We start from the raw sequence: 56582 nt of genomic DNA on the forward strand, positions 1-56582 counted from the left end.
CGCGAGATCGAGGAGTTCCTCTACCGCCACCCGAAGGTGCAGGACGTGCAGGTGGTCGGCCTGCCCGACAGGAAGTATGGCGAGGAGCTGTGCGCCTGGATCATCGTCAAGCCGGGCCAGACGGCGACGGAAGACGAGGTCCGCGATTTCTGCAAGGGCCAGATCGCGCACTACAAGGTGCCCAAGTACATCCAGTTCGTGACCGCCTTCCCCATGACGGTGACCGGCAAGATCCAGAAGTTCAAGATCCGCGACGAGATGGCCGCTCGCCTGGGTCTCCAGGCGGACAAGACCGCATGACGGCTGCGGCGTCAGCGGTTGCCGTTCGGCGGCGCGTCCAGGCCGGCGGCGAGGCGTGCGACCGCGAGGCGCTTGCGCAGTGGCACTTCCTGGAGGTCGAGTTCACCGACCAGGCTGCGCAGCGATTCGTCGTTGATGCGGTGGGCGTGGCGCTCGGCATAGAGCGCGGTGCGCTCGACGTGCAGCGTCTTCAGCCGCAGCTCCAGCTCCACCACATAACGCCGTCGGCGCTGGTGCACCACGTCGGGCGTCTCGGCGAGCGCCTCGGGCGTGCCGGGTTGGGGGGCGTCTTCGAGCAGGTCGATGCGTTTGCGGTATTCCTGCGTCAGCCGACCTGCGGATTCCTGGTATTGCGCCACCCATTGCGGATCGGCCGCTTGGGCGTGCGCCTTGTCGAGCACCATGCTGGCGATCGCGGCCTGGCAGGCGGCCAGCCGCGCGCGGCGTTCCTCTCGCGACGCCGCGGGTTCGCCGCGGGGCGGCAGGCGGCGCAGCACCAGCGGCAGGCCGATGCTGGCGACCACCAGGGTGAAGAGGATCGTGCCCGTCGCGAGGAAGACCAGCAGGTTGCGGCCGGGAAAGGGCGCGCCGTTGTTGAGCAGCATCGGGATCGACAGCGCGCCCGCGAGGGTTACGGCGCCGCGGATGCCTGCGAGCGTACTGGCCAGTGTGAGCAGGTGCGAAGGGCGCTCGGCCATCTTGCCGTCGCTGTGTGCCTTCCAGAGACTGCCCTGCACGCCGAGCGTGAGCCATATCCAGCGCAGCACCAGCAGCGCCGACGAGATGGCCACCGCTTGGCCGGCGAGCATCCACCACAGGTGGCCGGCCTCGTGCAGCGTCTCGCCGATGATGGACGGCAACTGCAGCCCCAGGAGCAGGAAGACGGCGCCATTGAATGCCGACTCCACCATGGCCCAGGTGCCCTCGGTCTGCATGCGTTCGGCCACGAACTCGCTGCGGCTGAGATCGGCAAAGTTGGTCATCACGCCTGCCGCCACAGCGGCGAGGATGCCCGAGACGCCGACACGTTCACCCACGATGTACGCCGCGAAGGGAAGCAGCACGAGCAGCAGCACCATCTGCGTGGCTGCGACGTCGCCGAGACGCCGCGTCACCGTGTCACGCGCGACGGCGAAGCCCCAGCCGATGAGCGCGCCCACGCCGATGCCGCCCAGGGCGATCCACAGGAAATCGCGCGCCACCGCGGTCCACGAGAAAACGCCGGTGAGCGTCGCCGCCACCGCGAACTTCAGTGCGACCAGTCCCGAGGCGTCGTTCAGGAGCGATTCGCCTTCCAGCACGCGCATCGTCTGCGCCGGCATGCCCAGGTTGCGCGTGATGGCCGAGACGGCCACGGCGTCGGTGGGCGAGACGACAGCCGCCAGCGCGAAGGCCACGGCGAGCGGCATCTCGGGAATCATCCAGTGGATCAGGTAGCCCAGCCCGATGACGGTGAAGAGCACCAGGCCGAGCGCCAGCTTCAGGATCGGCCGGTAGAGCGCGAAGAACTCGCGCTTGGGAATGCGCCAGCCGTCGGCGAAGAGCAGCGGCGGGATGAACAGCAGCAGGAACAGTTCCGGGTCGAAGCTGATGTGCAGGCCCTGCTCCGGCCAGGACAACACGGCGCCGAGGGCGATCTGGATCAGTGGGAGCGGGATGGCGCGGACATAGCGGGCGGCAATGCCCGTGAGCGCGCCCAGCATCAGGACCAGGAGCACGGTTTCGACGTTATGCATGAGCGTATTTCGACAACAACGATGACCACAGTAACGGATGCATCATCGGCGAGCGCAGGGGCTGCCGTCCGACGGATGACATCCAAAGGATGAGCATGAGCAAACTCGAGACGAAACTCAACGCCCGCTCTGCGGATTTCCAGGCCAACGCCGCCGCGATGCGCGCACTGGTCGACGACCTGCACGCGCAGTTCGCCAAGGTCGAGGCCGGCGGTGGCGAGGCGGCGCGTGCCAAGCACGTCGCGCGCGGCAAGCTGCTGCCGCGCGACCGCGTGGCCGAGCTGCTCGACCCGGGCACACCCTTCCTGGAGATCGCGCCGCTCGCGGCCTACGGCATGTACCTCGACGGCAAGGGCGCCGAGTCGGCACCCGGCGCTGGGCTGATCGTCGGCATCGGCCGCGTGAGCGGGGTCGATTGCATGATCGTCTGCAACGATGCGACGGTGAAGGGCGGCACCTACTACCCGCTGACGGTGAAGAAGCACCTGCGCGCGCAGGAGATCGCCGAGCAGAACCGCCTGCCGTGCATCTACCTGGTCGACTCCGGTGGCGCCAACCTGCCCAACCAGGACGAGGTCTTCCCCGATCGCGACCACTTCGGTCGCATCTTCTACAACCAGGCCAACATGAGCGCGCAGGGTATCGCGCAGATCGCGGTGGTCATGGGCTCGTGCACGGCCGGTGGCGCCTACGTGCCGGCGATGAGCGACGAGTCGATCATCGTGAAGAACCAGGGCACCATCTTCCTGGGCGGCCCGCCGCTGGTGAAGGCCGCGACCGGTGAAGTCGTCACGGCCGAGGACCTGGGCGGCGGCGACGTGCACACGCGCCTGTCGGGCGTGGCCGACCACCTGGCGCAGAACGACCTGCATGCGCTGTCGCTGGCGCGCTCGGCCATCGCGAACATCAATCGCAAGGACGCGACCGAGGCGCCCCATACGGATGCGCGCGCGCCGGCGTTCCCGCGCGAAGAGCTGTACGGCGTGATCCCGACCGACACGCGCAAGCCCTTCGACGTGCGCGAGATCATCGCCCGCATCGTCGACGGCAGCGAGTTCCACGAGTTCAAGGCGCGCTTCGGCGCCACGCTGGTCTGCGGCTTCGCGCAGATCGAGGGCATGCCGGTGGGCATCGTCGCCAACAACGGCATCCTGTTCAGCGAATCGGCGCAGAAGGGCGCGCACTTCATCGAGCTGTGCTGCCAGCGCAAGATTCCGCTGGTGTTCCTGCAGAACATCACCGGCTTCATGGTCGGGCGCAAGTACGAGAACGAAGGCATCGCACGCCATGGCGCCAAGATGGTGACCGCGGTGGCCACGGCCAACGTGCCGAAGTTCACCATCATCATCGGCGGCAGCTTCGGCGCCGGCAACTACGGCATGTGCGGCCGCGCCTACAGCCCGCGCTTTCTCTGGATGTGGCCCAACGCGCGCATCAGCGTGATGGGTGGCGAGCAGGCCGCGAGCGTGCTGGCCACAGTCAAGCGCGATGGCATCGAAGGCAAGGGCGGCAGCTGGAGCAAGGAAGAGGAAGAGGCCTTCAAGGCGCCCATTCGCCAGCAGTACGAAGACCAGGGCCATCCGTACTACGCGACCGCGCGGCTGTGGGACGACGGGATCATCGATCCGGCGGACACGCGGCGTGTGCTGGCGCTGGGGTTGGCGGCTGCACGCAATGCGCCCATCCCGGAACCGAAGTTCGGCATCTTCCGGATGTAGGGCTGTGTTGTTGTTCGCGTCACCGCTTCGCTCGACACGTTTGTTTGTCGGTTCGGGGCGGGATCACGCCGACGGCGTACTCTGCTCCGCGAATGTCCCCCGGCCTGCGGCCTCCTCCTTTATTTCGCTGCGCAGAGCACACCATCGACGCGATTCGGACACGCAGCGGTTGATCGACGGCGGATGGAACACCCCAACGCTTCCACGTGCGCAGGGTGCCGGGTGCTCCCCGCAGCGAAGTAAAGGAGGAGCCGAAGGCGGGGGACATGAGCGGAGGGGAGTGCCCGGTGGCCTGCTCACGCACCCCTAACAGCAGGGCCTAGAGAAAGAAACAACATGACCGACTTCACCAAACTCAAGCTCACCACCGAAGGCCCCGTCGCCCGCATCTGGCTCGACCAGCCCGACACGCGCAACGCCTTTGACGACACGGTCATCGCCGAGATGACTCAGGCCTTTCTCCAAGCCGGTGCCGCCACACAGGTCAAGGCCATCGTGCTCGGCGCCAACGGTCCCGCCTTCTGCGCCGGTGCCAACCTCAACTGGATGCGCCGCATGGCCGACTACACACGCGACGAGAACGTCGCCGACGCGAGCACGTTGGCGGACATGCTGCGCACGATCGCCGAATGTCCCAAGCCGACCATCGCGCGGGTGCAGGGCGACGTATACGCCGGCGGCATGGGTCTGGTCGCGGCCTGCGACATGGCGGTGAGCGTCGACACGGCCTGGTACTGCTTGAGCGAGGTGAAGATCGGTCTGATCCCCGCGACCATCAGCCCGTACGTGATCCGTGCGATGGGCGCGCGCGCGTCGCAGCGCTACTTCCTGACGGCCGAGCGCTTCACCGCCGCCGAGGCGCACCGCATCGGATTCGTGCATGAGGTGGTCGCGGCCGATGCGCTCGATGCCAAGGTCGACGAACTGCTGAAGGCGCTCACCGGTGCTAGCCCGGCAGCGGTGCGCTCGTGCAAGCAACTGATCGCCGACGTCACCAGCCGCGAGATCGACGATGCGCTGATTGCGAAGACCGTCGAAGGCATCGCCGACATCCGTGCCAGCGACGAAGGCCGCGAAGGCGTGCAGGCCTTCCTGCAGAAACGCAAGCCGTCATGGCTGAACTGAGCTGACCATGCCCGAACTCGACATGCCCCAACTGCTCGCGCTGGCTGCGGCACTCGGCTGGGCCAGCGGCATTCGCCTCTACCTCGTCGTGCTGCTGACCGGCCTCGCGGGCTACTTTGGCTGGGTGCCGCTGCCCAGCGGCCTGCATCTGCTGGCGAACCCGGTGGTGCTGGCGGTCAGTGGCTTCATGGTGTTCATCGAGTTCTTCGCCGACAAGATCCCAGGGCTGGATTCGCTCTGGGACATGGTGCACACCGTCATTCGCATTCCGGCTGGCGCCGCACTCGCGGCCGGCGTGTTCGGCGGCGACCATGCGGTGATGGCGCTGGTCGCGGCGCTGCTGGGTGGCGGTTTCGCAGCCACGGCCCATGCGGCCAAGGCGACGACGCGTGCGGCCATCAACACCTCGCCCGAACCGTTCAGCAACGTCGGTGCGTCGCTGGTCGAAGACAGCATGGTGCCGGCGGGGCTGTGGCTCGCGGTCGCGCATCCGCTGGTGTTCGTCGTGCTGTTCATCGCAGTGCTGATCCTCAGCATCTGGCTCATCCGCAAGAGCTGGCGCTTCCTGCGCGGGCTCATCAACCGCGTCACGCGCATCTTCAGTGGCAAGCCCGACCCGGGCGTCACGTCTGCCTTCCAGTTCAAGCGAAAAGAAATACCCGGAGACCCACCGAATGTTTAAGAAGATCCTGATCGCCAACCGCGGCGAAATCGCCTGCCGTGTCGCCGCGACCGCACGCCGCATGGCCATTCGCACCGTCGCGGTGTACTCGGATGCCGACGCCAACGCGAACCACGTGCGTGCCTGCGACGAGTCGGTGTACCTGGGCGGCAGCGCGCCCAAGGACAGTTACCTGCGCTGGGAAAAGATCCTCGAGGCCGCCAAGGCCACGGGCGCCGAGGCGGTGCACCCCGGCTACGGCTTCCTGAGCGAGAACGAGGAGTTCGCACAGGCTTGTGCCGACGCCGGCCTGGTCTTCATCGGCCCGCCGCCCTCGGCGATCAAGGCCATGGGCCTGAAGGCCGAATCGAAGCAACTGATGGAAAAGGCCGGCGTGCCGCTGGTACCCGGCTACCACGGCCATGACCAAGACCCGGCGCTGCTGCAGCGCGAGGCCGATCGCATTGGCTACCCGGCGCTCATCAAGGCCAGCGCCGGTGGTGGCGGCAAGGGCATGCGCGTGGTCGAGAAGTCGGCCGACTTCGCTGCGGCACTCGCCTCGTGCCAGCGCGAGGCGATCAACAGCTTCGGCGACGACGCGGTGCTGATCGAGAAATACGTCCAGCGCCCGCGCCACATCGAGATCCAGGTGTTCGGCGACACGCACGGCGACTGCGTCTACCTGTTCGAGCGCGACTGCTCGGTGCAGCGGCGCCACCAGAAGGTGCTGGAGGAAGCGCCGGCGCCGGGCATGACCGAGGCGATGCGCGCGGAGATGGGGGCGGCTGCGGTCGCCGCAGCCAAGGCGGTGAACTACGTCGGCGCCGGCACGGTGGAATTCATCGTCGAACAGCGCGACGGGGGTGCCATGAATTTCTTCTTCATGGAGATGAACACGCGCCTGCAGGTGGAGCACCCGGTGACGGAAGCCATCACTGGACTCGACCTGGTCGAGTGGCAACTGCGCGTGGCCTCGGGCGAGCCGCTGCCGCTGAAACAGGGCGAACTGAAGATCCATGGCCACGCCATCGAGGCACGCATCTGCGCCGAGAACCCCGACAACAACTTCCTGCCGGCCACCGGCACGCTGCAGGTCTACCGAAAGCCGCAGGCCACCGCATTCGAAAGAAGCGCCGTGCGCATCGACGACGGCGTGCGCGAGGGCGGCGAGATTTCGCCCTTCTACGATTCGATGATCGCCAAGCTGATCGTCCACGGCGCCACGCGCGACGAGGCCCTGGCGCGGCTCGATGCGGCCCTGGCGCAGACGCACATCGTCGGCGTGCAGACGAACGTGCAGTTCCTGCGCGGCGTGCTCGCCACCGAATCGTTTGCCAAGGCCAACCTCGACACCGCGCTGATCGAGCGCGAACGCGCGGTGCTGTTCGACCGCGAGCCGCTCGGCCTGCCGCTGGCGGCGGCCGCATCGATCGCGCGCACGCTGCTCGACGAGCGCGCGACGAACACACAAGGCCCCTTCAGCCAGCGCGACGGTTGGCGTTCGCTCGGCACCACCGCGCGCATCTTCGCCTTCGAGTTCCGCGGCGAGACGCAGACCGCCACGCTGCGCTACCTGCACGACGGTGCGCTGACGCTCGACGTCGGCGGCGTGAGTGGTCCGCTTGTCATGGGGCGCCTGCCGGGCGGACAGATCGAGCTGGCCTTCAACGGCGGGCGCCACAGGATCGACGTGTACGAGCGCCAGGGCGCTGCGCACGTGTTCGCCGACCAGGGGGCCACGCGCATCGCTGCCATCGACCGCCTCGCGCATGCGGGCGACAGCCAGGCCGAAGGCGGGCGCCTCACGGCACCGATGCCGGGGAAGGTCGTGTCCTTCGCCGTCAAGGCGGGCGACAAGGTCGCCAAGGGCCAGCCACTGGCCGTGATGGAGGCCATGAAGATGGAGCACACCATTGCCGCACCGGCCGACGGCACGGTGGACGAACTGATGTTCGCGCCCGGCGAGCAGGTGACCGAGGGGGCTGAACTGTTGAGAATGGTGGCCACCGCGGCGTGACAGCGTTCTTTGCCAGGGACCCGATGACCTACGCCAACCCGTTAGTGCGAGCTGTTGTCTTCGTCGCTGTTGCCCGAGACGCCGCAGCAGCCGGGCAGCGCGCAGCTGGAGATGCGCGTTCTTCCTGCCGATGTCGACAAGCTGCCCGGCGGACTGTCGGGCGTGGCGACCGTGGTGTCGCACACGACGACCAGCGAGGACAAGACCGCCGAAGTGATCGACGTCGAGGCACGCATTCGCAATCGCACCGAGTTCCGCGACAGCCTGCGCGTGATGTTGGGCGATACGGTCACCAAGCCCACGATGGCCGATCTGATGGCCATCCAGCGCACGCTGTCGGACACGCAGGCCGAACTCGACGCCATCGCCACGCCGTGCCGCGCGCAGGGCGACCCGACTAAGATTTGCGGTATGCAAATCACCGTCTGCCTCACCAACAATCGCCCTGAACCCTGGATCGACGGCCTGCGCGCGGCCCTGCCTGGCGCGCAGATCGCCGCCTGGACGGCCGATGCCCCCGCCGCGGACCATGCGGTGGTCTGGGAGCCGCCACAGGCCTTTCTCGACCAGCAGCCTCGCCTGCGCGGCATCTTTAACATCGGGGCGGGCGTCGATGCGCTGATGAAGCTCAAGCTGCCGCCCCACGCGCACATCGTGCGTCTCGACGATGCCGGCATGTCGGTGCAGATGGCCGAGTACGTGTGCCATGCGCTCATCCGCCATTTTCGCGAGTTCGACAGCTACGACGAGGGCGCGCGTGCGCACCGGTGGGCCTACCGCAAACCGCGTTCGCGCGCCGACTTTCCGGTGGGCGTGATGGGCCTGGGGGTGCTCGGCGAGCGCGTGGCCCGGGCGGTCGCCCACTTCGACTTTCCCGTCAATGGCTGGAGCCGCTCACCCAAGTCGATCGAGGGCGTGCGGGGCTTCGTGGGCGCGGAACAGTTCGATGCTTTCCTTGCCGCCAGCCGGGTGCTGGTCTGCCTGCTGCCGCTCACCCCGCAGACGCGCGGCGTCATGCGGCGCGAGACGCTGTGCCAGCTCAACGGCGGCCAGCCGGGCGGTTACGTCATCAACGTGGCGCGGGGTGCCCATCTGGTCGAAGCGGACCTGATCGCACTGCTCGACGAAGGCCAACTGGCCGGCGCGGCACTCGATGTGTTCGACAACGAGCCGTTGGCTCCCACGCATGCGTTCTGGTCGCATCCCAAGATCAGCGTGACGCCGCACGTGTCCGCGCGCACGCTGCGCGACGAATCGATCGCGCAGATTGCGGCGAAGATCCGTGCGATCGAGGCCGGCACGGGGTTCGACCGCCTGCCGGGTGTGGTCGACGCGCAGCGCGGGTACTAGGCGGGTGCAGCGCAGGCGGGGGAGGCCCGCGGCCGACTGACTCCATTTGCAACCCCGCTGGCATGGATTGCGACTTCTCGGCTGTCCACGCACGGTGCAGGCCCATGCGGGCTGGAAGACAATGGGCAGGCTCCTTCCTCCCCTGAGAATCCAGAGGCAACGCCATGCAACTTCCCTCCCGCGTCAAGCTCGTCGACGTCGGCCCGCGCGACGGTCTCCAGAATGAAAAGCAGCCGGTCCCCGCCGAGACCAAGATCGGCCTGGTGCATCGGCTGCAGGATGCCGGCCTGAGGGAGATCGAGGTCACCAGCTTCGTGAGCCCGAAGTGGGTGCCCCAGATGGCCGACAACGCGCATGTGATGCACGGCATCGTGCGCAAGCCGGGCGTGCGCTATTCGGTGCTCACCCCCAACATGAAAGGCCTGGAGGCGGCGCTGGCTGCGCCGCGCGAGGAGTGGCCCAATGAAATCGTCGTGTTCGGTGCAGCCAGCGAGGCCTTCAGCCAGCGCAACATCAACTGCTCGATCGCCGAGAGCATCGAGCGCTTTGCGCCGGTGGTGGCGACGGCGCGCGAGAACGGCATTGACGTGCGCGGTGCGATGTCGTGCACGGTGGGCTGTCCGTACGAAGGCGAGGTTGCGCCGGCCAAGGTAGGTTACCTCGCGCAACTCATGAAGGGCATCGGCGTGCAGCGCATCGATGTGGCGGACACCATCGGCGTGGGCACGCCGCGCAAGGTGCAGGCCGCGATGGAGGCCACGCTGGCACACTTCAGCGTCGACGATATCTCGGGCCATTTCCACGACACCTACGGCCAGGCGCTGGTCAACACCCTGGCTGCCCTCGAGCTCGGTGTGTGGAACTTCCAGTCATCGTCCGCCGGCCTCGGCGGCTGCCCGTACGCCAAGGGTGCGACCGGCAATGTCGCGACCGAGGACGTCGTCTACCTGCTGCACGGCATGGGCATCGAGACGGGCATCGACCTCGACCGGCTGATCGACGCTGGCGTCTACATCAGCGAGGCGCTCGGGCGCAAGACGGGGTCGCGCGTGGCGACCGCGCTGCTCAACAAACGCCAGCCCGCCTGAGCGGCCTGAGCCGCTCAGGCCGAGTGACCCGCTCTCAGGCCGCGGCGGTAGGCAGACGCTTCTTGAACAGGCCGAGCGCCACGCTGGTGACCACCGAGCCGGCCACGATGGCGGCGGCGTACAGCACCACATGGTTCACGGCGTTCGGGATGGCCAGCACGAACACGCCGCCGTGCGGCGCCTGCAGGCCGATGTTCCAGGCCATCGACAGGCCGCCGGCGACGGCCGAGCCGATCACGCAGGCAGGAATCACGCGCAGCGGATCGCGCGCCACGAACGGAATCGCACCTTCGGTGATGAATGCCAGGCCCAGCACGGCCGCGGCCTTGGATGCCTCGCGTTCCTCTGCGGTGAAGCGGCTCTTGAACAGCCAGCAGGCCAGGGCGATGCCCAGCGGTGGCGTCATGCCTGCGGCCATCGCGGCGGCCATCGGGGTGGCCACGCCGCTGGCGATCAGGGTGGTGGAGAACACGTAGGCGGCCTTGTTCACCGGGCCACCCATGTCCACGGCCATCATGCCGCCCAGTACCACGCCCAGCAACACGGCGCTGCCGGTCTGCAGGCCCTTGAGCCATTCGGTCAGTGCGGTCATCACCACGGCCATCGGGGTGCCGATGACCATCATCATGAGCACGCCGACGATGGCGGCGCCCAGCAGCGGCAGCAGCAGCACGGGCTTCAGGCCCTCCAGGCCGCGGGGCAGCTTGATCCAGCGGTTGAGCAGCTTCACGCTGTAGCCGGCGATGAAGCCCGCGGCGATGGCACCCAGGAACCCGGCGCCCACGGTGCCGGCCAGCATGCCGCCGATCATGCCCGGCGCGATGCCGGGCCGGTCGGCGATGGAGTAGGCAATGTAGCCGCCCAGCGCCGGCAGCATGAGCGCGAAGCCCGCCTTGGCACCGACCTGGAACAGCACCCAGCCCAGCGTGCCCTTGTGGGCGTCGTCGTACACGTAGATGCCGCCCAGCGCAAAGGCCAGCGCAATGAGCAGCCCGCCCGCCACCACGAACGGCAGCATGAAGGACACGCCCGTCATCAGGTGCTTGTAGATGCTGACCGATTCGCGTTGCGCGGGCGCCGATGCGGCTGCAGCGGCCCCGGTGCCTGCGGCACCCGCAGCGCCCGGCGTGTCGGCACTGCCCGTGGCTGCGCCCCACACGGCAGCCTGCGCCTGGGCCTGCGCGAACACGGCCGCCGCATCGTGGATGGCGGCCTTGGTGCCGGTGGCGTACAGCCGCTTGCCGGCGAAGCGGTCGCGGTTGACCTGCGTGTCGGCGGCGATCACGACGAGGTCGGCACCGGCGATGTCCTGGGGCTGCAGCGTGTTCTGCGCGCCGACCGAACCCTGTGTTTCGACCTTGATCCGGTAGCCCAGCGCCTTGGCGCCTTGCTCCAGGGCCTCGGCCGCCATGAAGGTGTGGGCCACGCCGGTCGGGCAGGAGGTGATGGCGACGATGTTGAGCGCGGCGGCCGGTGCGGCAGCGGTTGCCGCAGCCGCACCGGCCGCGGTCATTGGCGCCGCGGCAGGGAGGTTGTTCACGGCCACGCCGGCGTGGGCGAGCGCCTCGCGCAGCACCCGCGGGGCGTCGGCCAGCACGGCCGCCGGCGATGCCTCGTGCAGAGGTGCTTTGACCGTGCCCAGCAGTTCCTGGCGGTCGATGGGCATGTCGGCCACCACGATGATGGCGCTGGCGCGCGCGAGTTCGGTGTCGCTGAAGCCGCCCTGCGTGCCCAGGCTGCTGTGCACGCTGAGCGCGATGCGGTGGCCGAGGGTCGCGGCGGCAGCGCGCAGCGCCTCGGCCACCATGAAGCTGTGTGCCGGGCCAGCCTGGCTCGCGGCGATGGCGATGAGTTGGGCCATGAATGTCTCTCCTGAATCGGGGGTTACAACGGCACGGCGACGATGGCTGCCGCGAGGGCGTCCACCTCGCTGCGCGGTGGCAGGCCGGGGGCGATGCGCTGGATGCGCGCCGCCGCGCAGGCCATGCCGAAAGTGGCGGCGCCGGGCATGGCCAGGCCTTGGGCCAGGGCGGCCAGCGTGCCCGCCACCAGCGCATCGCCCGCGCCCACGGTCGTGGCCACGGGCACGGTGGGCGCAGCGGCTTGCCAGCAGTCGTCGCCTGTGGCGATCACGGCGCCTTCGCCGCCCAGTGACACGGCCAGCTGGCGCACGCCGTGGTCGCGGCACAGGGCCTGGGCCGCAGCGGCCACGTCGGCCAGCGCCGGCAGCGCGCGGCCTGCCAGCTCTTCCAGTTCGGCCCGGTTCGGCTTGACGAAGGCCACGGGCACCACCGTGCCGCGGGCCGGGTCGGCCAGGTGGCGCAACAGCTGCAGCAGCACGGCACCGCCGGTGTCGATGGCGATGTGCGCGCCGCATGCGGCCAGGGCGCGCGCGATGCGCTCCCACACTGCCGCATCGGCGCCGGGCGGCAGGCTGCCCGCCAGCTCGCACCAGTCGCCGGGCCGCACGCGCAGCGCCAGGGTGGCCAGCAGATCGGCCTCGGCTCGGCGCAGCGCTTCGGGCGTCAGCGTCAGGCCGGGCAGGTTGATGTCGGTCGTGTCGCCGCGCGTGGCGTCGGCGATCTTGATGTTGGTGCGCGTGGCGCCCGGCAGGCGCAGCATGCCGTCGTCGATGCCGCGTGTGGCGAAGGCCTCGCGGAACACGGCGTCGTTGTCGGCGCCCAGCCAGCCGCACGCGGTGACCGGCTGGCCCAGCGCGGCCAGCACGGCGGCCACGCCCACGCCCTTGCCGCCGGCTTCCACCTGCTGGCCCTGGGCGCGATGCACGTCGCCGGGGATGAGTGCGGCCACGCGCACCGTGTGGTCGATGGCCGGGTTGAGGGTGATGGTGAAGATGCGTGCGGCATCCGCGCCCGGCACGAGGGCGGGGCGGGTCATGGGGTCGGGAGCAGGGGTCATGGCGGCTGTCATGGTTCAGGCATCCACGGCCCGCAGCGCGGCGCCCAGTGCGCGCACCTCGTCGGCGGTGTCCACGTCGAGCGCGCGGCGCGCAAGGTCTTGCAACTCGGCCAGCGAATGGCGGCGCAGCAGCGCCTTGACGGTGCTGATGTCACTGGTGCTCATGCTCAGCTCGTCCACGCCCAGGCCCACCAGCAGCGCGGCACCCAGAGGCTCGCCTGCCAGGCCACCGCACACGCCGACCCAGCGGCCATGCTGGCGTGCGCCGGCCACCGTGCGCTCGACCAGGCGCAGCACCGAGGGGTGCAGGCTCTCGGCCATGCCGGCAAGCTCGGGATGCTGCCGGTCCACGGCCAGCGTGTACTGGGTCAGGTCGTTGGTGCCGATGGAGAAAAAGTCCACGTGCGCGGCCAGCCGGTCGGCCAGCAGCGCGGCCGAAGGCACCTCGATCATGATGCCTACCGGCACGGCGGGCGCGTCGAGTTCGGCGCGGACGGTCTCCATGCGCGCGCGCAGGGTGAGCACCTCTTCCACGGTGCTGATCATCGGGAACATGATCTGGATCGGGCCGTGCTTGGCCGCGCGGTACAGCGCGCGCAACTGCGGCACGAGCAGGTCGTCGCGGCGCAAGGCCAGCCGCGCGCCGCGCACGCCGAGGAAGGGGTTTTCCTCGACCGGCAGGTCCAGGTGGGGCACCTTCTTGTCGCCGCCGATGTCCAGCGTGCGCACCACCAGTGGCAGGCCGTGCAGGGCTTCGACCATGGCGCGGTAGGCCTGGTACTGGTCTTCCTCGTCGGGCACGGTGTCGCGTTCGAGGAAGAGGAACTCGGTGCGCATCAGGCCCACGCCTTCGGCCCCTGCTTCCAGTGCCTTGACGGCCTGGTCGGCACGGTTGACATTGGCCGCGATTTCCACCGTGTGGCCATCGGTGGTGGTCGCGGGCAACTGGCGCGAGCGGGCTTCTTCTTCCTGCAGGCGGGCCAGTCGGGCAATGTGCGTGCGTGCCTCGACCAGTGCGATTTCGCTGGGCGCTACGTACAGGCGACCGCGATAGCCGTCGAGGATGGCGACGGTGCCGGCCAGGCTGGGCGTGCCCGCGGGCGCGTGGCCGGCCGAGCTCTCGGCGCCGGTCGGCAGCACGGCCGGACCGGCGGCGACCACGGCGGGCAGGCCCAGCGCGCGCGCCAGGATCGCGGTATGGGCGGTCGGGCCGCCGCGTGCCGTGCAGAAGCCACGCACGCGGGCGGGGTCGACCTGCGCGGCCATCGATGGAGAAATATCGTCTGCCAGCAGGATGGCGTCGTCGGGCCAGGCGGGCGCGGCCGCGCTGTCGTCCTGGCCGCGGCCCAGCAGGTGGCGCAGCACGCGTTCGCCCACGTCCTGCAGGTCGGCCGCGCGGGCGGCCAGGGTGGCATCGGCCAGCGCGCGCTGCGCGGTCACGCGTTCGGCCATGGCGTGGCGCCAGGCCCAGGCCGCACCGTGCTGCTGCACGACGCTGCGGCTGACGGCCTGCAGCAGCTCAGCGTCCTGCAGCAGGCCCTGGTGCGCCGTGAAGATGGCGGCCTGTTCCTGACGGCCGCCGGCACGGGCTTCGTCGGCGAGCGCGTGCAACTGGTCCAGCGCCGCGGTCAAGGCGTGGTCCAGCGCGGCAGCTTCGGCCGCGACAGAGGTGAAACGGTCTTCGACTTCCAGCGCCGTATCGCCGACATGCACCAGCGTGCCCACCACCAGCCCGGGGCTGGCGGCGATGCCGGTGATGGTGTGGCGCGCGGCGGGTTGCCAGTCGCCGAGCGCGCGGCCCAACCCTTGAGCCTGCGCCTGGCGCGCTGCCGACAGCTCGGTCTGGCGGCTCTCCTCATCACCCAGGCGGGCGATCGTGGCCGACAGGGTGGACAGCGCCGCGGCGGCATCGCTGCCCTGTGCCGACAGGCGCAACTGAGCGCCGCGGGCGGCACCCAGGCTCAACAGTGCGGCCACGCTCTTGGCATCGGCCACCGTGTCGCCGCAGCGCACGTGCACGCGGGACTGGAAGCGGCCGGCCACACGCGCCCATTCGCCTGCCGGGCGGGCATGCAGGCCGCTCGGGTAATTGAGCGACAGCTCGCGGCCCAGCGGAAAGTCTTCCAGCGCGGCAGCGCCGCCGTTGGACTCGGCCGGGCCATCGGCGAGCAGTGCGCCAATGATGTCCTGTGCGTTGGTGGTGGTGGCCAGGCGCTGCATGAGCGCGCTGTCGCGCATCACGCGGGTCAGGCGGCGCAGCACCTGCAGGTGGCCGTCCGAGGCGGCGGCGATGGCCACGACCAGGCGGGCCTGCTTGGCATCGTCGCCCCAGCGCACGCCCGCAGGCACCTGCAGCACGGCCAGGCCGGTGCGCAGCACCAGGTGCTTGTCTTCCACCATGCCGTGAGGGATGGCCAAACCCTCGCCCAGGAAGGTATTGGCCGCCTTCTCGCGCTGCAGCATGCTGTCGACGTAGGCCGGATGGATGTGGCCAGCCTCGGCCAGCAAGGCGCCTGCCGCACGCACGGCATCTTCTCGGTTGTGGGGTGCCGCGCCCAGGCGGACTTCGACCGGAATGGTGGACATGGTCATGTCTCCTGCAAATTTGGTATCGATTCCAAAGCCGATTATGAAATGCGCGGTGTGCCCACGGCAACCCTGGATGCTGCTTGTCGTCTGAAAATTAAGGGAATACCCTAATGAAATAACAGGAAGATTTGCCTAGATCTTTGCGTTTTCACGCAACACCCGTCGGTGTCACAGCCGATCGCTGCGCGCCCGGTCTTGGGCCGTCTGCAGCCGCTATCGACGAATTTTTTGAAATCGTTACCATCTATGGTGCTGCGGCGGTGTTGCGAACCGCAGGGGCATGCCGCCCGAGCGCAGCACGTGCAGAGTCGCTTTTTCAGGAGCTTCCACATTGGCCAGCATCAAGGACGTCGCGCAGCGCGCGGGCGTATCGACCACCACCGTCTCGCGGGTGCTCAGCACGCCGCAGGCTGTGCGTGCCGCGCTGCGCACGCGAGTCGAGCAGGCGATCGCCGAACTGGCCTATCGGCCCAACCTGGCCGCCCGCCGGTTGCGCCAACGCCGGGCTTCGCTGGTCGGGCTGATCGTGTCGGACATCCGCAGCCCTTTCTTTACCGATGTGGGCCGCGCCGTGGAAGACGTTGCCTACCGCCACGGCCTGCGCCTCATCCTGTGCAACAGCGACGAGAACCCGGCCAAGGAGCAGTCCTACCTCGAGCTGATGGCCGATGAGCAGGCCAGCGGCGTGATCCTCTCGCCCACCATGCAGGGACTGCAGCAGTTGCGCCCCGAGGCCTGGCCGTTCCCGCTGGTGCTGGTGGACCGTGCGCTCGAGAACACGCGGGTCGACCGCGTCGTGCTGGACAACCAGGCGGCGGCGCGCCGTGCCACCGAACACCTGCTGCAATCGGGCTACCGCCGCATCGTCCTGCTGGCGGGTGCCCACAGCACCACCGGCCAGCAGCGCCACGCGGGCCATGTCCAGGCGCTGGCAGCGGCGGGCCTCACGCCCCGGCCCGTGTGGGTCGAGCCCACGCACCGCGCGGGCGTCCAGGCTGCGGCCGACGTGCTGGCGGGGCCCGATCGGCCCGACGCCCTGCTGGTCACCAACGGCGTTCTCCTGCTCGGTGCGCTGCAGGCGATCCAGGCTGCGGGCCTGCGCACGCCGCACGACATCGGCCTGGCCGGTTTCGACAACAACGACTGGACGGCGCTGCCCGCGCTCGACGTGACCACCGTGGCCCAGCCGACCTACGACATCGGGCGTACCGCCGCCGAACTGCTGCTGCAACGCATGCAGGACGCCACGCGCCCCGTGCGCCAGGTGGTGCTGGAAGGCGCGCTGGTGGTGCGTGGCTCCAGCGTCAGGTCGGCGCCTGCGCCAACGCTGCCTTGACGGCCTGAACGACGAACCACGCCGCAACCGGCAGGTTCGGGCCTCGCTCGCTAAGATCACGGTTTTCTCTTGAGGAAAGGCCCGAGCGGCCCTTTGGATGACCATGTGCGGTGCCGAACTCCATCCCCTGTCCGACAGTGTCCAGCGCGTCGCACGCGCCTTGCGGGACGCCGACCATCCCCATGCCCCGCAGATGCTCGACGACGCCGCACGCACGGCGCAGCAGGCGGCCGATGCGCTGGGCGTGGCGGTCGGACAGATCGCCAAGAGCATCATCTTCCGGCGCAAGAGCGACGATGTGGCGGTACTGGTGGTCACGTCGGGCGACAAGCGGGTCGACGAAAAGAAGGTGGAGGCCCTCGTGGGCAAGCTCGGGCGTGCCGATGCAGCCTTCGTCAAGGCCACCACCGGGTTTTCCATCGGCGGTGTCTCGCCTTTTGCGCACCTCGTGCCCAGTGTCACGCTGATCGATCGCGAGCTCTTTCGCTTCGACGAGGTCTGGGCGGCAGCGGGTCATCCGCACGCGGTGGTGCGCCTGCGTCCTGCCGACCTCGAACGGCTGACCGGCGCGCCGGTGGCCGACGTGGTGTGAACGCCGATCCGCTCGCCGTGCTGGCCGGGCGCGCCGTGGCGGCCCAGGGGCTCGCGCACGACCTGCCGTCGCCCTGTGTCTCGGTCTGCCGCATGGACACCGCGCAAGGCTTCTGCACCGGCTGTCTGCGCACCCTGGACGAGATCGCCGGCTGGGGCCATACCGACGACACCACACGCCGCCGCATCTGGCGCGCCATCGAACTGCGCGCGCGCACCGGGCTCTGGGGCGACGGTCCCACCGGCCCGGGCGAAGGAGCCTCTGCATGAAGCACATCACCTTCCATCTCGACTTCATTTCCCCGTACGCCTACCTGGCCTTCGAGCACCTGCCCGAAGCGCTGCAGGGCTTGAGCTACAGCGTGCGTTACCAGCCGGTGCTGCTGGGCGCGATCGTGCAGCACCACGGCCAGCTCGCGCCCGCGCAGATCCCGGCCAAGCGGGCCTGGACCTATCGCCATGTGCTGTGGCTGGGCCATGCGCATGGCATTCCGATCGACCTGCCTGCCTCGCATCCCTATGACCCGTTGCCGCACCTGCGCCTGGCGCTGGCGACCACGCACGACGGTGCGATCAACCGCCATGTGGCCGAGCTCATCTTCCGCGACGTCTGGCGTGGTGGTGCCGAAGCGACCGACGCGGCGCGGCTGGCGGCACTGTCCGCCCGGCTGCCGCAGGTGCGCGACGGCCATGGCGATGCGGCCCGTGCGCAGTTGAGGGCCAACACCGAACAGGCCATTGCTGCAGGGGTGTTCGGCGTGCCGGCCTTCGAATTCGACGGCCGGTTGTTCTGGGGCTTTGACGGCTTGGCCATGCTGCGCGCGGCACTCGAAAACGATGCCTGGTTCGATGGGCCGCAATGGGACGAGGCCGATCGCCGGCCTTCGCTGCTGCGCAGCAATCGCCCAATTCCTGCATCCTGAAACGCGCTGCGCGGGTTTCACCCTAAACCGTCAGCGAAGGTTCAGTTTGGCGCAAGGCTCGGGTCAGTCGCCACTCCAAGAATGGGTCACGGTTCCTGGCAGGGGCCGCAATATTCTTAGGAGACAAGCAATGGCAGCCACGTTAGATTCCCGCGGCCTACCGCACCCGGCGCCTCGGCCCATGTCCAATGAGGAGAGGAAGGTCATCTTCGCCTCCTCGCTGGGCACCGTGTTCGAGTGGTACGACTTCTACCTCTACGGTTCGCTGGCGGCGATCATCGCGCGCCAGTTCTTCAGCGGTCTGGATGCGGGCGCCGCCTTCATCTTCGCGCTGCTGGCCTTCGCGGCCGGCTTCCTGGTGCGGCCCTTCGGCGCCATCGTGTTCGGCCGCCTGGGCGACATGATCGGCCGCAAGTACACCTTCCTGGTCACCATCCTGATCATGGGCCTGTCGACCTTCATTGTCGGCCTGCTGCCCAGCTACGCCACCATCGGTGTCGCCGCCCCCGTCATCCTGATCGCACTGCGCATGCTGCAGGGCCTGGCGCTCGGCGGCGAGTACGGCGGTGCCGCCACCTACGTCGCGGAACACGCGCCGCACGGCAAGCGCGGCGCCTACACCTCGTGGATCCAGACGACGGCCACGCTGGGTCTCTTCCTGAGCCTGCTGGTCATCCTGGGCGTGCGGCTGGCGGTGGGGGAAGCAGCCTTCGCCGACTGGGCCTGGCGCATTCCTTTCCTCGTCTCGATCCTGCTGCTCGGCGTGTCGGTGTGGATCCGCCTGTCGCTGTCGGAGTCGCCGGCCTTCCAGAAGATGAAGGCCGAGGGCAAGACCTCGAAGGCCCCGCTGTCCGAGTCCTTCGGCGAGTGGAAGAACCTGAAGATCGTCATACTGGCGCTGGTCGGCCTGACCGCCGGCCAAGCCGTGGTCTGGTACACAGGCCAGTTCTATGCGCTGTTCTTCCTCACGGCCCAACTGAAGGTCGACGCAACCGCCGCCAACCTGATGATCGCTGCGGCCCTGCTGCTGGGCACGCCGTTCTTCGTCGTGTTCGGTATGCTGTCCGACAAGATCGGCCGCAAGCCCATCATCATGGCCGGTTGCCTGCTGGCGGTGGTCACCTACTTCCCGGTTTTCAAGATGATCACCGAGGCCGCCAACCCCGACCTGGCGCGCGCGCAGGCCACGGCCGGCGTGACGGTCACGGCCGACCCGGCCAGCTGCTCCTTCCAGGGCAACCCGGTGGCCCGCGAGATCGACTTCAGCAGCTCCTGCGACATCGCCAAGCGCTACCTCGTGCAGAACTCGGTGAGCTATGAAAACGTGGCCGGTCCGGCGGGCTCGCCCGCGGTGGTGAAGATTGGCGACAAGACGGTGTCGGCGCCCACGGGCAACGTCGTCAACCTGAAGTTCGACGAGGCGTCGGCCAAGTCCATTGCGGCCTTCAAGAAGGAAGTCGGCGACGATCTGAAGATCGCCGGCTACCCGGCCAAGGCCGACCCGGCCAAGATGAACAAGGTGCTGACCGTGGCGCTGCTGTTCTGGCTGGTGCTGCTCGTGACCATGGTCTATGGCCCCATCGCCGCCATGCTGGTCGAGATGTTCCCCACGCGCATCCGCTACACCTCGATGAGCCTGCCGTACCACATCGGCAACGGCTGGTTCGGCGGCCTGCTGCCCACCACCGCCTTCGCCATCGTGGCGAGCACCGGCAACATGTACAACGGCCTCTGGTATCCGATCATCATCGCGGGCGTCACGCTCGTCATCGGCACGATCTTCATCAAGGAAACGAAGGACGTGGACATCTACGCCAATGACTGAGCATTCCCCCAGGCTTGCTCGCTTCGCGTAGCCGCCCGCCCACCCCTTGCAGGGGGCAACACCAACGACCCGGCGAAGCCGGTTCCGCGGTGTTTCCCTGAACGACTGGGTGCCGCTGAAGAGGGGGGTGCCGTTGAACAAAGGGGCTTCATGCGCCGAGGCTGCATGAGGCCTTTTTCTTGAGCCGCTTTGCTTTTATTTATTTACAACCAGGAGACTCCCCGCCATGTGGAAAATCGTCGTCGGCTTCGTCATCTTTGCTGCGCTCGCCTTGTTCGTGATCATGAAAGCCGGCGACAAGGTCGACATGTCGGGCGAAAAGCATGGGTCGGATGCGCTGCACGCGCCTGAACCGGCCGCCTCGGCTGCCAGCGCGCCGAAATAAAACGCAGGGCCCAGCGCCCCGGTCACTTGTTCTGGCACGGCGCGGTGGCTGACACGCGGCCGCGCAAGACCCTGCCATGGCGCCGCCATGTGCCCGTCCCTAGAATGTCTGCCCCACCCCCAAGGCACGCATGACACAGGGCACCATCCGGATCCGCGGCGCACGCCAGCACAATCTCCAGAACCTCGATCTCGACATCCGCACCGGCGAGATGACCGTGGTCACCGGGCCCAGCGGCTCGGGCAAGTCGAGCCTCGTGTTCGACACCCTCTATGCGGAAGGCCAACGTCGCTACGTCGAGACCTTCTCGGCCTACGCGCGCCAGTTCCTCGACCGCATGGACAAGCCGGCCGTCGACAGGGTGGAGGGCGTGCCGCCCGCCATCGCCATCGACCAGACCAACCCGGTGCGCTCCTCGCGTTCCACGGTCGGCACGATGACCGAGCTCAACGACCACCTGAAGCTGCTCTACGCGCGGGCCTCGCAGTTGTTCGATCGCGAGACGGCGCTGCCCGTGCGCCACGATTCGCCCGACACCATCTATGCCACCCTGGCCGAGCGGGCGGCGGCCGCCGGCGATGCGCGCGTCGTCGTGACCTTTCCGGTCGAGCTGCCTGCGTCCACCACGCCCGATGAAATCACGCAATGGCTGTCGGCCAGCGGCTTCACGCGGGTGCAGGCCGAGCGCGAAATCGCCACGCCGACCGGCCCGCGCAAAGTGCTCGACGTGGTGGCCGACCGGTTCCGCCTGGCGGGGACCGAGCGCGTGCGCGTGCTCGAGGCGATCGAGACGGGCCTCAAGCGCGGCGGGGGCCGGCTGACGGTGTATGCGTTGCCTTCGCAAGAGGGCGCCGAGCCGGAGATATGGAAGTTCTCGACCGGGCTGCATTGTCCCGAGAGCGACGTGCGCTACAGCGATCCGATTCCGTCGATGTTCTCCTTCAATTCGGCGGTCGGCGCCTGTGAGACCTGCCGTGGCTTCGGCCGCGTGATCGGCGTGGATTTCGGGCTGGTCATTCCCAACGACAAGCTCACGCTGCGCGCTGGCGCCATCAAGACCATCCAGACGCCGGCTTGGAAAGAGGCGCAGGACGACCTCATGCGCCATGCCGAAGACGCCGGCATCCCGCGCGATACGCCCTGGGCCAAGCTTACGCAGGAACAGAAGGACTGGGTGCTCGACGGCTCGCCCAACTACAAGGGCAAGTGGAATCAGCAGTGGTACGGCATCAAGCGCTTCTTCGGCTACCTGGAGAGCAAGGCGTACAAGATGCACATCCGCGTGCTGCTGTCCAAGTACCGCAGCTACACGCCATGCCCGGACTGCGCCGGTGCGCGCCTGAAGCTGGAGCCCCTGCTCTGGCGCATGGGCAGCAAGGCCGACGCCGACGCCGTGCTCGCGCCGGCCAGGCGCTTCATGCCCGTGGGCGTGAAGTGGTCGCGCGATCAGCTCGAAGCGTTGCCCGGGCTGTGCCTGCACGACCTGATGATGCTGCCGATCGAGCGACTGCGGAAGTTCTTCGATGGCATCGAGCGCCGCGGCAACGGCGCGAATGCCAACGAAGGCGACGCCCAGGCGCTCAAGCTGCTGTTCGAGGAAATCACCACGCGCCTGCGCTACCTGCACGACGTGGGCATCGGCTACCTGACGCTCGACCGCCAGAGCCGCACGCTCAGCGGCGGCGAGGTGCAGCGCATCAACCTCACGACCGCACTCGGCACCTCGCTGGTCAACACGCTGTTCGTGCTCGACGAGCCCAGCATCGGCCTGCATCCGCGCGACATGAACCGCATCACCGAGGCCATGCTGCGTCTGCGCGACGCGGGCAACACGCTGGTGGTGGTCGAGCATGACCCGGCCGTGATGCTCGCGGCCGACCGTGTGATCGACATGGGCCCGGGCCCCGGCATTCGCGGTGGCCAGATCGTTTTCGACGGCACCACCGACGCGCTGCGCAACGCGCCGACTTTGACGGGCGACTACCTGGGGGGCCGCAAGCAGATCGGCATGGGTTTCAAGCGCGCCGTCACCGACAGCACGCCGCGCCTCATCCTCGAAGGCGCGCGCGAGCACAACCTGCAGAACCTGACGGTCGACATTCCCCTGCAGCGCCTGGTGGTCGTCACTGGCGTGAGTGGTTCGGGCAAGTCGACGCTGGTGCAGGACGTGCTGGCACCAGCGCTCATGCGTCACTTCGGCAAGGCCACGGAAACGCCGGGCCTGCACGACCGGCTGCTCGGCGCGGACCACCTGAGCGACGTCGTTTTCGTCGACCAGTCGCCCATCGGCAAGACCGCGCGCTCCAACCCCGCGAGCTATGTCGGCGCGTGGGATGCCGTGCGCGAGATCTTCGCCACTGCGCCGCTGTCGCGCCAGCGCGGCTACACCGGCAGCAAGTTCAGCTTCAACAGCGGCGATGGCCGCTGTCCGACCTGCGGCGGCTCGGGTTTCGAGCACGTGGAGATGCAATTCCTCTCCGACGTGTACCTGCGCTGCCCGGACTGCGACGGCAAGCGCTATCGCCCCGAGATCCTGGAGGTCACGATCGAGCGCGGCAACCGCAAGCTCAATGTGGCCGATGTGCTGGACCTCACCGTGGCCGAGGCCGCAGCGCTCTTCAGCTTCGACCGCGAGGTGCTGCGCGTGCTGCAGCCGATCGTCGACGTCGGCCTCGACTATGTGAAGCTGGGCCAGCCCGTGCCGACGCTGTCGGGTGGCGAGGCGCAGCGCCTGAAGCTGGCGGGCTTCCTCGCAGATGCGGTCAAGGGCACGACGGCCAGCCGTCAGGCGCTGGCACGCAAGGGCACGCTGTTCCTGTTCGACGAACCCACGACGGGCCTGCATTTCGACGACATCGCGCGCCTCATGCGCGCGCTGCGCAAGCTGCTCGATGCGGGCCATTCGCTGGTCGTGATCGAGCACAACCTCGATGTCATCCGCGCGAGCGACTGGCTGATCGACTTGGGCCCCGAGGGGGGTGACGGTGGCGGGCGGATCGTTGCGGTCGGCACACCCGAACAGGTGCGCGAGATGACGGGCACGTCCACCGGCGACGCGCTGCGCGACTACGAACTGGCTCTGGGACCGTCGCGCTTTGCTGCGCGCGAGCCGCAGCCACGCGCCCTGCCGGCGATGGGCCGCGAGGCGATCCAGATCGTCAACGCGCGCGAGCACAACCTGAAGAACCTGAGCGTCGATATTCCGCGCGGCAAGTTCAGCGTGGTGACGGGCGTGAGCGGCTCGGGCAAGTCGACGCTGGCCTTCGACATCCTGTTCAACGAAGGGCAGCGGCGTTACCTCGAATCGCTCAACGCGTATGCGCGCAGCATCGTGCAGCCGGCGGGCCGCCCCGAGGTGGACGCGGTCTACGGCATTCCGCCGACGGTGGCCATCGAGCAGCGCCTGTCGCGCGGCGGCCGCAAGAGCACGGTGGGCACGACCACCGAGGTGTGGCACTTCCTGCGGCTGCTGTACGTCAAGCTGGGCACGCAACACTGCATCCACGACGGCGCAGCCGTGCAGCCGCAGACACCCGACAGCATCGCGGCGCAACTGCTGAAGAACTTCAAGGGCCAGCACATCGGCCTGCTCGCGCCCTTGGTGAGCAACCGCAAGGGCGTCTACACCGAGCTGGCCGACTGGGCGCGTCCACGCGGCTTCACGCACCTGCGGGTCGATGACGGCTTTCTGCCGACCACGAATTTCCCGCGCCTGGATCGCTTCAAGGAGCACAGCATCGAGCTGCCCGTGGCGAGCCTGGACGTGTCGGCAGAAAACGAGCTGCTGCTGCGCGAGTCGTTGCGCAAGACGCTGGAACACGGCAAGGGCGTGCTGCATGTGATGAGCGACATCGGCGGATTGCGCGCCGCCATGGAAGCCGGCGCGCCGACCGCGGGCATCGGCCGCACGCAGGTGTTCTCCACGCTGCGCGCCTGCCCGGTGTGCAGCACGAGCTACGCCGAGCTCGATCCGCGCCTGTTCAGCTACAACAGCAAGCATGGCTGGTGCCCCGACTGCGTGGGTACTGGCGTCAAGCTCACGAAGGACCAACGCAAGGTCTACGACGATTCGGTGCTGGCCGACGACCAGAAGGGCCGGGAGCAGACGTTTGCCGAGCCCGAAGCCGAAGATGTGGGTGACACGGTCTGCCCGACCTGCGAAGGCACGCGTCTGAATGCGGTGGCCCGCGCGGTGCACTTCGGCCCGGCGGGCATCGGCATCGCCGAGATCGCGCGCATGAGCGTGAGCGACATCCGCGCCTGGTTCGAGCAGCTCACGCTGAGTGGGCGCGAGGCCGAGATCGCGCGCGACCTGGTGCCGGAGATCAAGAGCCGCCTCGAATTCCTGGAGGAGGTCGGCCTGGGCTACCTCACGCTGGACCGGGGTGCGCCCACGCTCTCGGGCGGCGAGGCCCAGCGCATCCGGCTGGCGGCGCAGTTGGGCAGCAACCTGCAAGGCGTGTGCTACGTGCTCGACGAGCCGACCATCGGCCTGCATGCACGCGACAACCGCATCCTGCTCAACGCACTGCACAAGCTGGGCGAGAAGGGCAACACGCTGGTGGTGGTGGAGCACGATGAAGACACCATTCGCCGCGCCGACCACATCATCGACATCGGGCCGAGCGCGGGCAAGCGCGGTGGCCGACTGGTGGCCGAAGGCTCGGTGGCCGACATCGAGGCGGCGTCCGATTCGCAGACCGGTCGCTATCTGCGCGATGCGATCCGGCATCCGCTGCAGACGCGCCGCCTGGTGCCGCCGCCGGAGCCTGGCGCGCCCGACTGGCTCACCGTGCGCGGCGCCGATCTGCACAACCTGCAGGACGTGACGTCCACGCTGCCGCTGCATCGCCTGGTGGCGATCACCGGCGTGAGCGGCTCGGGCAAGTCGACGCTCGCGCGCGATGTGCTTCTGGCCAACGTCCAGGCTGTCGTGGTCCAGCGCATGACCAAGGCGGGCCGCGATGCCGATGCCGCCGGCAAGCGGCCCGCCTGGTCGGGTTGCCGGGGCGTGGACGGCTACGAGACCATCGACCGCGTGCTCGAGGTCGACCAGACGCCCATTGGCAAGACGCCGCGCAGCTGCCCGGCGACCTACATCGGTTTCTGGGACACGATCCGCAAGCTATTCGCCGACACGCTGGAGGCCAAGGCGCGCGGCTATGCGCCGGCGCGCTTCAGCTTCAACACCGGCGAAGGCCGTTGCCCCGGCTGCGACGGCGCGGGCATCCGTACCATCGCGATGAGCTTCCTGCCCGACGTGAAGGTGCCTTGCGAGGTCTGCCATGGCGCGCGCTTCAATCCCGAGACGCTGGCGGTGAGCTGGCGTGGCAAGAGCATCGGCGACGTGCTGCAGATGGAGGTGGACGAGGCGGTCGACTTCTTCGCCTCGATGCCCAACATCGCCCATCCGCTGCAATTGCTCAAGGACGTGGGCCTGGGCTATCTCACCCTGGGACAGCCGTCGCCCACGCTGTCGGGTGGCGAGGCCCAGCGCATCAAGCTGGTGACCGAACTGAGCAAGGTGCGCGACGACGTCACGCGCCGCGGGCAGAAGGCGCCGCACACGCTGTACGTGCTCGACGAGCCGACGGTCGGCCTGCACATGGCGGACGTCGAGAAGCTGATCCACGTGCTGCACCGGCTGGTGAACGCGGGCCACAGTGTGGTCGTCATCGAACACGACCTCGACGTGATCGCCGAAGCCGACTGGCTGATCGACCTCGGTCCCGAGGGCGGCAACGGCGGCGGGCGTGTGGTGGCGGCGGACACGCCCGAAGCGGTGGTGCGGCTGGGCACGCACACGGGCGTGGCGCTGGCGCCTGTGCTGGCGCGGTGAAGGCACGGCGGATGGGGGCGCGGTGTCAGGGTGAGGCGCGGCCGTTTCACTGCTGCATGCTGACTGCGACCTGACGCCAAGGTGACTGCCGAGGGCAGTCACCGATTGTGCGAGGGCGTTTCGCTCGGCCCAATGGGGTTTTCAAGCCATTCCCCAGGAAACCCACGCTCCATGCAACGACGTTATCTGCTGTCTCTCGGTGCCGCCACGCTCGCCAGCGCCGCCGCGCTCGCACCGTTTGCGGCCCAGGCCCAGAACTTTCCCACGCGCCCCATCAAGCTCGTGATCGCCTTTCCGGCGGGCGGCCCCACCGACATCACGATGCGCCAGCTGGCCGAGAATGCTTCGAAGATCTTGGGCCAGCCCGTCATCATCGACAACAAGCCGGGTGCCGGTGGCACGCTGCCGGCACAGGCGTTGCAGATCTCCCAGCCCGACGGCTACACGGTCGCGCAGATTCCGCTGGGCGTGTTTCGCCTGGGCTACACGACCAAGATCAACTGGGACCCGATCAAGGACATCAGCTACGTGATCAACGTCACCGGCTACGCGTTCGGCGTGGTGGTGCCTGCAGACAGCCCGTTCAAGAACTGGCAGGACTTCGTGAACTATGCCAAGGCGAACCCCGGCAAGTTGACCTATGGCTCCACCGGCACGCTGACCAGCCCGCACCTGACGACGGAACTGGTGGCGCAGAAGGCCGGCATCCAGCTGCAGCACGTGCCCTACAAGGGCAGCGCTGACCTGATGCTGGCAGTGGTCAGCGGCCAACTGATGGCGGCCGTGGACAGCACCGGTTTTGCGCCGCAGGTCGAGGCGGGCAAGCTGCGCGTGCTCAACACCTGGGGCGAGAAGCGCCTGGCCAAGTTTCCCGACGCGCCCACGCTGAAGGAGCTGGGCTACGACATCGTCCAGAACTCGCCGTTCGGCATCGGCGCACCCAAGGGCACGCCGCCCGAGGTGGTCAAGAAGCTGCACGATGCCTTCAAGCAGGCGATGGAGGAGCCCAGCTACGTCGCATCGCTCGGCCGCTACGACATGCTGCCCAACTACATGAGCTCGGCCGAATACACCAAGTTCGCACAGGACACGGTGGTGCGCGAGAAGGCCGTCATCGAGAAACTGGGGCTGGCCAAGGCGCCTTGATCAGCGGTCTGCGGGCGCTGCCGCCCGGAACAGCGCCGCCACCAGCGTCTCGGCCAGCGCTGGCGTCACGGCGTCTGCACCGAACAGCAGCCGAAACACGATCGGTGCCACCAGGTGGTCGATCACCTGCTGCGGCGCGAGCGTGGGTTCGCCACGGCGATGGGCTCGCTCGATCATCACGCCGGCCTCGACCTTGCGGTTGCGCAGGCAGTGCGTGTCTTCCTGGTTGTCCAGCGCGGCCGCTGCCTTGAGCAGGGCCTTGTGCCCCGGCTGAGTCATGTGCGCGATCAGCTCGCGGGCCCATGCTTCGAGGTCCCGGCGCAGGTCGCCTGTGTCCGGCAGCGGCCGATTCGGGTCGAGCCGTGCCGTCGCAGTTTCGGCCAGCAGTCCCGAGAGGTCGCCCCAGCGCCGGTAGATGCTGGAAGCGCTCACGCCGGCACGTTCGGCCACTGCAGGCACGGTGACGCGCTCGCGCCCCTCCTCGGCCACCAGCGCTTCGAGTGCGGCTCGCACCTGCGCCTGCACATGGGCGCTACGGCCCCCGGGGCGTTTGACTTGAACTGTGTGGGTGTTCATGGTGGTACTTTAACGCAACAAGTTTTGCGTTAGTCTTGTGCTGTGCTTACAATCTCAAAAGCGAAATTCTTCGCTTTAAGGTTCAGGCATGTTGGACATCTTTTCTCGCTTCCACCCGACGACCCGCAGGTCCGTCACGCCGTGGCGCCTGCCGTCCAACCTTGCGTTCGGCTTGTTGGCCACGGTCCTGTTCGCATTTTTCTTCGCCGCCAGCGCGCCGTCGCCGCTGTTCGTGGTGTTCCAGCATGCCTGGGGCTTCTCGTCCTCGATGCTCACGGTCGCGTTCGCGGTCTACGCGCTGGCGCTGATGCTCTCGCTCGTGGTGGCGGGATCGCTGTCCGATCACATCGGCCGGCGCCCGGTTGTGTTCGCGGCGCTGGTGCTGCAGGCCGTGGCCATGGGGATGTTCCTGCTGGCGCGCGGGATCGGCGGCCTGATCGCCGCGCGCATCGTGCAAGGCGTGGCCACCGGCATCGCGAGCGGCGCGCTGAGTGCCGCCGTGGTGGAGGCCGCGCCCGCAGCCCGCAAGCGCTTGGGTGCGCTGGTCGGCAGCGTGGCGCCGCTGGCGGGGCTGGCCGTGGGCGCCTTGGCGACGGGCGCCGCCGTGCGCTTCGGTAGCCAGCCGGTGCCCTGGGTTTTCGGCCTGATGGGGCTGTGCTTCGCGCTGGGCGCGGTGCTGGTGCTCTTCGTGCCAGAGAGCGTCAGCCCACGGGCCGGCGCGCTCGCCTCGCTGGTGCCGCGGGTGTCAGTTCCGGCCGCAGCGCGCACCGCCTTCGTTCGGGCGGTACCGGTGCTGGTCACGGTCTGGGCGCTCGGCGGCCTTTTTCTGTCGCTCGTGCCGTCGCTGCTGCTGCATGTCTTCGAGGTCGATAACGGGCTGGTCAACGGCTTGGCGATCGCCGTGCTCTCAGGGGTGGGGGCTGTCGCGCCCACCTTGCTGGGACGGCTCTCGCCCGCGCGGATCGCGGCCATCGGCATGGCTGCCATCGCGCTCGGACTGGGGCTGTTGCTTGGCGCCATCGGCACGCGCTCGCTTGGACTTTTCTTCGCGGGCACGGCGGTGGCCGGCATCGGTTTCGGCGCCGCTTTCTCGGCCACGATCCAGACCCTGGCGCCTTTGGCGCAACCCGGTGAGCGTGGCGAACTGTTCGCCGCGATCTTCGTTGCAAGCTATCTCGCTTTCAGCCTGCCGGCCATGGTGGCTGGCTTCCTGGTCGCGCCGTTCGGGCTGTTGGCGACAGTACGTGGTTACGCGGTGCTCCTGCTGGCGCTGGCCGTGGTGGGGGCCATGCTGCAGGGGGCGGCAGGGCGGGACGGCCGTCGCTCCCTCTGACGCTGGTTCGTCGACGTCCGCCGGCTCAGCGCGCCGCGAGCACGGCCCTCGCCACTTCGGCAAAGCCCGCACCGCGCTCGCCCTGCGTCACGTAGCGCGGCAGGTGCTCAAGCACCGGCACGAAGCGCGCAATGTTGGCAACGCCGATGCTGTGGGCGAAAGCCTCGAACATCAACTGGTCGTTGGTGGAATCGCCGACATAGACCCAGCGGTCTCGCTCGGCATCCAGCGTGCGACCCAGCAGTTCCCGCACGATCCAGCGCGCGCCCTCGAGCTTGTTGTGATCGCCGTACCAGCCGTTGATGTGGATGCTGCTCACCGTCGCGTGCATGCCTTCGCCCTGCATCAGCGCCACCACCGCGGCGATCTGCGCTTCGGTCAGTTGCGTGAATTCGCTGTGGTCGATCGCGATGTCGCATTCACGGCCTGCCGAGTCGGTGGCACGCCGGGCACCGGGCACTTCGGCCTCGATGCGCGCGAGCACCTGCTGCATGCGCGCGAAGTTGGCTGTTCGCGTGGCCAGGTCCTGCTGGTAGTGCTTGGCAAGCTCGCCGTCTGGGCCGCGCACCAGCGCCACGGCACCGTTTTCCGCGACGATGGCATCGACCGGCCAGCTGCGGGCAAAGGGCTCGCTCCAACCCACCGGCCGCCCCGTGATGGCGATCACCGACACGCCCACGGCTTTCAGGTCCGCGAGCGCCTGCAAGGCGTCGGGCGTGATGGTGCCGTCGGTGGTCAGCGTGTCGTCGATGTCGGTGAAGACGCCGGTCAGGCGGGCCACGTCCGCGGCAGGCCACAACGCCAGAGCCTGCATCGTCCGGCGCGGGAGCGCTTGCCGGAAGACGAGTTGCCTGGCGGCGACGAAGTTGGCGCACATCCCTGTCACGCTGCCGATGGCGACGCCCAGTGCAGCCGCGGCCGGCCCATGGACGAAGTGCAAGGTGAGCGCATAGGCGCCGTAGTTCAGCACAGCGCCACCCAGCATGGAGCCGAGGTAGCGCAGGTATTCGCGGCCGACGGCGCCGACGCCCGGGCCGCCCGCAGCAGCGCCCGCCGAGAAGGTGTAGCGGCGGTTCAGCCACCAGGTGGCCGAAGCGGCGGCCCAGAACGAGACCGCGCGGCCGCCATACCAACCGAGCCACGGCGCCGTGAGGAAGAGCACGCCGAGGTCGACCAGCAGGCCCGCGACGCCCACCACGCCGAAGCGCGCGAACTGGCCGATGAGGCGGGGGCTCACGGTGCGTCGGTCCAGCGTGGCCGCGGAATGGACAGGTAGATCAGGCGCTTGGCCTCCTGCCTGCCGAGTGTGACGGTGCGCAGGATGGCGCCGCAGGCCAGCGACAGCATGCCGCTGAGCATCATGCCGGTGGCGAGCACGGCCGTCGGCAGGCGCGGTACCAGGCCGGTCTGAACGTAGACGACGAACAGCGGCAACGCGAGCAGCAGCGACGCCAGGGCGAGGATCGCCGCCAGGATCGAGAAGAAGGTCAGTGGCCGTTCGCTGACGAACAGGCGGGCGATGGTCATGAGAATGCGCCGGCCGTCGCGGAAGGTCGACAGCTTGCTCTGCGTTCCCTCGGGTCGCGCCAGGTAGGGCACCGGAACCTCGGCGTAGGCCATGCGAAGTTCGAGCGCATGCACCGTGAGTTCGGTTTCGGTCTCGAAGCCCTGGGCCGATGCCGGGAAGGACTTGACGTAGCGTCGCGAAAAGATGCGGTAGCCCGAGAGCATGTCGCTGAACGAGCCGCCGAACAGGCCCGACACGGCAGAGGTCAGCATCCGGTTGCCCAGCCGATGGCCAGGGCGGTAGGTCTGGGGATTGCGCCCGTCATCCATGCGCGCGCCCACGATCATGTCGAGGCCCTCGCGCAGAAGCTGGTCGACCATGCGCTGGGCTTGCGTGACGTCGTAGGTGGCGTCGCCGTCCACCATCACATAGAGGTCGGCCTCGACGTCGGCGAACATCCGCCGCACCACGTTGCCCTTGCCGCGCAGCGCCACATGCGCGACGTGGGCGCCATGCGCCCTTGCGACGGCCGCCGTGCCGTCGGTCGACGCGTTGTCGAACACGTGGATCGATGCCTGCGGCAACGCAGCCCGGCAATCGGCGATGACCGTCGCGATCGCGTTGGCCTCGTTGAAGCAGGGAATGACGACCGCGATGCGAGGAAAGGCAGCGGATGGAGGCATCGGGTTCATGGCAAGGCGGTGGTCTGCAGGCGGTAGAGATGGATGCCGTGATCGGCGTAGACGGGCGTGAACCAGCGTTCGAAGTCGGGTGCCGCGACCGTGTCCGGCATGCGGCCGGTGTCCACGACCAGCGCGTCGAAGCCTTGCGCCGCAAGCGCGCGATGCAGGGCTTCAGGCGGCAGCGTGGCAAAGTCGCGGTAGCGCCACGGACCGAAAACGTCCCCCCAGATGGGACGGGGCGCATAGTACAGCGAGCCTTCCAGGCCCATCTGGTAAGTCTTTCCGGCGGGGTGCGTCTTCAGGTATTGCCACATGCCGTAGCTCTTCAGGCGTTGGGCCAACAGCGCCTCGCGGGCGGACGGGGTGAGTGCAACGCGCTTGGCGTACTTCACGGTGCTCACGAGCGCGGCCACCGCAACGAGCAGAATCGCCAGTGCACCGATCCAACGCTGCGCACGTTCGAACCGCGGCATGTCGATGGGCTGGAACAGCCGCTGCGATACTTGAATCCATGCAGCGGCTGCAAGCAGCGCAAGCAAGGGAAAGGCTGTCATCAGGTAGCGCGGATACGGTGAACTCGCGACCCATACCACCAGCATCCAGGCGCAGAAGTACATGGCACCGCGCGCGGCCGGTGACCGTCGCAACGCCGGGATGAAGGGCGCAAGCAACGCGGGCCAGAGCAGCCAGTGCGGCAGGCCGGCGGCGTTGTGCAGATCCTCGAACTGACCGCGATAGTCCGACAGGTTCCAGTCGCTGAAGCCGAACAGCCGGCCGCCCAGCGGTGCGAAGGGGTCACCGGTCGCCAGCGCGTTGCGCAGGTACCAGTAGCCGCAAGGCAGCACCAGGCTCACGATCGTCAGCAGCCAGGTGTCCGGACGCCGGTCCTGCCACGCAAGGGCCACGGCGAAGAAGGGCAGGATCGCCAGCACCTGGTATTTGGTGCCCGCTGCCACGCCGAGCGAGAAGCCGCACGCGGCGAGCCAGAAGCGCAGCCGGGTCGCACGCCACTGCGCGAAGGCGATGCAGCCCGTCAGGACCAGCAGCGTGGCGCCCATGTCCACATAGGCGCGGTCGTATTCCGAAACCGACAGCACCACCCAGATCATCGCGGCCAGGCAGCCGCCGACACGGCTGAGGTGCGCCACGCCGAGCTGATAGACCATCCACGCGGTCAGCCATCCTGCGCTCGCATGCAGCAGATGGGTCAGGATGTCGTTGCCGAAGAGCAGCGCCGCTGCATACAGCAGGTCGTAGTTGTACGGAAACCAGCGATAGCGCAGCCATTCGTTGACCTGAAGCCGCCCGCTCAATGCCCATTCGCGCGCGTGCGGCAAGTGGTACATGAGTTCGTCCCATTGCAGCGGCGGGGACAGTGGCGCGAGCAATGTCGATGCAAGGGCCAGGGCCAGCAGGATCAGCGCGCAGCGCTCGGCCGGAAGCAGAGGCGGGCGCTTCTTGGCGGCCGGGCCCTGCGCGCGCAATTTGAAAAGGCGCCAGGCTTGCAGCGCCGCGGTGATCCATCCGATGGCGATCAGCGCCAGCACCGGCCCGCGCCGCAGTGCGCCGCCGATGGCAAGCCACTGCAGACCGCAGACGGCGACGCACAGGCCGATCGCGATGGCCATCGGATGGCGCAGGCCTTGCGGTAGCTCACCGCCAGCAGGCACCGCCCGCATCAGAAGGTTGCCCAGGCCCCAGCATGCCAGCAGCACGCTGGCGAGCGCGGCATAGTGTCCGATGCCGTGCGTCAGTGTTTCCAGCACGACGGCGTGCCCTCAGCCCGCCGTTTGCAGTGCCAGTCCCGCGTGTTCCCGCAACGGATGGAAGTGGATCTTCGGAAAGCGCTCCTGGGCCAGCCGCACGTCGTACGGCGAGGTGCAGAGGTACGCGAGCGTGTTGGCCGCATCGAGTGCCATGCGCGCCGGGTAGGCGTTGACGAACTCGCGCAGTTCGGCCGGCGTGTCGGCGGTGATCCAGCGCGCGCCGGTGTACTGGCAGCCTTCGAGCCGCACGTCGGCGTCGTACTCGGCCTTCAGGCGGTGCTGCACGACTTCGAACTGCAACTGCCCGACGGCGCCCAGCAGCATCGGGCCGCCGACCTCGGGGCGGAAGACCTGGATCGCGCCTTCTTCGCCGAGCTGGGCCAGGCCTTGCTGAAGCTGCTTGGTGCGCAGCGGGTTCTTCAGGATCACGGTCATGAACAGCTCGGGCGCGAAGAAGGGCAGGCCGGTGAACTGCAGGTTGGCGCCGTCGGTGATGGTGTCGCCCAGCTGAACGCCGCCGTGCGTGGTGAAGCCGACGATGTCGCCCGCGTAGGCCTCTTCCACCGCCTCGCGGCGCTGGCTCATGAAGGTCACGACGCTGGTCGGGCGCAGTTCCTTGGCCGTGCGCTGCACCTTGAGCTTCATTCCCGGCGTGTACTTGCCCGAGGCCATGCGCACGAAGGCGATGCGGTCGCGGTGGTTGGCGTCCATGTTGGCCTGCACCTTGAAGACCACGCCGGCGAAGTCCTTGTCCGCGGGCTGGATCTCCTTGACCACCGGCTGGCGGTTGACCAGCGTGGTGCTGGTGCGCGACTGCGGTGGCGGCGCCAGGTCGACCAGTGCGTCGAGCACTTCCATCACGCCGAAGTTGTTCACGCCGGAGCCGAAGAACACCGGCGTCTGCTTGCCGGCGAGGAAGGCCGCATGGTCCCAGGTGGGCGATGCGCCGGTGGCGAGCTCCATGCTGTCCATGGCCGATTCGAAGTCGGCACCGAAGCGCTTGGTCAGCGTGTCGCGATCGCTCAGCGGGATGGTTTCGAAATCGTCCGACAGGCGTTCCTTGCCCGACTCGAACACCGTCATCGCCTGCGTGCGCAGGTTCATGATCCCGCGGAAGCTCTTGCCCTGGCCGACCGGCCAGGTCATCGGCACGCAGGGCATGCCGAGTTCGCGCTCCACCTCGTCGAGGATGTCCAGCGGCTCGCGCACCTCGCGGTCCATCTTGTTGACGAAGGTGATGATGGGCGTGTCGCGCTGCCGGCAGACCTCGATCAGCCGCCGCGTCTGGGCTTCCACGCCGTTGGCGGCGTCGATCACCATCAGCGCCGAGTCGACGGCGGTCAGCACCCGGTAGGTGTCTTCCGAGAAGTCCTTGTGGCCGGGGGTGTCGAGCAGGTTGATCACGTGGTCGCGGTACAGCATCTGCATGACCGACGAGGCCACCGAGATGCCGCGCTGCTTCTCGATTTCCATCCAGTCCGACGTGGCGTGGCGCGAGGCCTTGCGCGCCTTCACCGAGCCGGCGATCTGGATCGCGCCGGAGAACAGCAGCAGCTTCTCGGTGAGCGTGGTCTTGCCGGCGTCGGGGTGGGAAATGATCGCGAAGGTGCGACGGCGGCGGGTTTCGGATTCGAATGTCATGGGCCTGAACGCAGTGAACGCGGTGCGCGCAGAGAAAGCGGGAGCGCGGGGCGCTCACGGCGCAATGGCGACGCAAAACCAGCGATTTTAGCGACCCGCCGGCCACGGCCTGCGGTGTGACAAAGCGTTCACATTTGCGGCGCCCGCACTGCGCTAAAATCCGCGTTCCGAGGAGCGTTGCAGCGCCGTCAGGCGTGAGGCTCGGAACCATTCATTGCAACGACGCTCACCCGCTGTGTCCCAGGGTGAGTCCTGTCTGGCGCAGCGGCATCTTTGAAACCATCCTGGAGTTCCAATGAGCGCTGTTCTCAAGCCCGCATCCACCACCAACGCCGATCAGGCCATCGCCGACATCACCCTTGCCGCCTGGGGCCGCAAGGAAATCCGCATTGCCGAAACCGAAATGCCCGGCCTGATGGCCATCCGCGAAGAGTTCAAGGCGGCCCAGCCGCTCAAGGGCGCGCGCATTACCGGCTCGATCCACATGACGATCCAGACGGCCGTGCTGATCGAAACGCTGCAGGCCCTCGGCGCCAACGTGCGCTGGGCGTCGTGCAACATCTTCTCGACGCAGGACCATGCTGCTGCCGCCATTGCCGCGGCCGGCACGCCGGTGTTCGCCGTCAAGGGCGAAACGCTCACCGACTACTGGGACTACACCCACAGCATCTTCGACTTCGGCCCCAAGGGCTCGGCTGGCGAAGGCCCGAACATGATCCTGGACGACGGCGGCGACGCAACGCTGCTGATGCACCTGGGCCAACGCGCCGAGAAGGACCTGGGCGTGCTGGCCAACCCGACCAGCGAGGAAGAGCGCATCCTCTACGCCGCGATCAAGGCCAAGCTGGCGGTCGATTCCACCTGGTACACCCGCAAGTCCGCCGAGATCATCGGCGTGACCGAAGAAACGACCACCGGCGTGCACCGCCTCAACGAGATGTCCGCCAAGGGCACGCTGCAGTTCCGTGCGATCAACGTGAACGACTCGGTGACCAAGAGCAAGTTCGACAACCTGTATGGTTGCCGCGAATCGCTGGTCGACGGCATCAAGCGTGCCACCGACGTGATGATCGCTGGCAAGGTCGCCTGCGTGGCTGGCTACGGCGATGTGGGCAAGGGCTCGGCCCAGGCACTGCGCGCCCTGAGCGCCCAGGTGTGGGTCACCGAGATCGACCCCATTAACGCCCTGCAGGCCGCGATGGAAGGCTACAAGGTCGTGACGATGGAATACGCCGCCGACAAGGCCGACATCTTCGTGACGACCACCGGCAACAAGGACGTGATCCGCCACGAACACATGGCCGCCATGAAGGACCAGGCGATCGTCTGCAACATCGGCCACTTCGACAACGAGATCGACGTCGCGTCGATCGAGAAGTACGAATGGGAAGAGATCAAGCCGCAGGTCGACCACATCACCTTCCCGGACGGCAAGAAGATCATCCTGCTGGCCAAGGGCCGCCTGGTGAACCTGGGCTGCGGCACGGGTCACCCGAGCTTCGTGATGTCGTCGTCGTTCGCCAATCAGACCATCGCCCAGATCGAGCTGTTCACCAAGCCCGACGCGTACGAGGCCGGCAAGGTCTACGTGCTGCCCAAGCACCTCGACGAAAAGGTCGCACGCCTGCACCTGAAGAAGGTCGGCGCCATGCTCACCGAACTGACCGACACGCAGGCTGCCTACATCGGCGTGGACAAGGCCGGCCCGTACAAGCCGGACACCTACCGCTACTGATCGGCGATCTTGCGCGCTGATCAATTGTTGGTCGAGCGGGGGCTTGCCGCCTCGCGCTCACAAGCCGTCCGCCTCATTGCGGGCGGTCTGCGCTGGTTCGACGGCGTCGGCTGGCACACCGTGGCGAAGAACCGGGACGACATTCCCGAGAGCGCCGAACTCGAGCTGGCCGACGCGGCCGAGGCGCGCTACGTGTCCCGTGGCGGGCTGAAGCTCGAGGGCGCGCTGGGCGTTGCCGGCGTCGACCCGACCGGGCTGCATTGCCTGGACGTCGGCCAGTCGACCGGCGGTTTCACCGACTGCCTGCTGCAGCATGGCGCGGCGCATGTCACCGGCATCGACGTGGGTCACGGGCAACTGCACGACCGCGTGCGCGGCGACGAACGCGTCACGGCGATCGAGAAGGTCAACGCCCGCGCCCTGACGACGGACGACCTGCCCGAGGACGAGCGCCAGGACTTCGATCTGATCGTCGGTGATCTGTCGTTCATCTCGCTCACGCTGGTGCTGCCGGCCATCGTGCCGTTGCTGGCGCCGGGCGGAACGCTGCTTATGCTGGTCAAACCGCAGTTCGAACTGCAGCCCGGCCAGGTCGGCAAAGGCGGTATCGTGCGCGATCCGGCGATGTACGACGTGGTGCAAACGCGGCTGCGCGAAAGCTGCGCTGCGCTCGGCCTGCGCGTGCTGCGATGGTTCGACAGCCCGATCGCCGGTGGCGACGGCAACCGGGAGTTCTTCATTCATGCCGTCCCCGAGGGCGGCGCCACAGGAGCCGCAGGTGCGCCTTCCGCTGAGCTTTGAATTCTTTCCGACCAAGACGCCCGAAGGCGCGGTCAAGTTGCGCGCGGTGCGCCAGCAACTCTATGCGCTCAAGCCCGAGTTCTGTTCGGTCACCTACGGTGCAGGTGGTTCCACGCACGACGGCACGTTCAACGCCGTGCGCGAGATCCTGGCCGAAGGGGTCGACGCGGCCAGTCATTTCTCCTGCATCGGCGCAACCCGGGCCACCGTGCGCATGCAGCTCGAGGAACTCCGGTCGATGGGCGTCAGGCGCCTGGTGGCCCTGCGCGGCGACCTGCCCAGCGGCTATGGTGCCGGCGGCGAGTTCCAGTATGCGAGCGACCTGGTCGCCTTCATCCGCAGCGAGACGGGGCGTGACTTTCACATCGAGGTGGCCTGCTACCCCGAAGTGCATCCACAGGCGCGTTCGCCGCAAGCCGACCTGAAGGCCTATGCCGCCAAGGTGCAGGCCGGTGCCGATTCGGCCATCACGCAGTACTTCTACAGCGCCGATGCGTACTTCCGCTTCGTCGACGACAGCCGTGCGCTCGGGCTCGACGTGCCCATCGTGCCGGGGATCATGCCGATCACCAGTTCGACGCAGCTCATGCGCTTCTCCGACGCCTGCGGCGCCGAGATTCCGCGTTGGGTGCGGCTGCGGCTGCAGAGCTTCGGCGACGACACGGCATCGATCAAGGCCTTCGGCCTGGATGTCGTCACGTCGCTGTGCGAGCGGCTGTGCGCAGGCGGCGCCCCGGCGCTTCACATCTACACGATGAACCAGTCCGCGGCGCCCCTGGCGCTGCTTGACCGGCTCGGCTGGGATCGATGAGTTTGCGGCGTTGGCACCGGCACGTCCTGACCGTTTGTGCGGCAGGCTTGCTGGTGGCCTGCGCCACGCCGCCGGCGGAGCCAGTGGCCGCCGACGCGGCACCTGTCTCATCGAAGTTGCCCTCGTCATCGCCCGTGATTCCCAACGGCAAGCTGCAGCCCCTGGAACGCAAGCTGCAGGTGCCCGCGGGCGTCGGCCCGCGTTCGCAGGTCGCGGCGGTCGACTACGACCTGTCCGTGTCCCGCGCCATGGATCTGCCGCCCGATGACGGACTGCCGGGCGATGCCGCGCCGCGCATGGAACTCGAGCGCGGTGGTGCGTCGTGGTACGGCATCCAGTTCCACCAGCGCAGGACGGCGAGCGGCGAGCGCTTCGACATGGGGGCGTTCACGGCCGCGCACAGAACCCTGCCGTTCGGCAGCCACGTCTGCGTGCGCAGTCTGGTGACGGGCCTGGAGGTGATGGTCCGCATCAACGACCGGGGGCCGTATTCGTCCGGCCGGGTGATCGACCTCAGCCGCGCCGCAGCCGATGCCATCGGCATGTTGGGGCTGGGCATCAAGCCGGTGTCGCTGTCGCTGGTCGACAAGGGAGGCCGATGCGGTGACCAGGTCAACGACGAGAGCGATGCACTGATGGCCGAGGACGATTCAGCCGTCAGCCCTGCGCCGGCAGCGCGCAAGCCACGGGCCCGGGCGACCGCCCGCATTGCCTCCAAGCGCCACCGCTGAGCGGCGCGCAGCGTGCGTCAGCCGCCTGTGTCGAGCGTGAAGCCGGCGTGACGGTCTTGCGCGAGCAGCGTCTTGAGCTGTTCCAGCGCCGGCTGCAGTTGAGCCTTCAGCGTGTAGGGCGGATTGATCAGGAACATGCCGCTGGCCGGCAGGCCGGGGCGCTTGGTGTCGCCGGTTTCGGTGGTCAGCAGCTTGCTGGACTTGACCGTCAGCGTGGCGTGCAGCCACGACTTGCCGGCCTTGGTCGCCATCGTCTTGAGGCGGCGTGGCAGGTCGTGTGCTTCGGGGCGCGGGATGATCGGATACCAGACGGCATAGGTGCCGGTGGCAAAACGTTTGAGCGATTCGCCCACGAGGTCGAGCACGCGGCCGTAGTCGCTCTTGATCTCGTAGCTGGGGTCGCACAGCAGCAGTGCGCGGCGCGAGGGCGGCGGCAGGAACTTGGTCGCGCTGCCGAAGCCGTCTTCGCTCAGCACGGCAATCTGGCGACCCGCTTCGAGCTGTGCGATGTTCGCGGCGAGCGTCCTGGAATCGGTCGGGTGCAGTTCGAACAGCTTGAGCTTGTCGTGGTCGCGCAGCAGATGCTGCGTGATGAAAGGCGAACCGGGGTAGATCTTGGCGCCGCCCTTCGGATTGAAGTCCTTGAGCACTTCGAGGTAGCGCGCCAGTGCGGGTGCCGGCTCGACGGCCAGCGGCACGGTGGGCGAGAGCAGTCGCAGCACCCCTTCGGCGGCTTCGCCGCTGGTGCCCGCGTAGTCGCCGTCCAGGCGGTAAAGGCCGGCGCCGGCATGGCTGTCGACCACCGTGAGGGCGGCATCTTTCTCGAGCATGTAGTCGAGCGTGGCAATCAGCACCAGGTGCTTGAGCACGTCGGCGTGGTTGCCGGCGTGGAAGGCGTGGCGGTAACTGAACATGCTGCGATATTACCCGGCGCGCGGGATGAAGGGGGCAATTTGCGTTGGTGACGCGTTCCTTTATATAATCGAGGGCTTCGCAGCGCATTTGTGGCCCCGCGGCGAAGTATGCCGGGCGCATGCCGTCCGGGGTGTCCCCACCTAAGAGATTCCCATCAGAGGAACGCCGACCGTGGAAAAGGGCCCGCCAAACCCTTCCCAGGAAGAAAAACTCATGACCAAAACGTTCAGCGCCAAGCCCGCTGACGTGACGCACGAGTGGTTTGTGATTGACGCGACCGACAAGGTCCTCGGACGAGTAGCCAGCGAAGTTGCTCTCCGTTTGCGCGGCAAACACAAGGCCATTTACACGCCTCACGTCGATACCGGTGACTTCATCGTCATCATCAACGCATCGCAACTCCGTGTCACCGGCGCCAAGTCGATCGACAAGGTGTACTACCGTCACTCGGGTTACCCGGGCGGCATCAGTGCCACCAACTTCCGCGACATGCAGAACAAGTTCCCGGGCCGCGCCCTGGAAAAGGCCGTCAAGGGCATGCTGCCCAAGGGCCCGCTGGGTTACGCCATGATCAAGAAGCTCAAGGTGTACGGCGGTGCGGAACATCCGCACACCGCGCAACAGCCCAAGGTTCTGGAAATCGCAGGTTTGTCCACCAACGCCCAACGTGAGGCCGCCAAATGATCGGTGAATGGAACAATGGCACCGGCCGTCGCAAATCCAGCGTCGCCCGTGTGTTCATCAAGAAGGGCACCGGCAAGATCACGGTCAATGGCAAGGACATCCAGGCCTATTTCGGCCGGGAAACTTCCATCATGATCGCCAAGCAACCGCTGTTCCTCACGAACAACGTCGAAACCTTCGACATCATGATCAACGTGGCCGGTGGCGGCGAATCGGGTCAAGCCGGCGCTGCGCGCCACGGCATCACCCGTGCCCTGATCGACTACGACGCAACGCTCAAGCCCGTCCTGAGCCAAGCCGGCTTCGTGACGCGCGATGCGCGTGAAGTCGAACGTAAGAAGGTCGGTCTGCATTCCGCACGCCGCCGCAAGCAGTTCTCCAAGCGCTGATCTTCGCCCAGGCGCGGGTCTTCGCTGCTGTGCTGCGAATATCCGCACTTCGGACGTTGCCGAAAGCCGCCCCTCCGGGCGGCTTTTGCTTTGTTGAAGTAGCATCTCTTCCATTGGCCGCACCTTCGGCCCACCCCTTACAGGAGTTCCGCCCATGAGCGCTGTTGCCGAAACCATCCAGACCCCCACCCAGATGCCGGAGCCGATCGTCTTCACCGACAGCGCGGCTGCCAAGGTGGCCGACCTGATCGCCGAAGAAGGCAATCCCGAGCTCAAGCTGCGCGTGTTCGTGCAGGGCGGCGGCTGCTCCGGCTTCCAGTACGGGTTCACCTTCGACGAGATCACCAACGAAGACGACACGACCATGACCAAGAACGGCGTGTCGCTGCTGATCGACGCGATGAGCTACCAGTACCTGCTGGGTGCCGAGATCGACTACAAGGAAGACCTGCAGGGCGCGCAGTTCGTGATCAAGAATCCGAACGCCACCAGCACCTGCGGCTGCGGTTCGAGCTTTTCCGCCTGACCTTCGCTTGCGACGCGCGCCCCGCATGGAATGCGCGCCGTCTCCGAAAACCGCCTGAGGGCGGTTTTTTTTCGCCTTTCACGTTCTTCGCGCCGCCATGGTTTCCGATTCCCAGGTCCTTCCTCTCGCCCCCGTCCGCAAAAGCCTTTTGTGGCTCGTGGCCGTTGCGTTCTTCATGCAGACGCTGGATGCGACCATCATCAACACCGCACTCCCGGCGATGGCTGCCAGCCTGGGCGAGAGCCCACTGCGCATGCAGTCGGTCATCGTGGCGTACGCGTTGACGATGGCCATGCTGATTCCGGCGTCGGGCTGGATTGCCGATCGCTTCGGCACGCGGCGGGTATTCTTCAGCGCCATCGTGCTCTTCACGCTCGGTTCGGTCGCCTGTGCCCTGTCCCATGGGCTGGGCCAACTGGTGGCCGCGCGGGTGGTGCAGGGCCTCGGTGGCGCGCTGTTGCTGCCGGTGGGGCGGCTGTCGCTGTTGCGCACGGTGCCGCGCAGCCAGTTCCTGCAGGCGATGAGCTTTGTGGCCATTCCGGGGCTCATCGGCCCGTTGCTGGGGCCGACGCTGGGTGGCTGGCTGGTGGAATACGCCTCCTGGCATTGGATCTTTCTGATCAACGTGCCGGTGGGTGTGCTGGGTTGCCTGGCGACCTTGCGGCTGATGCCGGACCTGCGTGGCGATGTGCGTCGGCGTTTCGACGGCGTCGGCTATGCGTTGCTGGCCTTCGGCATGGTCGCCATCTCGCTGTCGCTCGACGGGGTGGCCGAGGTCGGGTTGCGGCAGGTCAGCGTGCTGGTGCTCATCGTGTTCGGCTTCGCCTCCCTGGCGGCCTACTGGCTGCACGCCGGACGGCGCGCCGACCCGCTGTTCTCGCCCACGCTGTTCAAGGTGCCGACGCTGAGCATCGGGTTGATCGGCAACCTCTTCTCGCGCCTGGGCAGCGGTTGCATGCCTTTTCTGGTGCCGTTGCTGCTGCAGGTATCGATGGGCTACTCGCCGATGCGCGCGGGCCTCATGATGCTGCCGATCGCACTGGCCGGCATGCTCATGAAGCGCTTCACCACGCGGCTGATCCAGCGTTACGGCTACCGCAAGGTGCTGGTGGTCAACACCGCGCTGGTCGGACTCACCATGGCCAGCTTCTGCCTCACGGCGCCTGGCCAGCCGCTGGCGCTGCACATCCTGCAACTGCTGGCGTTCGGCGCGGTCAATTCGCTGCAGTTCACGGCCATGAACACGGTAACGCTGCGCGACCTCGATGCAGGCATGGCCAGCAGCGGCAACAGCCTGTTGTCGATGGTGCAGATGCTGGCCATGAGCATGGGCGTGGCGGCCGCCAGCGCGGTGCTGGGCGGCTACACCGGCATCTTCGGCAATGCCCAGCCACTGGACACGCTGCATGCGTTTCAGGCGACTTTCGCGACGATGGGGCTGATCACGCTGACCTCGGCGCTGATTTTCTGGAATCTGCCGCCGGACGCGCGGGCCGTGCAACCCAATCCGCCGGAGGTGTCGGGTCAGGGTTGAAGCGCGCTGCGCTCCTGCATGACGTCGATCAGGCGGGGTAAATCGCGCCGAGCACGCGTGCACCGCGTGCGCCGGTCACGCTGGCCAGGTTGCCGGGGGCGCGTTGCACCGCGGCGCGCGCCAGCCAGGCGAAGGCGGCAGCTTCCACCTGCTGTGGCGGCAGGCCGCGGTCGGCGGACGACAGCACCTCGATGCCGGGCAACAGTGCGCTCAGGCGCGCCATCAGATGCGTGTTGAAGGCCCCGCCGCCGCAGACGATCAACGCGCGGCTTTGCGGCGCATGGCGCAGCACGTCGGCCGCACAGGCGCGTGCCGTGAGTTCGGTGAGGGTGGCCTGCACGTCGATTGGCGCCAGGGCCGTGTCACCCAGCCGGGCCGCGAGCCAGGACGGATTGAACAGGTCGCGGCCGGTGCTTTTGGGGGGCGTCTTGGCCAGGAAGGGCTCGTCCATGAGGCGCGCCAGGAGCGCGGGTTGCACCGTGCCGCTCGCGGCCCAGCGGCCGGCCGTGTCGTAGGGCTGGCCCGTGTGCAGTTGGCACCAGTGGTCCATCAGGGCATTGCCAGGACCGCAGTCGAAGCCGCGCACCGGGCCGACGTCGTGCTCGCCGGTATCGCCCGTCGGTGGGAGCAGGCTCAGGTTCGAAATGCCGCCCACATTGAGCACGGCGACCGCCGCATCGGTTTGGCCGAACAGCGCTCGATGAAAAGCCGGCACCAGCGGCGCACCCTGGCCGCCTGCTGCGACGTCCCGGCTGCGGAAGTCGGCCACCACATCGATGCCGATGCGTTCGGCCAACAGGGCGGGATGGTTGAGCTGCAGGGTGTAGCCCGTGGTGTCGAATTCGCCCGGGCGGTGGCGCACGGTCTGGCCGTGTGCGCCAACGGCCTGGACATCCGCCGGTGCGAGCCCAGCCGCCGCCAGCAATTGCTGCACGACGTCGGCATAGACGCCAGCCAGGCCGTTGGCCGCCAGCGCGGCACGGTGAAGTTCGTTGTCGCCCGGTGTGTTCAGCGCGAGCAGTTCGGCACGCAGGTCGGGGGGGAAGGGCGCCGTGGCGTGATGCGTGACCGCGATGCAGCCGTCGGAAAAGTCGGCCAGCACGCCGTCGACGCCGTCGAGCGAGGTGCCCGACATCAGGCCGATGTAGCGTTCGGCAGCCATCAGGCGGGCGCGGGCCGGGCGCCGCTCAGTCGGCGCTGGCTTGGACGACCGAGAAGGCCGCGGCAAGTTCGGTGCGGGTGCTGCGGGCCAGGCGGTCGAAGGCCGGGCGTGCGGAGGCGCTGAGCGGCGAGCCACCGTCCTGCTTGGCGATGTTCGTCGGATCGGTGTAGGCGCCGTTCACGCGGAATTCGAAGTGCAGGTGCGGACCGGTGGCCCAGCCGGTGGCGCCGACCGCGCCGATGAACTGGCTCTGGCTGACGCTCTGGCCGGGCTTGACGTCGATGCGGCTCAGGTGCGCGTAGACGGTTTCCTGGTTGTTGCGGTGCTTGAGGATGATGATGTTGCCGTAGCCGTTCTGCTGGCCCGCGAACTCCACCACGCCATCACCCACGGCCCGCACGGCAGTGCCGGTCGGCGCGGCAAAGTCGACGCCGTTGTGCTTGCGCCAGGTGTTCATGATCGGATGCATGCGCATCGCAAAACCGCTGGAGATGCGCGAGAACTCCACGGGGGAGCTCAGGAACGCGCGCACCAGGCTGTCGCCGTTCGGGCGATAGTAGGCGCCTTTCTTGCCGGGCTCCTGGAACCACAGGGCCTGAAAGATCTTGCCGTCGTTCTCGAATTCGGCCGACAACACACGGCCGGTACGCAGCGACTGGCCGTCGGCGTCGAAGGTTTCGTAGACCACGGCAAAGCGATCGCCCTTGCGCAGCGTGCGGAAGTCCACGTCGCCCGCGAAAATATCGGCCAGCTGGCTGGCGACGGCGTCGGGGATGCGTGCATCGTCGGTGGCGGCGAACAGGGTGCTGCGCACCACGCCGCTGGCCAGCCGGCTCGACGTCGAGAGCGCGTCGTTTTCCGTGCGCACGGTGAAGCCCGTGCCGGCACGGCTGACGACCAGGCGCTTGAAGCTGCCATCGGCCGCAGGAATCCAGCGGGCGCTCAGGCGCTGCATGGTGTTGTCGCGGTCGGCTTCGGCCGTGACCGTACGGCCGGCGCGGCTCAGCAGGGCCGTGCGTGCTTCCGCATTGCCCCTGATGAACTCTGCTGCGGCCGGATCGGCGATGCCCAGGCGCTTGAGCAGCGCCTCGACCGTGTCGCTGGAGCGGGTGGTTTCCGTGCGGAACAGGGTGATGGCGTGGGCGTCGAGTGCCTCGGCCTGATCTTCGAAAGCCATCGGCTTGACGGCTTCGAGCACCTGTTGCACCGGCAGATTGGAGGCGTCGGGCCCCAGGGAGGCGACTGCAAACGCACCGCCGCCTGCGAACAGGAGCATCGCGCCAATGGCGCCTGCGATGTGCTTGGGGTACGTCCGGAAGGTATGGGCCACGCGGGAGGCTAGCAACTCCTCAGCGGCAAGAATGGCGTTGATCAACGTCTGAAGGTCCAAATTCGGTTCGGCAGATCTGTGCTGTAGGACCTCGAGCAACGAGGTGGCAGGACAGTGCGGAAGGCGCGCCGCTTAGAATCCGGCGCTTGAAATGTCGGGCTGAGTATAGCTTCGGCGACCCAAAAACAAGGCAAAAAGCCCAATGAATGCCGATCTCTTTACACAGCAAACCCTTTCCGACAGTGTAGGACGCGCCCTCGAAATCTCGTTACGGGGGACCGACGAGCTGCTGCCGCACGACGAATGGGTGCGCAAGCTGCAGCGCTCGGAAGCCACCGGCACGCCCCTGCGCATCAAGCTGGGGCTGGACCCGACCGCGCCCGATATCCACATCGGCCATACGGTGGTGCTCAACAAGATGCGCCAGTTGCAGGATCTCGGCCACACGGTGATTTTCCTGATCGGCGACTTCACGACCACCATCGGTGACCCGTCGGGGCGCGATTCGACCCGTCCGCCGCTCACGCGTGAGCAGATCGAGGCCAACGCCCAAACCTACTATCGGCAGGCCAGCCTGGTGTTGGACCCGGCCAAGACCGAAATCCGCTACAACTCCGAATGGAGTGACCCGCTGGGCGCCCGGGGTCTGATCCAGCTGGCATCCAGGTACACGGTGGCGCGGATGATGGAGCGCGACGATTTCACCAAGCGCTTCAAGGGCGGCCAGTCGATCGCGGTGCACGAATTCCTCTACCCGCTGATGCAGGGCTACGATTCCGTCGCGCTCAAGAGCGACCTGGAACTCGGCGGCACCGACCAGAAGTTCAACCTGCTGATGGGTCGCCACCTGCAGCAGGAATACGGCCAGGAACCGCAGTGCATCCTGACGATGCCGCTGCTCGAGGGCCTCGACGGCGTGCAGAAGATGTCCAAGAGCAAGGGCAACTACATCGCCGTGGCCGAGGAGCCGAATGCCATGTTCGCCAAGGTGCTGTCGATTTCAGACACGCTGATGTGGCGTTGGTACACGCTGCTGAGCTTCCGCTCGATTGAAGAGATCGCCGCGCTCAAGGCCGCGATCGAAGCGGGCGGCAACCCCAAGGAGGCCAAGGTGGCGCTGGCCAGGGAGATCACCACCCGCTTTCACAGTGCGGCGGCCGCAGATGCGGCCGAGCAGGATTTCGTCAACCGCAGCAAGGGCGGCGTGCCCGACGAGATTCCCGAGGTCATGCTGTCCGGCGCGCCGCTGGGCATTGCGCAGGTGCTCAAGCAGGCGGGATTGGCCGCATCGACGTCCGAAGGCAATCGATTGATCGACGGTGGCGGTGTGCGGGTCGACTCGACGGTGATCAGCGACAAGGGGTTGAAACTCTCCGACGGCTCCTATGTGGTGCAGGTCGGCAAGCGCAAGTTCGCGCGCGTGACGCTCGGCGCCTGAGCACCTCGGTTCCGGGGGGCCTCGGCGTCAGCGCACTTCGATGGTCACGCGCCGGTTGCGAGGTTCGTCGACGTTGTCGGCCGTCGGCACGGCCAGTTCACGTTCGCCCCGTCCCACGGCCTCGATCCGATTTGCCGGGAAGCCGCGTGCAATGAACAGCTGACGCACCTGCTGGGCACGCAGGAGCGACAGCGCGTCGTTTTGAGCGGCCATACCGGTCGTGTCGGTGTGGCCTGTCACCAGGATCTCGCCGCCGCTGCGGGCGAGCGCGGCCGACACCACGTCGGTCATGGTCTGGATCGAGGCGATCGTGAGCACCGTACCGCCTGTCTCGAAGAACACCGTGTAGCGCTGCGCGGGTGGCGGTGCCAGATCGAATAGTGCCGCGTTGTCGGCGCGCACCTGGGCCGGATCGGCCCGGTCCACCACCGGCGCACCGGTGGCGCGCGAGGAGGCAGTAGCGCGCTGGTAGGGCGTGTCGAGCGTTTCGCTGCCACCCTTGGCGCTCACGACCACGGCCGACGGGCGACCATCGGCCTGTGGTAGCAGGACCACGCGGGTGGCGGGCGGTGCGGCACAGGCGGCAAGCAGCGCAGCCAACGCCAGCAGGCCGAGGAGGCGAGGGTGGGTCATGGCTGGGGATCCGCCTGAACGATGAAATCGGTGCCGCGAATGCCGATCGTGGCCGTCTGCGTTTCGACGCGGATCGCCTCGGGATGGGTCTTGCCGATCAGGCCGGTGATCAGTCGCAGGGAGCCCTGTATCAGGGCGAGGAGCAGGCCGCCTTCCTGCGTGGTGGCGTCGAAGTGGTACTCCTTCACGTCGAGCCGCGAAGACGGGCCGACCATGAGCGTGGTGCCGTCGCGCATCACCACGCTGGCCCCGGCGTCCGGGCCGGTCACGATGCGGTCGATGGGGGCCAGCGCGTCGCCCGGACGCGCGGGGCGCGATGCGCCGACGCCGTCGAGCAGTTGCACGTCGCCGCGCACCGCCTTCACGATGCCCGCGTGAGGCGCCGGTGTGGCGGCGTTCTGCGCCCAGGCGCGGCCGCCGGCGAGTGCCAGCACACACAGTGCGACGCACGTTTTATTTCTCAAGATGGCGATCCTCGCTGAAAGTCAGGCGCAGCGATCTTACTTGGTCACGTATCGCGATAATCCGCTGCCGCAGGGCGTTCAATTTGCGCTGCGGCCCGCAAAGACCTTCGCCATGTCCTATTTTTCTCTTGCTTCCTGGAATCCGCGCGCGTTGCTGCGGCTCTCGATCGCGGTGGCTCTGCTGACCATCGTCCTCAAGGGCTGGGCCGGCGCCGTGACGCACTCCATGGGTCTGATCTCGGACGCCATGGAGTCTTTCGTCAACCTGGCCAGCGCGATGTTTGCCTTCGCCATGGTCACGATCGCGGCGCGCCCCGCGGACGACGACCATCCGTATGGGCATCACAAGGCCGAGTATTTTTCCTCGGGCTTCGAGGGCATCCTGATCATCGGCGCCGCGTTGGCCATCGTCTGGGTGGCGGTGCTGCGGCTGATGTCGCCGCAGCCGCTCGAGCAACTCGGCTGGGGGCTGGCGTTGTCGATCGTGAGCTCGGGCTTCAACGCGGCGCTTGCGCTGGTGCTGTTTCGCGCGGCACGCGCGCACCGTTCGATCGCCCTCGAAGCGGATGCGCGCCACCTGGTCACCGATGTATGGACCTCCGCCGGCGTGGTGATCGGCATCATCGCCGTGCATTTCACCGGCTGGCTCTGGCTTGATCCGCTGCTGGCCATCGGCGTGGCCCTCAACATCCTGCGCGAAGGTGCGGCCCTGGTGTGGCGCTCCTCCCAGGGCCTGATGGACGAGGCGCTCGAGCCCGAGGCGCTGGCGGTGCTCCAGGCGACGCTCGCCCGTTTCGCCGCACGGCCGGGCGACGGCGCGATGCTGCGCTTTGACGACCTGGTTACCCGCCGCGCCGGCCAGCGCCGCTTTGCCGATCTGCACATGCACGTGCCGGGCGAGTGGACACTCCAGCATGCCGCCGCCCTGCGCGATGAACTCGAACAGGCGCTCATGGACGAGGTCGACGGCCTGCGCGTGACCATCCAGCTGCTGCCTCTTAACCTGGAAGCGCGCGCCGTGCAATCCGCGGTGCGGGCCCGGCCGTGAAGGCGGTGATCCAGCGCGTGTGCGAGGCGCGCGTCGACATCGACGGCCAGACGGTCGGCGCCATCGGCGAAGGTCTCCTGGTGCTGCTGTGCGCAGAGCGTGGCGATACGGATGCCGTGGCCGACCGCCTGCTGGCCAAGCTGCTGAAGCTGCGCATCTTCGCCGACGACGCCGGCAAGATGAACCGCAGCGTGCAGGACGTGGGGGGTGGGCTGCTGGTGGTGAGCCAGTTCACGCTGGCGGCCGACGTGAGCGGTGGCAACCGGCCGAGCTTCACCCAGGCGGCCGCACCCGACGACGGACGCCGGCTGTACGACCACTTCGTGGCGCAGGCGCGCCGCACGCATCCGGTGGTTGCCACCGGCGTGTTCGCGGCCGACATGCAGGTGCACCTGGTCAACGACGGCCCGGTGACGATCCCGATGCAGATGAATTGAGGACGCAGCCATGTCCATCTACGACGAGCCCAAGGTCGATTGCCACAACCATGTCTTCGACCCGGCACGCTTCGCATACCGCGACGACACGCACTACCGTCCGGCCGGCCAGGAAACGGGTTCTGCCGCGCTCTTCCTGCAGGTGCTCGATGCCTATGGCGTGCAGCAGGCGCTGGTGGTCGGGCCGAATTCGGGCTACGGCAACGACAACCGCTGCCTGCTCGATGCCATCGCACAAGGGGCCGGCCGGCTCAAGGGCGTGGCCGTGGTGGACCACGACGCGAGCCTCCAGGTGCTGTCAGACCTGCAGGCCCAGGGCATCGTCGGCGTCGCTTTCAATCCGTCGTTCCTGGGCGTGGCGCACTACCTCGACAGCGGTCCGTTGCTCGACCGGCTGCAGCAGCTGGGCATGTTGCTGCAGGTGCAGGTCGAGCGCGACCAGTTGCCCGATCTGCTGCCGTTGCTGGACGCCGCGCCCAGCCTGCCCGTGCTGATCGACCACTGCGGCAAGCCCGAACCGCTTGCAGGCCTCCATCAGCCGGGCTTCGAGGCCCTGCTTGCGCTGGGCCGCAGCGGGCGGGCGGCCGTCAAGCTGTCGGGCTTTGCCAAGTTCTCGCACGAGCCGCATCCGCATGCCGACGTCTGGCCGTACGTGCGGGCGTTGGTGGAGGCGTTCACGCTCGACGCTTGCGTCTGGGGTTCCGACTGGCCCTACCTGCGCGCCACGCAGCGCATTGACTACGGCGCGCAACTCAAGCTGATCGAGCGGCTGTTCCCGGCCGCCGAGGACCGGCGAAAGCTGCTGTGGGACACGCCTGGACGGTGGTTCGGCTGGTCGCGCTGAGCCGCTGGCGGCTGGCGGCTGGCGGCTGGGGCTCGCTGGCCGCTGGCGCCGTCAGTACGGGTTGGCGATGCCCATGCGCGCCAGGATCTCGATTTCGCGCGCTTCCATTTCCTCGGCGTCTTCCTCGCCGGTTTCGTGGTCCCAGCCTTGCGCATGCAGCGCACCGTGCACCAGCAGATGTGCATAGTGCGCGGCGAGCGTCTTGCCTTGTTCTTCGGCCTCGCGCGCGACCACGGGGGCGCACAGCACCAGGTCGGCCATCACGATCGGGCTCTGCGTGTAGTCGAAGGTCAGCACGTTGGTCGCGTAGTCCTTGCCGCGGAATTCGCGGTTGAGCTGCTGGCCTTCCTCCGCGTCGACGATGCGCACGGTGATCTCGCCGTCGAGGTCCAGCGCATGGCGGATCCAGCGCGCGACGCTGTGCCGGGGCAGTGCGCTGCGGTGCGCGTCCACGCCCGCGAAGCGGCCGAACTGGAGCGACAGGGTCAGGTCGGGCAGGGCCATGTCAGAGCGCGTCCGATCGGGCGTCCGCGCGCTTGCGGCGGCCGTCGTAGGCATCGACGATGCGTGCCACCAACGGATGGCGCACCACGTCGACGCTGGTGAATTGGGTGATCGCGATGCCCTTGACCCGGCGCAGCACACGCTCGGCGTCGATCAGACCGCTGAGCTGGGTCTTGGGCAGGTCGATCTGGCTCACGTCGCCCGTCACCACCGCCTTGGCACCGAAGCCGATGCGCGTGAGGAACATCTTCATCTGCTCGGGCGTGGTGTTCTGCGCCTCGTCGAGGATCACGAAGGCGTTGTTGAGCGTGCGACCGCGCATGAAGGCCAGCGGCGCGATCTCCAGCGCATTGCGCTCGAAGGCCTTCTGCACTTTTTCATAGCCCATCAGGTCGTAGAGCGCGTCGTAGAGCGGGCGCAGGTAGGGGTCGACTTTCTGCGTGAGGTCCCCCGGCAGGAAGCCCAGGCGCTCGCCGGCTTCCACCGCCGGCCGCGTGAGCACGATGCGCTGCACGGCCGCACGCTCGAGCGCGTCGACCGCACAGGCCACCGCGAGGTAGGTCTTGCCGGTGCCCGCCGGGCCGATGCCGAAAGTGATGTCGTGGCTTGCGATGTTCTGAAGGTAGGCCGATTGGGTGGGCGTGCGCGCGCGCAGTTCGGCGCGGCGCGTGACCAGCATCGGGCCGGCCTCGCCGTCGTCGGTCATGCCCGAATCGCTGGCCAGCGTGAGTTGCACCACGGCCGGGTCGATCGGCCGCTCGGCCAGCTCGTAGAGCGCCTGCAGCACCTCGATCGCCTGGTGGGCGATGGCCTTGGGCCCGTCGACCTTGAACTGCTCGTGGCGGTGCGCGATGCTCACGCCCAGCGTGTCCTCGATGCGGCGCAGGTGGGCGTCCATCGGCCCGCACAGGTGGCCCAGGCGCGCGTTGTTGAGGGGCGTGAAGGTGTGGCGAACGATCAAAGGATAATTCCGGCTCTTGAGAAGGGACACCCATGATAGGCAAATTGACCGGAACGCTCGCCGAACGCAACCCACCGCAGGTGGTCGTGGACTGCAACGGCGTCGGCTATGAGGTCGACGTGCCGATGAGCACCTTCTACAACCTGCCGCATACCGGCGAGCGTGTGTCGCTGCTCACGCACTTCGTGGTGCGCGAGGATGCCCAGATTCTCTACGGTTTCGGCACCCACGAGGAGCGTGCGGCCTTCCGCCAGCTCATCAAGATCTCGGGCGTGGGCCCGCGCATGGCGCTCGGCGTGCTCTCGGGGCTGAGCGTGAGCGAGCTCGCGCAGATCGTGACGCTGCAGGACGCGGGCCGGCTGGTGAAGATTCCCGGCATCGGCAAGAAGACCGCCGAGCGCCTGCTGCTCGAACTCAAGGGCAAGCTGGGCGCCGACATCGCGTTGCCGGCCCATGCCGCCAGTGACGCACAGGGCGACATCCTGCAGGCCCTGGTCGCGCTGGGCTACAGCGACAAGGAGGCTGCACTGGCGCTCAAGGCGCTGCCCAAGGACGTGGGCGTGAGCGAGGGCATCAAGCTGGCGCTGAAGGCTCTCGCGAAATGACCCCGGTGCCGCCGCCGCGTCCTCTTCAGGCGCTGGCGCGGCGCCTGGGCACCTGGCGCGACCATGTCGACCCGACCGCTGATTCGCCCGAGGGCAACGCCTGGCTGCTGCGGATCGCGGCCATTGCCATGGTGCCCCTCCTGCTGGCCTATGCGGGCGCCGGCGCGGTGTACGGGTGCTTGCCGCTGCTGACGCCTGTGGGCTTCATCGACATGCCTGGCGCTTGTGCATGGCTGGTGGTGATCGCCACGCTGGCGATCGCGCTGGCGCTCGTTGACTGGCTGGCCGGGGGCGATCGCCGCCCGCCGCCGCCCGGCCCGCGCACCGTGACCACCACGCACACCCTCTGGCGGGCGCCCGGTCGGCCGCTGCGCCGGGTCGAAGTGAAGACCACCTTGCCGCCAGCGGCGGCGCCCGTGGCGTTCTCGTTCTACCAGCGCTTGCGTGCCTGCAGTCTGCTGGTCGCAGCGATCGCACTCGCGTCGGCGCTGGCGGGGCGCGCGTTGCTGGCTCTGGGCATGCAGCCGGTGTCGTGGGCCAGCGGACTCGCGCCGCGCGCGGAGTGGCCGCTCTATCCGCTGCAATGGGTTTGGCCGTGGCTGCTGCCGCTGGCCAACGATCACTTCGGGCTGGGGTTGATGGGCGCGGGGGGTGCCCTGCTCGCGCTGGCTTACTTTCTGTCGTGGCGCAAGGTCAAGGGCGCCTGGCTGCCCTTTGCGCTGATCGTGCCGCTGCTGGTGGTGTTGAGCCACCTCGGCTCCGCAGCCTACGATTTCGCCGCAGCGCGCGGGCTGGGCGGCCTGCATGACGAGGCGCTGGTCCAGGCATTGGCGCAGGACCCGGGGCGCCACAACGTCTATACGTTCCTGGGGCTGTGGATTGCCATCGGGTTTGCCAGCGTCGGCATGGTCACCGGGCTGGTACTGGGGCGCTCCGGATTCCTGTCCGACGACTGAATCCAGAGTGCATTGCCGCGCCGGCCGTCAGAGCACCCACCAATAGCGCAGCACATGAAAGTAGACCGGCGCGGCGAAGATCACCGAGTCGAGCCTGTCGAGCATGCCGCCGTGGCCTTCGATCATCGTGCCCCAGTCCTTGACACCGCGGTCGCGTTTGATGGCCGACATCACCAGGCCGCCGAAGAAGCCCATCATGCAGACGGTGAAGGCAAGCAGGCCAGCCTGCCAGGGGGTGAAGGGCGTGGCCCAGTAGAGCGCTGCACCCAGCAGGGTGGCGCTGGCGACGCCGCCGATCAGGCCTTCCCAGGTCTTGGAGGGCGAGAGCTCCGGTGCGACCTTGCGCTTGCCCAGCAGCTTGCCCCAGACGTACTGCAGCACGTCGCTGCCCTGCACCACGATCACCAGGAAGGCGATCAGCAGCAGGTTGCGTCCTTCGAAACCGGGGATCTGCAGCGTGAGCAGCGCAGGCACGTGGCTGATGCAGAACACGCAGATCATCAGGCCCCACTGGATCTTGGAGGTGCGCTCCAGAAAGCGGCGTGTGTCGCCTCCGACCACCGACAGGATCGGCAGAACCAGGAAGGCGTAGACCGGAATGAAGATCGCGTACAGCCCGTACCAGTCGATCCAGATCAGGAAATACTGCACCGGCAACCCGATGAAGAAGGCCACCGCGATGGCGGCATGGTCGCCCCGGCGCGTGTAGGCCAGGCTCATGAATTCGCGCAGCGCATAGAACGAGATCAGGTAGAAGAGCACGATCACGCCGCCCTTGCCGAAGGCGAAGGCCAGGCCGATGACCGCCACCATCACCCACCAGGCGTTCACGCGCGCATTGAGGTTGTCGATGACGGTGTGCGGCTGCCCGTGCGCCACGCGCCACTTCAGCAGCCAGCCGATGGCCGACGCGAGGACCAGCACGGCGGCAACGCCGCCGAAGAGCATGAAGGTGGTGTGGGTGGACGATGCGGTGTTCATGGGCTCAGTCCTCGGCCTTGTCGTAGTCGGGCCGCAGGTCGAGCATCGCAGCGCGGGCGCGGGTCATGAAGCTGGTCTTGTCCTCGCCGTCGGATAGCACCAGCGGCGCACCGTAGCGCACGGTGCAGGCCAGCGGGATCGGTACCAGCTTGCCCTTGGGCAGCACGCGCTGGAGGTTCTCGATCCAGACGGGCACCAAGCGCACCTGCGGGCAGGCGCGTGCCAGATGGTAGAGCCCGCTCTTGAGCGGCAGCAGCACCTCTTCGCCCGTGTTGCGCGTGCCTTCGGGGAACATGATGAGCGAGTCGCCCGCGTTCAGTGCTTCGGTCATCTGATCGACAGGATTGCTGGCGGGGGCCTGCGGGCTCGCGGCGCCGTCGCGCCGGATCATCAGCGCATTGAACACGTCCTGGCCGATGAAATGCCGCAACCGCGAGGCTTCCCAGTAGTCCTGGCCGGCCACCGGGCAAGTGCGCGCGCGCAGGTCGGGCGGCAACGTGGCCCACAGGAGCACGAAGTCGCCATGGCTGGTGTGGTTGGCGAAATAGAGCGTCTGATCGGCCTTCGGGCCGGTGCCTGCCCAGAGTGCTCGCACGCCGGTGAGCAGGCGCGCGGCGGTGACGATGAGCCAGGCGACCGCCACCGCGGCGACTTTGCGCAGGTCCGGATGCATCAGGGCGTTGGATTTCATTGGAGATCCTGGGTGAGCAGCGCCAGCAGGAACAAGGCGCTCTGGCAGACCACGGCGATGCCGTGGCGGCGCATCAGGTGGCGTGCGCCGACCACACGGGCGTCGAGCGCGCGTGGTGTCGCGGGTGCTTGGCTCACCTCCAGCACGCCAAGCCGGTGCAGCGCGCCGTCCAGTGAGGCCAGCGAGGGCAGGGTGCCTTGCGCCAGCGCATCGAACAGGCCGATGTCCAGCCGGATCCGCAACGCAAGATAGCGCTCGAGCACGCCGACGATGACCACGGCGCCAAAGCCCATGCAGGACGTCAGCGACAGCGAGCGACCGGTGAGGGCGAGCACCGTCATCGAAATGCCGCTGAGGGCGAGGCCCCAGGCGGCGATGGTGCCCGAGGCGCGCAGCAGGCTGGCGGTGGCGGTGCAGAAGGCGCGGTCGTTGTCGGTCATGGGGTTTCCGTGGCAGCGTGTCAGGCCGAATGCGGTCGGGCAATGCGGGTCAGCAAGTTGCGCCAGGCGGGGCGCAACACGATCTGCGGCCGTGCACTGCGCACCTGCGCCTCGGCGGCCGCCAGGCTGGCGGGGCCGCCATGCAGATGCAGCCAGCCGACGGTGACCGCGGCGCTGCGCGAGAAGCCGAGTGCGCAGCAGACCCACACTTCGCGGGCCGGATGGGCGCGCCGCTGGCCGTCCACCAACTCGATCGCGCGCTGCAGCCGAGCCCGCGACGGCACAACCAGATCGAGCATCGGCACGCAACGCGCATCGGCCGCGCGCGGCGGCTGCAGTTCGGCACACAGGCTCACCAGCCGGGGCTGGCCGGCCGCCAGCCATTCGGCCTGCGTGGGTAGCCGGCCCAGCCGCAGGCCCGGCGCCACGCTGACCGATGCCGGCAGGCGCCGGGTCCAGGCCCATGCATTGAGTGTGGCCGCAGCCCGATAAGGCGCATAGAGCCAGCGTGCCGCCCAGCGCATGCGGCCGTGCACGTCCATCTGGAAGCCCCGCGCGCCGAAGCCGAGGTAATTCAGTGCCACCAGTCCCAGCGAGGCCGCCGGCCAGCCCAGCCACAGCGCCAGGCCGCCCCACCTGAGCGCCACGGCCAGGCACAGCGCTGCGCCGCTCGCATAGGCGAGCGCGAGCTTCCAGCGCGACGGCTCGGCCGTGAACCGCCAGCCGCGCGGCAGCGAGACCACGCGCTCGAGCGGCCAGAGCCACACGCACAACAGCCCCAGCAGCGCGCCCGTCGGGATGTCGATGAAGTGGTGCTGCCAGGTGGTGAGCACCGACGCGCAGATGGCAAACGCCCACACATGCAGCACCGCCCGCGCCCAGCGTGCGGCGAGCAGGCGCCGGTAGAA

50 protein-coding genes, 2 pseudogenes and 1 riboswitch (2 of these 53 running past the window's edge) are annotated in these 56582 nt (G+C 67.9%); of the genes and pseudogenes, 31 read left to right on the forward strand and 21 right to left on the reverse strand.

All coding sequences use genetic code 11. The features are described from left to right. On the forward strand, positions 1–300 hold the 3' end of the coding sequence (locus J2W36_RS02425) for an AMP-binding protein (protein WP_307688081.1). Its footprint begins 1365 nt before the window's first position; 300 of the gene's 1665 nt are visible here — the last part of the coding sequence; the start codon falls outside the window, past its left edge; the stop codon is at positions 298–300. An 11-nt stretch (positions 301–311) separates the two neighbouring features. On the opposite strand, the gene J2W36_RS02430 is transcribed toward J2W36_RS02425, so the two are convergent. After that, entirely contained in the window at positions 312–2036 is a 1725-nt protein-coding gene (locus tag J2W36_RS02430; protein ID WP_307688082.1) for a Na+/H+ antiporter, read from the reverse strand. Between the two features lie 95 nt (positions 2037–2131). Here J2W36_RS02430 and J2W36_RS02435 point away from each other — a divergent pair, with 95 nt between their 5' ends. From J2W36_RS02435 to J2W36_RS02465, 7 genes and pseudogenes are all read left to right on the forward strand, one after another. Beyond that, positions 2132–3754 (forward strand): carboxyl transferase domain-containing protein, encoded by a 1623-nt coding sequence (locus tag J2W36_RS02435; RefSeq protein WP_307688083.1) that lies wholly within the window; start codon positions 2132–2134, stop codon positions 3752–3754. Between the two features lie 336 nt (positions 3755–4090). Further along, entirely contained in the window at positions 4091–4879 is a 789-nt protein-coding gene (locus tag J2W36_RS02440) for an enoyl-CoA hydratase/isomerase family protein (RefSeq protein ID WP_307688084.1), read from the forward strand. Positions 4880–4886: 7 nt separating this feature from the next. Then, positions 4887–5561 carry a DUF4126 domain-containing protein gene (locus tag J2W36_RS02445; RefSeq protein ID WP_307688085.1) on the forward strand — a complete coding sequence of 225 codons (675 nt, stop codon included), beginning with the start codon at positions 4887–4889 and terminating at the stop codon, positions 5559–5561. Beyond that, the gene (locus J2W36_RS02450) at positions 5554–7557 is read left to right on the forward strand and encodes an acetyl/propionyl/methylcrotonyl-CoA carboxylase subunit alpha (protein ID WP_307688086.1); all 2004 of its coding nucleotides are present in this window, start codon (positions 5554–5556) and stop codon (positions 7555–7557) included. Before J2W36_RS02445 ends, J2W36_RS02450 begins: the two co-directional genes overlap by 8 nt. A 69-nt stretch (positions 7558–7626) precedes the next feature. Continuing rightward, positions 7627–7917 (forward strand): annotated as a pseudogene (locus J2W36_RS02455) (DUF4349 domain-containing protein); the annotation flags it as partial. 51 nt (positions 7918–7968) lie between these two features. Next, on the forward strand, positions 7969–8907 hold the full coding sequence (locus J2W36_RS02460) for a 2-hydroxyacid dehydrogenase (RefSeq protein WP_307688423.1): 939 nt from the start codon (positions 7969–7971) through the stop codon (positions 8905–8907). Positions 8908–9071: 164 nt separating this feature from the next. Next, positions 9072–9995 (forward strand): hydroxymethylglutaryl-CoA lyase, encoded by a 924-nt coding sequence (locus tag J2W36_RS02465; RefSeq protein WP_307688087.1) that lies wholly within the window; start codon positions 9072–9074, stop codon positions 9993–9995. 34 nt (positions 9996–10029) lie between these two features. Here J2W36_RS02465 and J2W36_RS02470 read toward each other — a convergent pair whose 3' ends face one another. From J2W36_RS02470 to ptsP, 3 genes are read right to left on the reverse strand one after another with little or no spacing between them, the layout of a single operon-like run. After that, positions 10030–11856 carry a fructose-specific PTS transporter subunit EIIC gene (locus J2W36_RS02470; protein WP_307688088.1) on the reverse strand — a complete coding sequence of 609 codons (1827 nt, stop codon included), beginning with the start codon at positions 11854–11856 and terminating at the stop codon, positions 10030–10032. A 23-nt stretch (positions 11857–11879) separates the two neighbouring features. After that, positions 11880–12893, reverse strand: coding sequence for a 1-phosphofructokinase family hexose kinase (locus J2W36_RS02475; protein WP_307688089.1), 1014 nt, complete (start codon positions 12891–12893; stop codon positions 11880–11882). 36 nt (positions 12894–12929) lie between these two features. Further along, entirely contained in the window at positions 12930–15500 is a 2571-nt protein-coding gene (gene ptsP / locus J2W36_RS02480) for a phosphoenolpyruvate--protein phosphotransferase (protein WP_307688090.1), read from the reverse strand. 334 nt (positions 15501–15834) lie between these two features. On the opposite strand from ptsP, the gene J2W36_RS02485 reads away from it, so the two are divergent. From J2W36_RS02485 to J2W36_RS02520, 8 genes are all read left to right on the forward strand, one after another. Continuing rightward, the gene (locus J2W36_RS02485) at positions 15835–16839 is read left to right on the forward strand and encodes a LacI family DNA-binding transcriptional regulator (RefSeq protein ID WP_307688091.1); all 1005 of its coding nucleotides are present in this window, start codon (positions 15835–15837) and stop codon (positions 16837–16839) included. A 103-nt stretch (positions 16840–16942) separates the two neighbouring features. Next, on the forward strand, positions 16943–17431 hold the full coding sequence (locus tag J2W36_RS02490) for a YbaK/EbsC family protein (RefSeq protein ID WP_307688092.1): 489 nt from the start codon (positions 16943–16945) through the stop codon (positions 17429–17431). Beyond that, complete coding sequence (locus J2W36_RS02495; protein ID WP_307688093.1) at positions 17428–17700, forward strand: DUF1289 domain-containing protein; 273 nt, start codon at positions 17428–17430, stop codon at positions 17698–17700. Before J2W36_RS02490 ends, J2W36_RS02495 begins: the two co-directional genes overlap by 4 nt. Continuing rightward, positions 17697–18353 carry a 2-hydroxychromene-2-carboxylate isomerase gene (locus J2W36_RS02500; protein ID WP_307688094.1) on the forward strand — a complete coding sequence of 219 codons (657 nt, stop codon included), beginning with the start codon at positions 17697–17699 and terminating at the stop codon, positions 18351–18353. Before J2W36_RS02495 ends, J2W36_RS02500 begins: the two co-directional genes overlap by 4 nt. Positions 18354–18483: 130 nt before the next feature. Beyond that, positions 18484–20178 (forward strand): MFS transporter, encoded by a 1695-nt coding sequence (locus J2W36_RS02505; protein ID WP_307688095.1) that lies wholly within the window; start codon positions 18484–18486, stop codon positions 20176–20178. 226 nt (positions 20179–20404) lie between these two features. Then, the gene (locus tag J2W36_RS02510; protein WP_307688096.1) at positions 20405–20563 is read left to right on the forward strand and encodes a hypothetical protein; all 159 of its coding nucleotides are present in this window, start codon (positions 20405–20407) and stop codon (positions 20561–20563) included. 130 nt (positions 20564–20693) lie between these two features. Continuing rightward, on the forward strand, positions 20694–26402 hold the full coding sequence (gene uvrA / locus J2W36_RS02515) for an excinuclease ABC subunit UvrA (protein WP_307688097.1): 5709 nt from the start codon (positions 20694–20696) through the stop codon (positions 26400–26402). Between the two features lie 171 nt (positions 26403–26573). Further along, positions 26574–27548 (forward strand): tripartite tricarboxylate transporter substrate binding protein, encoded by a 975-nt coding sequence (locus J2W36_RS02520; RefSeq protein WP_307688098.1) that lies wholly within the window; start codon positions 26574–26576, stop codon positions 27546–27548. On the opposite strand, the gene J2W36_RS02525 is transcribed toward J2W36_RS02520, so the two are convergent. After that, a complete protein-coding gene (locus J2W36_RS02525; protein ID WP_307688099.1) occupies positions 27549–28124 on the reverse strand; it encodes a TetR/AcrR family transcriptional regulator in 576 nt (191 codons plus the stop codon). It lies immediately after the preceding gene. 88 nt (positions 28125–28212) lie between these two features. On the opposite strand from J2W36_RS02525, the gene J2W36_RS02530 reads away from it, so the two are divergent. Beyond that, on the forward strand, positions 28213–29457 hold the full coding sequence (locus tag J2W36_RS02530; RefSeq protein ID WP_307688100.1) for an MFS transporter: 1245 nt from the start codon (positions 28213–28215) through the stop codon (positions 29455–29457). A gap of 25 nt (positions 29458–29482) precedes the next feature. On the opposite strand, the gene J2W36_RS02535 is transcribed toward J2W36_RS02530, so the two are convergent. The 5 genes and pseudogenes from J2W36_RS02535 to J2W36_RS02555 form a co-directional block, all read right to left on the reverse strand. Next, on the reverse strand, positions 29483–30271 hold the full coding sequence (locus J2W36_RS02535; protein ID WP_307688424.1) for an HAD-IIB family hydrolase: 789 nt from the start codon (positions 30269–30271) through the stop codon (positions 29483–29485). 36 nt (positions 30272–30307) lie between these two features. After that, positions 30308–30694: pseudogene (locus J2W36_RS02540) on the reverse strand (GtrA family protein); the annotation flags it as partial. Beyond that, complete coding sequence (locus tag J2W36_RS02545; RefSeq protein WP_307688101.1) at positions 30691–31647, reverse strand: glycosyltransferase family 2 protein; 957 nt, start codon at positions 31645–31647, stop codon at positions 30691–30693. The gene J2W36_RS02545 and the pseudogene J2W36_RS02540, both read right to left, overlap by 4 nt. Positions 31648–31652: 5 nt before the next feature. After that, on the reverse strand, positions 31653–33413 hold the full coding sequence (locus J2W36_RS02550; RefSeq protein ID WP_307688102.1) for an ArnT family glycosyltransferase: 1761 nt from the start codon (positions 33411–33413) through the stop codon (positions 31653–31655). A 12-nt stretch (positions 33414–33425) separates the two neighbouring features. Beyond that, positions 33426–35054 (reverse strand): peptide chain release factor 3, encoded by a 1629-nt coding sequence (locus tag J2W36_RS02555; protein ID WP_307688103.1) that lies wholly within the window; start codon positions 35052–35054, stop codon positions 33426–33428. A 163-nt stretch (positions 35055–35217) separates the two neighbouring features. After that, positions 35218–35289, forward strand: a riboswitch (S-adenosyl-L-homocysteine riboswitch). Positions 35290–35349: 60 nt separating this feature from the next. On the opposite strand from J2W36_RS02555, the gene ahcY reads away from it, so the two are divergent. Genes ahcY through J2W36_RS02575 form a run of 4 tightly spaced genes read left to right on the forward strand, consistent with a single transcriptional unit; the run spans position 35350 to position 39132 of the window. Beyond that, on the forward strand, positions 35350–36789 hold the full coding sequence (gene ahcY, locus J2W36_RS02560; RefSeq protein WP_307688104.1) for an adenosylhomocysteinase: 1440 nt from the start codon (positions 35350–35352) through the stop codon (positions 36787–36789). A gap of 9 nt (positions 36790–36798) precedes the next feature. Then, a complete protein-coding gene (locus J2W36_RS02565; protein WP_307688105.1) occupies positions 36799–37590 on the forward strand; it encodes a TlyA family RNA methyltransferase in 792 nt (263 codons plus the stop codon). Next, positions 37568–38401 (forward strand): methylenetetrahydrofolate reductase [NAD(P)H], encoded by an 834-nt coding sequence (metF, locus tag J2W36_RS02570; protein WP_307688106.1) that lies wholly within the window; start codon positions 37568–37570, stop codon positions 38399–38401. Before J2W36_RS02565 ends, metF begins: the two co-directional genes overlap by 23 nt. Continuing rightward, entirely contained in the window at positions 38398–39132 is a 735-nt protein-coding gene (locus J2W36_RS02575) for a septal ring lytic transglycosylase RlpA family protein (protein ID WP_307688107.1), read from the forward strand. Before metF ends, J2W36_RS02575 begins: the two co-directional genes overlap by 4 nt. A gap of 17 nt (positions 39133–39149) precedes the next feature. Here the strand turns inward: J2W36_RS02575 and J2W36_RS02580 are convergent, their stop codons facing one another. Next, positions 39150–40046 (reverse strand): 23S rRNA (adenine(2030)-N(6))-methyltransferase RlmJ, encoded by an 897-nt coding sequence (locus J2W36_RS02580; RefSeq protein WP_307688108.1) that lies wholly within the window; start codon positions 40044–40046, stop codon positions 39150–39152. Between the two features lie 214 nt (positions 40047–40260). Between J2W36_RS02580 and rplM the strand changes: the two genes are divergently transcribed. The 4 genes from rplM (at position 40261) to mdtD (ending at position 43180) form a co-directional block, all read left to right on the forward strand. After that, the gene (gene rplM, locus J2W36_RS02585; protein ID WP_307688425.1) at positions 40261–40731 is read left to right on the forward strand and encodes a 50S ribosomal protein L13; all 471 of its coding nucleotides are present in this window, start codon (positions 40261–40263) and stop codon (positions 40729–40731) included. Then, on the forward strand, positions 40728–41120 hold the full coding sequence (rpsI, locus tag J2W36_RS02590; protein WP_183027376.1) for a 30S ribosomal protein S9: 393 nt from the start codon (positions 40728–40730) through the stop codon (positions 41118–41120). The genes rplM and rpsI overlap by 4 nt, the downstream gene beginning before the upstream one ends. Before the next feature lie 154 nt (positions 41121–41274). Next, complete coding sequence (erpA, locus tag J2W36_RS02595) at positions 41275–41646, forward strand: iron-sulfur cluster insertion protein ErpA (protein WP_307688109.1); 372 nt, start codon at positions 41275–41277, stop codon at positions 41644–41646. 97 nt (positions 41647–41743) lie between these two features. Further along, the gene (mdtD, locus tag J2W36_RS02600) at positions 41744–43180 is read left to right on the forward strand and encodes a multidrug transporter subunit MdtD (RefSeq protein ID WP_307688110.1); all 1437 of its coding nucleotides are present in this window, start codon (positions 41744–41746) and stop codon (positions 43178–43180) included. A gap of 28 nt (positions 43181–43208) precedes the next feature. Here the strand turns inward: mdtD and J2W36_RS02605 are convergent, their stop codons facing one another. Both J2W36_RS02605 and J2W36_RS02610 read right to left on the reverse strand, forming a co-directional pair. Further along, positions 43209–44342: an anhydro-N-acetylmuramic acid kinase gene (locus J2W36_RS02605; RefSeq protein WP_307688111.1), complete on the reverse strand. Its 1134-nt coding sequence runs from the start codon at positions 44340–44342 to the stop codon at positions 43209–43211. A gap of 25 nt (positions 44343–44367) precedes the next feature. Continuing rightward, positions 44368–45717, reverse strand: a complete 1350-nt coding sequence (locus tag J2W36_RS02610) for a M23 family metallopeptidase (RefSeq protein WP_307688112.1) — start codon at positions 45715–45717, stop codon at positions 44368–44370. 157 nt (positions 45718–45874) lie between these two features. Between J2W36_RS02610 and tyrS the strand changes: the two genes are divergently transcribed. Further along, the gene (gene tyrS / locus J2W36_RS02615) at positions 45875–47110 is read left to right on the forward strand and encodes a tyrosine--tRNA ligase (protein WP_307688113.1); all 1236 of its coding nucleotides are present in this window, start codon (positions 45875–45877) and stop codon (positions 47108–47110) included. Between the two features lie 27 nt (positions 47111–47137). Here the strand turns inward: tyrS and J2W36_RS02620 are convergent, their stop codons facing one another. Next, on the reverse strand, positions 47138–47743 hold the full coding sequence (locus J2W36_RS02620; RefSeq protein WP_307688114.1) for an OmpA family protein: 606 nt from the start codon (positions 47741–47743) through the stop codon (positions 47138–47140). Continuing rightward, positions 47740–48207 (reverse strand): FecR family protein, encoded by a 468-nt coding sequence (locus tag J2W36_RS02625; RefSeq protein WP_307688115.1) that lies wholly within the window; start codon positions 48205–48207, stop codon positions 47740–47742. Before J2W36_RS02625 ends, J2W36_RS02620 begins: the two co-directional genes overlap by 4 nt. 112 nt (positions 48208–48319) lie before the next feature. Here J2W36_RS02625 and J2W36_RS02630 point away from each other — a divergent pair, with 112 nt between their 5' ends. Genes J2W36_RS02630 through J2W36_RS02640 form a run of 3 tightly spaced genes read left to right on the forward strand, consistent with a single transcriptional unit; the run spans position 48320 to position 50536 of the window. Then, on the forward strand, positions 48320–49255 hold the full coding sequence (locus J2W36_RS02630) for a cation diffusion facilitator family transporter (RefSeq protein ID WP_307688116.1): 936 nt from the start codon (positions 48320–48322) through the stop codon (positions 49253–49255). After that, positions 49252–49692: a D-aminoacyl-tRNA deacylase gene (dtd, locus tag J2W36_RS02635; protein ID WP_307688117.1), complete on the forward strand. Its 441-nt coding sequence runs from the start codon at positions 49252–49254 to the stop codon at positions 49690–49692. Before J2W36_RS02630 ends, dtd begins: the two co-directional genes overlap by 4 nt. Positions 49693–49702: 10 nt before the next feature. Continuing rightward, positions 49703–50536, forward strand: a complete 834-nt coding sequence (locus J2W36_RS02640) for an amidohydrolase family protein (RefSeq protein ID WP_307688118.1) — start codon at positions 49703–49705, stop codon at positions 50534–50536. A 51-nt stretch (positions 50537–50587) separates the two neighbouring features. Here the strand turns inward: J2W36_RS02640 and ybeY are convergent, their stop codons facing one another. Further along, on the reverse strand, positions 50588–51040 hold the full coding sequence (ybeY, locus tag J2W36_RS02645; RefSeq protein ID WP_307688119.1) for an rRNA maturation RNase YbeY: 453 nt from the start codon (positions 51038–51040) through the stop codon (positions 50588–50590). A gap of 1 nt (position 51041) precedes the next feature. Beyond that, complete coding sequence (locus J2W36_RS02650; RefSeq protein WP_307688120.1) at positions 51042–52001, reverse strand: PhoH family protein; 960 nt, start codon at positions 51999–52001, stop codon at positions 51042–51044. Positions 52002–52033: 32 nt separating this feature from the next. On the opposite strand from J2W36_RS02650, the gene ruvA reads away from it, so the two are divergent. Together ruvA and J2W36_RS02660 are read left to right on the forward strand one after the other, a co-directional pair. Beyond that, on the forward strand, positions 52034–52606 hold the full coding sequence (ruvA, locus tag J2W36_RS02655) for a Holliday junction branch migration protein RuvA (protein ID WP_307688121.1): 573 nt from the start codon (positions 52034–52036) through the stop codon (positions 52604–52606). After that, positions 52603–53562: a hypothetical protein gene (locus tag J2W36_RS02660; RefSeq protein WP_307688122.1), complete on the forward strand. Its 960-nt coding sequence runs from the start codon at positions 52603–52605 to the stop codon at positions 53560–53562. The genes ruvA and J2W36_RS02660 overlap by 4 nt, the downstream gene beginning before the upstream one ends. A gap of 27 nt (positions 53563–53589) precedes the next feature. Here J2W36_RS02660 and J2W36_RS02665 read toward each other — a convergent pair whose 3' ends face one another. The 4 genes in view from J2W36_RS02665 to J2W36_RS02680 are tightly spaced (at most 20 nt apart) and all read right to left on the reverse strand, a layout consistent with a single transcriptional unit that may run on beyond the window. Further along, a complete protein-coding gene (locus J2W36_RS02665) occupies positions 53590–54543 on the reverse strand; it encodes a phosphatidate cytidylyltransferase (RefSeq protein WP_307688123.1) in 954 nt (317 codons plus the stop codon). Positions 54544–54547: 4 nt separating this feature from the next. Beyond that, positions 54548–55234: a lysophospholipid acyltransferase family protein gene (locus tag J2W36_RS02670; RefSeq protein ID WP_370869245.1), complete on the reverse strand. Its 687-nt coding sequence runs from the start codon at positions 55232–55234 to the stop codon at positions 54548–54550. Continuing rightward, positions 55231–55674, reverse strand: a complete 444-nt coding sequence (locus tag J2W36_RS02675; protein ID WP_307688124.1) for a hypothetical protein — start codon at positions 55672–55674, stop codon at positions 55231–55233. The genes J2W36_RS02670 and J2W36_RS02675 overlap by 4 nt, the downstream gene beginning before the upstream one ends. A 20-nt stretch (positions 55675–55694) precedes the next feature. After that, on the reverse strand, positions 55695–56582 hold the 3' portion of the coding sequence (locus J2W36_RS02680) for a phosphatase PAP2/dual specificity phosphatase family protein (protein ID WP_307688125.1). The gene runs 444 nt beyond the window's last position; only the last 888 of its 1332 coding nucleotides appear in the window; the start codon falls outside the window, past its right edge; its stop codon occupies positions 55695–55697.

It is taken from the genome of Variovorax ginsengisoli (assembly GCF_030811835.1).
GTDB classification, from domain to species: domain Bacteria; phylum Pseudomonadota; class Gammaproteobacteria; order Burkholderiales; family Burkholderiaceae_C; genus Variovorax; species Variovorax ginsengisoli_C.

Bases quoted from the DNA above. Each gene is read 5' to 3' on its own strand.
- J2W36_RS02430 (WP_307688082.1), bottom strand. From the start codon at position 2,036: ATGCATAACGTCGAAACCGTGCTCCTGGTCCTGATGCTGGGCGCGCTC.
- J2W36_RS02435 (WP_307688083.1), top strand. From the start codon at position 2,132: ATGAGCAAACTCGAGACGAAACTCAACGCCCGCTCTGCGGATTTCCAG.
- J2W36_RS02440 (WP_307688084.1), top strand. From the start codon at position 4,091: ATGACCGACTTCACCAAACTCAAGCTCACCACCGAAGGCCCCGTCGCC.
- J2W36_RS02445 (WP_307688085.1), top strand. From the start codon at position 4,887: ATGCCCGAACTCGACATGCCCCAACTGCTCGCGCTGGCTGCGGCACTC.
- J2W36_RS02450 (WP_307688086.1), top strand. From the start codon at position 5,554: ATGTTTAAGAAGATCCTGATCGCCAACCGCGGCGAAATCGCCTGCCGT.
- J2W36_RS02460 (WP_307688423.1), top strand. From the start codon at position 7,969: ATGCAAATCACCGTCTGCCTCACCAACAATCGCCCTGAACCCTGGATC.
- J2W36_RS02465 (WP_307688087.1), top strand. From the start codon at position 9,072: ATGCAACTTCCCTCCCGCGTCAAGCTCGTCGACGTCGGCCCGCGCGAC.
- J2W36_RS02470 (WP_307688088.1), bottom strand. From the start codon at position 11,856: ATGGCCCAACTCATCGCCATCGCCGCGAGCCAGGCTGGCCCGGCACAC.
- J2W36_RS02475 (WP_307688089.1), bottom strand. From the start codon at position 12,893: ATGACCCGCCCCGCCCTCGTGCCGGGCGCGGATGCCGCACGCATCTTC.
- ptsP (WP_307688090.1), bottom strand. From the start codon at position 15,500: ATGTCCACCATTCCGGTCGAAGTCCGCCTGGGCGCGGCACCCCACAAC.
- J2W36_RS02490 (WP_307688092.1), top strand. From the start codon at position 16,943: ATGTGCGGTGCCGAACTCCATCCCCTGTCCGACAGTGTCCAGCGCGTC.
- J2W36_RS02500 (WP_307688094.1), top strand. From the start codon at position 17,697: ATGAAGCACATCACCTTCCATCTCGACTTCATTTCCCCGTACGCCTAC.
- J2W36_RS02505 (WP_307688095.1), top strand. From the start codon at position 18,484: ATGGCAGCCACGTTAGATTCCCGCGGCCTACCGCACCCGGCGCCTCGG.
- J2W36_RS02510 (WP_307688096.1), top strand. From the start codon at position 20,405: ATGTGGAAAATCGTCGTCGGCTTCGTCATCTTTGCTGCGCTCGCCTTG.
- uvrA (WP_307688097.1), top strand. From the start codon at position 20,694: ATGACACAGGGCACCATCCGGATCCGCGGCGCACGCCAGCACAATCTC.
- J2W36_RS02520 (WP_307688098.1), top strand. From the start codon at position 26,574: ATGCAACGACGTTATCTGCTGTCTCTCGGTGCCGCCACGCTCGCCAGC.
- J2W36_RS02525 (WP_307688099.1), bottom strand. From the start codon at position 28,124: ATGAACACCCACACAGTTCAAGTCAAACGCCCCGGGGGCCGTAGCGCC.
- J2W36_RS02530 (WP_307688100.1), top strand. From the start codon at position 28,213: ATGTTGGACATCTTTTCTCGCTTCCACCCGACGACCCGCAGGTCCGTC.
- J2W36_RS02535 (WP_307688424.1), bottom strand. From the start codon at position 30,271: ATGCAGGCTCTGGCGTTGTGGCCTGCCGCGGACGTGGCCCGCCTGACC.
- J2W36_RS02545 (WP_307688101.1), bottom strand. From the start codon at position 31,647: ATGCCTCCATCCGCTGCCTTTCCTCGCATCGCGGTCGTCATTCCCTGC.
- J2W36_RS02555 (WP_307688103.1), bottom strand. From the start codon at position 35,054: ATGACATTCGAATCCGAAACCCGCCGCCGTCGCACCTTCGCGATCATT.
- ahcY (WP_307688104.1), top strand. From the start codon at position 35,350: ATGAGCGCTGTTCTCAAGCCCGCATCCACCACCAACGCCGATCAGGCC.
- J2W36_RS02575 (WP_307688107.1), top strand. From the start codon at position 38,398: ATGAGTTTGCGGCGTTGGCACCGGCACGTCCTGACCGTTTGTGCGGCA.
- J2W36_RS02580 (WP_307688108.1), bottom strand. From the start codon at position 40,046: ATGTTCAGTTACCGCCACGCCTTCCACGCCGGCAACCACGCCGACGTG.
- rplM (WP_307688425.1), top strand. From the start codon at position 40,261: ATGACCAAAACGTTCAGCGCCAAGCCCGCTGACGTGACGCACGAGTGG.
- rpsI (WP_183027376.1), top strand. From the start codon at position 40,728: ATGATCGGTGAATGGAACAATGGCACCGGCCGTCGCAAATCCAGCGTC.
- erpA (WP_307688109.1), top strand. From the start codon at position 41,275: ATGAGCGCTGTTGCCGAAACCATCCAGACCCCCACCCAGATGCCGGAG.
- mdtD (WP_307688110.1), top strand. From the start codon at position 41,744: ATGGTTTCCGATTCCCAGGTCCTTCCTCTCGCCCCCGTCCGCAAAAGC.
- J2W36_RS02605 (WP_307688111.1), bottom strand. From the start codon at position 44,342: ATGGCTGCCGAACGCTACATCGGCCTGATGTCGGGCACCTCGCTCGAC.
- tyrS (WP_307688113.1), top strand. From the start codon at position 45,875: ATGAATGCCGATCTCTTTACACAGCAAACCCTTTCCGACAGTGTAGGA.
- J2W36_RS02620 (WP_307688114.1), bottom strand. From the start codon at position 47,743: ATGACCCACCCTCGCCTCCTCGGCCTGCTGGCGTTGGCTGCGCTGCTT.
- J2W36_RS02630 (WP_307688116.1), top strand. From the start codon at position 48,320: ATGTCCTATTTTTCTCTTGCTTCCTGGAATCCGCGCGCGTTGCTGCGG.
- J2W36_RS02640 (WP_307688118.1), top strand. From the start codon at position 49,703: ATGTCCATCTACGACGAGCCCAAGGTCGATTGCCACAACCATGTCTTC.
- ybeY (WP_307688119.1), bottom strand. From the start codon at position 51,040: ATGGCCCTGCCCGACCTGACCCTGTCGCTCCAGTTCGGCCGCTTCGCG.
- ruvA (WP_307688121.1), top strand. From the start codon at position 52,034: ATGATAGGCAAATTGACCGGAACGCTCGCCGAACGCAACCCACCGCAG.
- J2W36_RS02660 (WP_307688122.1), top strand. From the start codon at position 52,603: ATGACCCCGGTGCCGCCGCCGCGTCCTCTTCAGGCGCTGGCGCGGCGC.
- J2W36_RS02665 (WP_307688123.1), bottom strand. From the start codon at position 54,543: ATGAACACCGCATCGTCCACCCACACCACCTTCATGCTCTTCGGCGGC.
- J2W36_RS02670 (WP_370869245.1), bottom strand. From the start codon at position 55,234: ATGAAATCCAACGCCCTGATGCATCCGGACCTGCGCAAAGTCGCCGCG.
- J2W36_RS02675 (WP_307688124.1), bottom strand. From the start codon at position 55,674: ATGACCGACAACGACCGCGCCTTCTGCACCGCCACCGCCAGCCTGCTG.